General features: G+C 65.0%; 47 protein-coding genes (1 of these 47 cut by a window edge). 18 read left to right on the forward strand and 29 right to left on the reverse strand.

The genetic code is table 11. The features are described 5' to 3' along the window. Positions 1 to 120: 120 nt before the first annotated feature. On the reverse strand, positions 121 to 1,470 hold the full coding sequence (glmM, locus tag ACIQ1T_RS12320; protein ID WP_395944844.1) for a phosphoglucosamine mutase: 1,350 nt from the start codon (positions 1,468 to 1,470) through the stop codon (positions 121 to 123). 155 nt (positions 1,471 to 1,625) lie between these two features. On the opposite strand from glmM, the gene glmS reads away from it, so the two are divergent. Next, positions 1,626 to 3,440 carry a glutamine--fructose-6-phosphate transaminase (isomerizing) gene (glmS, locus tag ACIQ1T_RS12325; protein ID WP_395944845.1) on the forward strand — a complete coding sequence of 605 codons (1,815 nt, stop codon included), beginning with the start codon at positions 1,626 to 1,628 and terminating at the stop codon, positions 3,438 to 3,440. Here the strand turns inward: glmS and ACIQ1T_RS12330 are convergent. The 7 genes from ACIQ1T_RS12330 to ACIQ1T_RS12360 all read right to left on the reverse strand — a co-directional run bounded on the left by ACIQ1T_RS12330 (position 3,427) and on the right by ACIQ1T_RS12360 (position 10,696). Beyond that, positions 3,427 to 4,068 carry a Crp/Fnr family transcriptional regulator gene (locus tag ACIQ1T_RS12330; protein WP_395944846.1) on the reverse strand — a complete coding sequence of 214 codons (642 nt, stop codon included), beginning with the start codon at positions 4,066 to 4,068 and terminating at the stop codon, positions 3,427 to 3,429. The genes glmS and ACIQ1T_RS12330 overlap by 14 nt on opposite strands. A 51-nt stretch (positions 4,069 to 4,119) precedes the next feature. Further along, on the reverse strand, positions 4,120 to 4,863 hold the full coding sequence (locus ACIQ1T_RS12335) for a Crp/Fnr family transcriptional regulator (RefSeq protein ID WP_395944847.1): 744 nt from the start codon (positions 4,861 to 4,863) through the stop codon (positions 4,120 to 4,122). After that, the gene (locus ACIQ1T_RS12340; RefSeq protein ID WP_395944848.1) at positions 4,860 to 5,123 is read right to left on the reverse strand and encodes a DUF6894 family protein; all 264 of its coding nucleotides are present in this window, start codon (positions 5,121 to 5,123) and stop codon (positions 4,860 to 4,862) included. Before ACIQ1T_RS12340 ends, ACIQ1T_RS12335 begins: the two co-directional genes overlap by 4 nt. 57 nt (positions 5,124 to 5,180) lie before the next feature. After that, on the reverse strand, positions 5,181 to 6,680 hold the full coding sequence (locus tag ACIQ1T_RS12345; RefSeq protein WP_395944849.1) for a phosphomannomutase/phosphoglucomutase: 1,500 nt from the start codon (positions 6,678 to 6,680) through the stop codon (positions 5,181 to 5,183). A gap of 51 nt (positions 6,681 to 6,731) precedes the next feature. Further along, positions 6,732 to 7,817 (reverse strand): glycosyltransferase family 4 protein, encoded by a 1,086-nt coding sequence (locus ACIQ1T_RS12350; RefSeq protein WP_395944850.1) that lies wholly within the window; start codon positions 7,815 to 7,817, stop codon positions 6,732 to 6,734. An 85-nt stretch (positions 7,818 to 7,902) separates the two neighbouring features. Beyond that, positions 7,903 to 10,119: an AGE family epimerase/isomerase gene (locus ACIQ1T_RS12355; protein WP_395944851.1), complete on the reverse strand. Its 2,217-nt coding sequence runs from the start codon at positions 10,117 to 10,119 to the stop codon at positions 7,903 to 7,905. Positions 10,120 to 10,234: 115 nt separating this feature from the next. Next, entirely contained in the window at positions 10,235 to 10,696 is a 462-nt protein-coding gene (locus tag ACIQ1T_RS12360) for an Lrp/AsnC ligand binding domain-containing protein (RefSeq protein WP_395944852.1), read from the reverse strand. Positions 10,697 to 10,805: 109 nt separating this feature from the next. Between ACIQ1T_RS12360 and putA the strand changes: the two genes are divergently transcribed. The 4 genes from putA to ACIQ1T_RS12380 all read left to right on the forward strand — a co-directional run bounded on the left by putA (position 10,806) and on the right by ACIQ1T_RS12380 (position 20,039). Continuing rightward, positions 10,806 to 13,937, forward strand: coding sequence for a bifunctional proline dehydrogenase/L-glutamate gamma-semialdehyde dehydrogenase PutA (putA, locus tag ACIQ1T_RS12365; protein ID WP_395944853.1), 3,132 nt, complete (start codon positions 10,806 to 10,808; stop codon positions 13,935 to 13,937). A 588-nt stretch (positions 13,938 to 14,525) separates the two neighbouring features. Then, the gene (locus ACIQ1T_RS12370; RefSeq protein WP_395944854.1) at positions 14,526 to 16,502 is read left to right on the forward strand and encodes a glycosyltransferase; all 1,977 of its coding nucleotides are present in this window, start codon (positions 14,526 to 14,528) and stop codon (positions 16,500 to 16,502) included. An 18-nt stretch (positions 16,503 to 16,520) separates the two neighbouring features. Further along, positions 16,521 to 19,139 (forward strand): glycosyltransferase family 4 protein, encoded by a 2,619-nt coding sequence (locus ACIQ1T_RS12375; protein WP_395944855.1) that lies wholly within the window; start codon positions 16,521 to 16,523, stop codon positions 19,137 to 19,139. Between the two features lie 213 nt (positions 19,140 to 19,352). Further along, a complete protein-coding gene (locus tag ACIQ1T_RS12380) occupies positions 19,353 to 20,039 on the forward strand; it encodes an SAM-dependent methyltransferase (RefSeq protein ID WP_395944856.1) in 687 nt (228 codons plus the stop codon). Here the strand turns inward: ACIQ1T_RS12380 and ACIQ1T_RS12385 are convergent. Further along, positions 20,036 to 21,085 (reverse strand): NAD-dependent epimerase/dehydratase family protein, encoded by a 1,050-nt coding sequence (locus ACIQ1T_RS12385; RefSeq protein ID WP_395944857.1) that lies wholly within the window; start codon positions 21,083 to 21,085, stop codon positions 20,036 to 20,038. The two genes, ACIQ1T_RS12380 and ACIQ1T_RS12385, sit on opposite strands and share 4 nt — an antisense overlap. After that, the gene (gene gmd, locus ACIQ1T_RS12390; RefSeq protein WP_395944858.1) at positions 20,995 to 21,984 is read right to left on the reverse strand and encodes a GDP-mannose 4,6-dehydratase; all 990 of its coding nucleotides are present in this window, start codon (positions 21,982 to 21,984) and stop codon (positions 20,995 to 20,997) included. Before gmd ends, ACIQ1T_RS12385 begins: the two co-directional genes overlap by 91 nt. Positions 21,985 to 22,169: 185 nt before the next feature. Between gmd and ACIQ1T_RS12395 the strand changes: the two genes are divergently transcribed. The 3 genes from ACIQ1T_RS12395 to ACIQ1T_RS12405 all read left to right on the forward strand — a co-directional run bounded on the left by ACIQ1T_RS12395 (position 22,170) and on the right by ACIQ1T_RS12405 (position 28,815). Further along, positions 22,170 to 23,075 carry a tetratricopeptide repeat protein gene (locus ACIQ1T_RS12395; RefSeq protein WP_395944859.1) on the forward strand — a complete coding sequence of 302 codons (906 nt, stop codon included), beginning with the start codon at positions 22,170 to 22,172 and terminating at the stop codon, positions 23,073 to 23,075. 5 nt (positions 23,076 to 23,080) lie between these two features. Then, entirely contained in the window at positions 23,081 to 27,961 is a 4,881-nt protein-coding gene (locus tag ACIQ1T_RS12400) for a glycosyltransferase (protein WP_395944860.1), read from the forward strand. Between the two features lie 254 nt (positions 27,962 to 28,215). After that, positions 28,216 to 28,815: a class I SAM-dependent methyltransferase gene (locus ACIQ1T_RS12405; protein ID WP_395944861.1), complete on the forward strand. Its 600-nt coding sequence runs from the start codon at positions 28,216 to 28,218 to the stop codon at positions 28,813 to 28,815. Here the strand turns inward: ACIQ1T_RS12405 and ACIQ1T_RS12410 are convergent. The 8 genes from ACIQ1T_RS12410 to ACIQ1T_RS12445 form a co-directional block, all read right to left on the reverse strand. Continuing rightward, on the reverse strand, positions 28,805 to 29,956 hold the full coding sequence (locus tag ACIQ1T_RS12410; protein ID WP_395944862.1) for a class I SAM-dependent methyltransferase: 1,152 nt from the start codon (positions 29,954 to 29,956) through the stop codon (positions 28,805 to 28,807). The genes ACIQ1T_RS12405 and ACIQ1T_RS12410 overlap by 11 nt on opposite strands. Positions 29,957 to 30,250: 294 nt before the next feature. Then, a complete protein-coding gene (locus ACIQ1T_RS12415) occupies positions 30,251 to 31,672 on the reverse strand; it encodes a glycosyltransferase (protein ID WP_395944863.1) in 1,422 nt (473 codons plus the stop codon). After that, the gene (locus ACIQ1T_RS12420) at positions 31,669 to 32,880 is read right to left on the reverse strand and encodes a glycosyltransferase (protein WP_395944864.1); all 1,212 of its coding nucleotides are present in this window, start codon (positions 32,878 to 32,880) and stop codon (positions 31,669 to 31,671) included. Before ACIQ1T_RS12420 ends, ACIQ1T_RS12415 begins: the two co-directional genes overlap by 4 nt. A gap of 357 nt (positions 32,881 to 33,237) precedes the next feature. Further along, positions 33,238 to 33,762 carry a hypothetical protein gene (locus tag ACIQ1T_RS12425; protein ID WP_395944865.1) on the reverse strand — a complete coding sequence of 175 codons (525 nt, stop codon included), beginning with the start codon at positions 33,760 to 33,762 and terminating at the stop codon, positions 33,238 to 33,240. Then, positions 33,763 to 34,443, reverse strand: a complete 681-nt coding sequence (locus tag ACIQ1T_RS12430) for an ABC transporter ATP-binding protein (RefSeq protein ID WP_395944866.1) — start codon at positions 34,441 to 34,443, stop codon at positions 33,763 to 33,765. A gap of 4 nt (positions 34,444 to 34,447) precedes the next feature. Further along, on the reverse strand, positions 34,448 to 35,620 hold the full coding sequence (locus tag ACIQ1T_RS12435; protein ID WP_395944867.1) for a chain-length determining protein: 1,173 nt from the start codon (positions 35,618 to 35,620) through the stop codon (positions 34,448 to 34,450). A gap of 27 nt (positions 35,621 to 35,647) precedes the next feature. After that, the gene (locus tag ACIQ1T_RS12440) at positions 35,648 to 36,421 is read right to left on the reverse strand and encodes an ABC transporter permease (protein WP_395944868.1); all 774 of its coding nucleotides are present in this window, start codon (positions 36,419 to 36,421) and stop codon (positions 35,648 to 35,650) included. Positions 36,422 to 36,590: 169 nt separating this feature from the next. Beyond that, on the reverse strand, positions 36,591 to 37,955 hold the full coding sequence (locus ACIQ1T_RS12445) for a glycosyltransferase family 4 protein (protein ID WP_395944869.1): 1,365 nt from the start codon (positions 37,953 to 37,955) through the stop codon (positions 36,591 to 36,593). Positions 37,956 to 38,044: 89 nt separating this feature from the next. Between ACIQ1T_RS12445 and ACIQ1T_RS12450 the strand changes: the two genes are divergently transcribed. From ACIQ1T_RS12450 to dapD, 4 genes are all read left to right on the forward strand, one after another. Beyond that, complete coding sequence (locus ACIQ1T_RS12450) at positions 38,045 to 41,140, forward strand: glycosyltransferase family 4 protein (protein ID WP_395944870.1); 3,096 nt, start codon at positions 38,045 to 38,047, stop codon at positions 41,138 to 41,140. 62 nt (positions 41,141 to 41,202) lie between these two features. Beyond that, complete coding sequence (gene argB / locus ACIQ1T_RS12455) at positions 41,203 to 42,132, forward strand: acetylglutamate kinase (RefSeq protein WP_395944871.1); 930 nt, start codon at positions 41,203 to 41,205, stop codon at positions 42,130 to 42,132. Continuing rightward, positions 42,129 to 42,788 carry a pyrimidine 5'-nucleotidase gene (locus ACIQ1T_RS12460; protein WP_395944872.1) on the forward strand — a complete coding sequence of 220 codons (660 nt, stop codon included), beginning with the start codon at positions 42,129 to 42,131 and terminating at the stop codon, positions 42,786 to 42,788. The genes argB and ACIQ1T_RS12460 overlap by 4 nt, the downstream gene beginning before the upstream one ends. After that, positions 42,785 to 43,642, forward strand: coding sequence for a 2,3,4,5-tetrahydropyridine-2,6-dicarboxylate N-succinyltransferase (dapD, locus tag ACIQ1T_RS12465; protein ID WP_395944873.1), 858 nt, complete (start codon positions 42,785 to 42,787; stop codon positions 43,640 to 43,642). The genes ACIQ1T_RS12460 and dapD overlap by 4 nt, the downstream gene beginning before the upstream one ends. A gap of 187 nt (positions 43,643 to 43,829) precedes the next feature. On the opposite strand, the gene thrS is transcribed toward dapD, so the two are convergent. From thrS to ACIQ1T_RS12490, 5 genes are all read right to left on the reverse strand, one after another. Then, positions 43,830 to 45,761, reverse strand: coding sequence for a threonine--tRNA ligase (gene thrS / locus ACIQ1T_RS12470; RefSeq protein WP_395944874.1), 1,932 nt, complete (start codon positions 45,759 to 45,761; stop codon positions 43,830 to 43,832). Further along, entirely contained in the window at positions 45,758 to 45,994 is a 237-nt protein-coding gene (yidD, locus tag ACIQ1T_RS12475; protein ID WP_395944875.1) for a membrane protein insertion efficiency factor YidD, read from the reverse strand. The genes thrS and yidD overlap by 4 nt, the downstream gene beginning before the upstream one ends. Positions 45,995 to 46,074: 80 nt before the next feature. Continuing rightward, positions 46,075 to 46,530, reverse strand: coding sequence for an iron-sulfur cluster assembly scaffold protein (locus tag ACIQ1T_RS12480; protein ID WP_395944876.1), 456 nt, complete (start codon positions 46,528 to 46,530; stop codon positions 46,075 to 46,077). 210 nt (positions 46,531 to 46,740) lie between these two features. Next, entirely contained in the window at positions 46,741 to 47,394 is a 654-nt protein-coding gene (locus ACIQ1T_RS12485) for an HAD-IA family hydrolase (RefSeq protein WP_395944877.1), read from the reverse strand. A gap of 39 nt (positions 47,395 to 47,433) precedes the next feature. Further along, positions 47,434 to 48,288: a tetratricopeptide repeat protein gene (locus ACIQ1T_RS12490; protein ID WP_395944878.1), complete on the reverse strand. Its 855-nt coding sequence runs from the start codon at positions 48,286 to 48,288 to the stop codon at positions 47,434 to 47,436. A 75-nt stretch (positions 48,289 to 48,363) separates the two neighbouring features. On the opposite strand from ACIQ1T_RS12490, the gene ACIQ1T_RS12495 reads away from it, so the two are divergent. Together ACIQ1T_RS12495 and ACIQ1T_RS12500 are read left to right on the forward strand one after the other, a co-directional pair. Beyond that, entirely contained in the window at positions 48,364 to 49,746 is a 1,383-nt protein-coding gene (locus ACIQ1T_RS12495) for a leucyl aminopeptidase family protein (protein WP_395944879.1), read from the forward strand. An 83-nt stretch (positions 49,747 to 49,829) separates the two neighbouring features. Beyond that, on the forward strand, positions 49,830 to 50,618 hold the full coding sequence (locus ACIQ1T_RS12500) for a C40 family peptidase (protein WP_395944880.1): 789 nt from the start codon (positions 49,830 to 49,832) through the stop codon (positions 50,616 to 50,618). Here the strand turns inward: ACIQ1T_RS12500 and mmcB are convergent. The 4 genes from mmcB to thpR all read right to left on the reverse strand — a co-directional run bounded on the left by mmcB (position 50,615) and on the right by thpR (position 52,887). Further along, the gene (mmcB, locus tag ACIQ1T_RS12505; protein ID WP_395944881.1) at positions 50,615 to 51,061 is read right to left on the reverse strand and encodes a DNA repair putative endonuclease MmcB; all 447 of its coding nucleotides are present in this window, start codon (positions 51,059 to 51,061) and stop codon (positions 50,615 to 50,617) included. The two genes, ACIQ1T_RS12500 and mmcB, sit on opposite strands and share 4 nt — an antisense overlap. A 163-nt stretch (positions 51,062 to 51,224) precedes the next feature. Then, complete coding sequence (locus ACIQ1T_RS12510) at positions 51,225 to 51,743, reverse strand: lipocalin family protein (protein ID WP_395944882.1); 519 nt, start codon at positions 51,741 to 51,743, stop codon at positions 51,225 to 51,227. A gap of 59 nt (positions 51,744 to 51,802) precedes the next feature. After that, positions 51,803 to 52,351: a GNAT family N-acetyltransferase gene (locus ACIQ1T_RS12515; protein ID WP_395944883.1), complete on the reverse strand. Its 549-nt coding sequence runs from the start codon at positions 52,349 to 52,351 to the stop codon at positions 51,803 to 51,805. Then, positions 52,348 to 52,887, reverse strand: a complete 540-nt coding sequence (gene thpR, locus ACIQ1T_RS12520) for an RNA 2',3'-cyclic phosphodiesterase (RefSeq protein WP_395944940.1) — start codon at positions 52,885 to 52,887, stop codon at positions 52,348 to 52,350. The genes ACIQ1T_RS12515 and thpR overlap by 4 nt, the downstream gene beginning before the upstream one ends. A 130-nt stretch (positions 52,888 to 53,017) precedes the next feature. Between thpR and ACIQ1T_RS12525 the strand changes: the two genes are divergently transcribed. Further along, positions 53,018 to 53,767, forward strand: coding sequence for a Bax inhibitor-1/YccA family protein (locus ACIQ1T_RS12525; protein WP_395944884.1), 750 nt, complete (start codon positions 53,018 to 53,020; stop codon positions 53,765 to 53,767). A 115-nt stretch (positions 53,768 to 53,882) separates the two neighbouring features. Then, positions 53,883 to 54,929, forward strand: a complete 1,047-nt coding sequence (locus tag ACIQ1T_RS12530; RefSeq protein WP_395944885.1) for a class I SAM-dependent methyltransferase — start codon at positions 53,883 to 53,885, stop codon at positions 54,927 to 54,929. 42 nt (positions 54,930 to 54,971) lie between these two features. On the opposite strand, the gene ACIQ1T_RS12535 is transcribed toward ACIQ1T_RS12530, so the two are convergent. Further along, positions 54,972 to 55,862, reverse strand: a complete 891-nt coding sequence (locus tag ACIQ1T_RS12535; protein WP_395944886.1) for a LysR family transcriptional regulator — start codon at positions 55,860 to 55,862, stop codon at positions 54,972 to 54,974. 113 nt (positions 55,863 to 55,975) lie between these two features. Between ACIQ1T_RS12535 and ACIQ1T_RS12540 the strand changes: the two genes are divergently transcribed. Continuing rightward, a complete protein-coding gene (locus ACIQ1T_RS12540; protein WP_395944887.1) occupies positions 55,976 to 56,536 on the forward strand; it encodes an ester cyclase in 561 nt (186 codons plus the stop codon). 5 nt (positions 56,537 to 56,541) lie between these two features. Beyond that, positions 56,542 to 57,174, forward strand: coding sequence for a dienelactone hydrolase family protein (locus ACIQ1T_RS12545; RefSeq protein ID WP_395944888.1), 633 nt, complete (start codon positions 56,542 to 56,544; stop codon positions 57,172 to 57,174). On the opposite strand, the gene ACIQ1T_RS12550 is transcribed toward ACIQ1T_RS12545, so the two are convergent. Then, positions 57,171 to 57,343 carry the 3' portion of a DUF2794 domain-containing protein gene (locus ACIQ1T_RS12550; protein WP_395944889.1) on the reverse strand. It continues 163 nt past the right edge of the window, so the window shows 173 of its 336 coding nt (coding positions 164-336); the start codon falls outside the window, past its right edge — the gene reads right to left on this strand; its stop codon occupies positions 57,171 to 57,173. The genes ACIQ1T_RS12545 and ACIQ1T_RS12550 overlap by 4 nt on opposite strands.

The raw sequence follows: 57,343 nt of genomic DNA on the forward strand, positions 1-57,343 counted from the left end.
TCCACCACGCTTCGCGCGGTCCCCCTCCCCCAAGGGGGGAGGATTTGATCGTGCGCTACCCCGATCCTCACTGATCCTCCCCCTCTGGGGGAGGCAGCGGCGCAGCCGACGGAGGGGGCTTCAGCCCGCCGTCTTCACCGCGGCCGCGACCTCGGCCACCACCCGTTTGACCAGGGCGGCGTCGTCGCCTTCCGCCATGACGCGGATCAGTTTTTCGGTGCCCGACGGGCGGACCAGCAGGCGGCCGACGCCTTCAAGCGAAGCTTCGGCCTCGGCGATGGCGGCCTTGACCTTGTCGGTCTCCAGCGGCTTGTCGGCGGTGAAGCGGACGTTTTCCAGCTTCTGCGGCACGGGATCGAACTGGCGGGCCAGTTCGCTCATCGGCTTGCCGGATTCGACCAGGACGGCCAGCACCTGAAGCGCCGCCATCAGGCCGTCGCCGGTGGTGGCGTGGTCGTGCAGGATGATGTGACCCGACTGTTCGCCGCCGATGTTGAAGCCGCCCTCGCGCATCCGCTCCATGACATAGCGGTCGCCGACCTTGGTCCGCTCCAGGGTCAGGCCTTCGGACTTCAGTTTGCGCTCCAGGCCCAGGTTGGACATGACGGTGGCGACCACGCCGCCGCCGGCCAGACGCCCGCGTTTCGCCCAGTCCAGCCCGACCAGGGCCATGATCTGGTCGCCGTCCACCACCTGGCCCTTCTCGTCGCAGATGATCAGCCGGTCGGCGTCCCCGTCCAGGGCGATGCCGATGTCGGCGCGGTAGCGTCTGACCGCCTCGATCAGGGTCTCGGGGTGGGTCGAGCCGCATTCGGCGTTGATATTGGTGCCGTTCGGGGTGACGCCGACGGGGAAGACCTCGGCGCCCAGTTCGAACAGGGTGGTGGGCGCGACCTTGTAGCCGGCGCCATTGGCGCAATCGACGGCGATGCGCAGGCCCTGCAGGCTGAGCCGTTTGGGGAAGGCCTGTTTGGCGATCTCGATATAGCGGGCCTGGGCGTCGTCGATCCGCTTGACCCGACCCAGTTTGTTCGACGGGGCCAGGCCCTGGTCCAGGCCGTCGTCCATCAGGGCCTCGATCTTCAGCTCGATCTCGTCGGACAGCTTGTAGCCGTCGGGGCCGAACAGCTTGATCCCGTTGTCGGCATAGTCGTTGTGCGAGGCCGAGATCATGACGCCGAGGTCGGCGCGCATCGACCGGGTCAGCATGGCCACGCCCGGCGTCGGCACCGGGCCGAAGGTGCGCACGTCCATGCCCACCGAGGCGAAGCCGGCGACCAGGGCCGGTTCGATGGTGTAGCCCGACAGGCGGGTGTCCTTGCCGATCACCACCAGATGGCGGCGGTCGTCGCCGGTGCGGAACAGTTTCCCGGCGGCCAGACCGACGCGCAGGGCGACCTCGGCCGTCATCGGATAGGTGTTGGCGCGCCCGCGAATCCCGTCGGTGCCGAAATATTTTCTGTCGCCCAAGGCGTGGTCCTTCGTTTCGGGTAACGTTCCGAAACCCCATTTTTGATGCGGTCCGTCTTAAGATTGCATAGACGGCGGTGGGGCTTGTTACGTGGCTTAGTCCCAGTTCGCCGCCAGTGCAAAGCGGCCCACCCTTCTTCCCCCGGAGTTCGCGCATGTGCGGCATCATCGGCGTCACCGGCAATGGACCCGTCGTTCCCCGTCTGATCGACAGCCTGAAACGGCTGGAATATCGCGGCTATGACTCGGCCGGGGTCGCCGCCGTCGTGGACGGTTCGGTCGAACGCCGCCGCGCCCAGGGCAAGATCCGCAATCTGGAAGCCGTGCTGGCCGAACAGCCGCTGAGCGCCACGGTCGGCATCGGCCACACCCGCTGGGCCACCCACGGCGCCCCGACCACGGCCAACGCCCACCCGCACAAGGCCGGTCGCGTCACCCTGGTCCACAACGGGATCATCGAGAATTTCGCTGAGCTGAAGGCCGATCTGGCCGCCGAGGGCCATGTCTTCGAGAGCCAGACCGACACCGAGGTCATCGCCCATCTGCTGGACGCCGAACTGGGCCATGGTCGGGCGCCTCTGGAGGCCTTCAAGTCGGTGCTGGACCGGCTGACCGGCGCCTATGCCCTGGCCGTGCTGATCGACGGCGAGGAGGACCTGATCCTGGGCGCCCGCAGAGGCAGCCCCCTGGTCGTCGGCTGGGGCGAGGACGAGATGTATCTGGGGTCCGACGCGCTGGCGGTCGGTCCCTTCACCCAGAAGATCTCCTATCTGGAAGAGGGCGACTATGTCGCCGTCACCCGCGACGGCGCCCGGATGTTCGACGTCACGGGCAAGCCGGTCGAACGGGCCGTGGTCCAGGTCTCGGCCTCCTCGGCCATGGTCGAGAAGGGCGAGTACCGCCACTTCATGGAGAAGGAGATCCATGAACAGCCCGACAGCGTCCAGCACACCCTGTCGGAATATCTGGACCTGGTGACCGGCAAGGCCAAGACCCAGGCCATCGACCTGGCGGCCGTCGACCGGATCCAGATCGTCGCCTGCGGCACCGCCTTCTACGCCGGCCAGATCGGCCGCTATGCGTTCGAGAAGCTGGCGGGTCTGCCCTGCGACGTCGAGATCGCGTCCGAGTTCCGCTACCGCTCGCCGGCGGTCTCGCAAAAGACCCTGGCGGTCGCCGTCAGCCAGTCGGGCGAGACGGCCGACACCCTGGCCAGCCTGACCTGGTGCAAGGCCCAGGGGCTGAAGACGGCGGCCGTGGTCAATGTCCATTCCTCGTCCATGGCGCGCGAGGCCGAGGTGCTGTGGCCGACCCACGCCGGGCCGGAAATCGGCGTCGCCTCGACCAAGGCCTTCACCGCCCAGGTCGCGGCCCTGCTGGCGCTGGCCGTCGCGGCGGGGGTGGCGCGCGGCCGGATCGATCCGGCGACCGAGGCCGAACTGGTCAAGGCCCTGTTCGAGAGCCCGCGCCTGATCGCCGAGGCCCTGACCATGGGCGACAGCATCCGCGCCGTGACCCAGGACCTGGCCAAGGCCGACGACGTCCTGTTCCTGGGCCGGGGCGCCATGTTCCCCCTGGCCATGGAAGGGGCGCTGAAGCTGAAGGAGATCAGCTATATCCACGCCGAGGGCTATGCCGCCGGCGAGCTGAAGCACGGGCCGATCGCCCTGATCGACGAGGAGACCCCGACGATCGCCCTGGCCCCGCTGGACGATGTGTTCGAGAAGACGGCCTCGAACCTGCAGGAGGTGGCGGCGCGCGGCGGTCCGGTCATCATGATCGCGCCGGAGAATGCGCCGGACCCGCACGGCGCCGGCATCCGCCGCGTCCACGCCCCGGACTGCCACCCGCTGATCGCCCCCCTGGTCTATGCGGTGCCGGTGCAGCTGCTGGCCTATTACACCGCCGTCCAGAAGGGCACCGACGTCGACCAGCCCCGCAACCTGGCCAAGTCCGTCACGGTGGAGTGAGCAAGGTCCCTGCCGCCGCGCCCAGGGCCTCGGGATCCGACAGGACGATCACCCCGCGCCGCACCCGGATCGCGCGCGCGGCCTGAAGTTCGCCGCAGGCGGCGGAGACGCCCGCCCGGCGCACCGCCAGCAGGTCGGCGAGATCGCTCTGGCGCAGCGTCAGCTCGGTCTGGCCGCTCAGGGCCTGGATGTCGTGCAGCAGGGCGGCGAGGCGTTCGGTCACGCGGCCGCGCGCATGGCGGGCGACCTCGATCCGGGCCGTTTCGGCGCGGCGCCGCAGGTCCGCCAGCGCCACCTCCGCCAGGGCGGGCCGGGCGAGCGCCTCGACCAGACCGGCCGCCGGAAGGACGACCTGACGACCGCGCGTCAGCCACAGGCCTTCTTCCGCCGGTTCCTGTCCCAGGGCGGCGTCGAAATTGATCAGCTCGCCCGGACCCGCCAGACCCAGGGACAGGGGATCGCCCTCGCGGAGACGGGCGACGACGCCGTCCAGGACCAGGGTGACCTGCGGCTGTCGGGCGTGGTGGGATTGGACGCGGGCGCCCGGCGGAACCGGCGCATCGACGATATCCAGGCCCTGAACCGCCAGGTGGGACAAAAGAAGACGCGCGGGATTCGGCCGGGACATGGGCCGATCAACCCCGGCGCGGCGGCGCGCGCGATAACATGGGTTAAGCGGTCAGACCGGCTCGCTCTGCAGGCGCAGATACGCAGCGTCGAACTCGGCGATCTCGGCCAGCCGGCGCCAGTCCAGGATCTCGACCTGGCCATTGGCCCATTGCACCACCCCCTCGCCGCGCAGTTCGGTGATCAGCCGGCTGACGTGGACGGTCGACAGGCCGAGCGCGTCGCCCAGCACCGCCTGGGTCAGGGGCAGGTCGAACCTCATCTCGTCCGCCTGGCCCGCCGCCTTCAGCCGCAGATACAGTTCGCAGACCAGATGGGCGATATGGGCCAGGCCGCTGCGCCGCCCCATGGCCACCAGCCACTGGCGGTGGATGGCGGCGTCGATGATGGTGTCCAGCCAAAGCAGCCGGCTCAGGTGCGGATGCCGTTCGGTCAGATGGATCAGCTTCGCATGCGGTGCGAAGGCCACGACGCAGTCGGTCAGGGCCAGAACCCCGTGGTCCATCTGTTTCATCAGGAGGCTGTGCAGGTCGATGAAATCGCCGGAGACATTGATCTCGGTGATCTGCCGCGCCCCGTCGGACAGGGTGGAATAGCGGGCCGAGAAGCCGGAGATGAGCAGGGTGGAGTGCAGCGGATGGGCGTGCTGCCGCACGATGTCGGCGCCGGCCTTCACCTCACGCGGCGGGCCCAGCACGTCCTGAAGGGCGGCGATCTCCTCCGCCGAGACGGAATCGCGCAGCGACAGTTTCTCGACCAGGGTGGTGATCTTCGGCTTGGGCGGCGATGCGGTCATTCGCCGGCCTTCGCGAGGCTCCAGCCGTCCGGCGCCCTGTCCGAGGCCTGGGCCGTGACGCTGACCACGGTGCGCCCGTCCGCGTCGGTGACGATCACGCTGAACGCGCCCGTCGTCCAGAAGGCGGAGCCGCGATAGCGCAGGATTTCGCCCAGCACCGTGACCGCCTCCTCGCGCGCGGCGTCCACGTCAGGCAGATCCTCGCCCTGCTCGTCGCGAATCCGATCACCGTTCTGCGTATGAAAGAAATAGTGCGGCAAACCGGCCTCCAGCATCAGTTCTGCTGGAAGCGGTCGCCGGGCGCTTTGGTTCAGCGCCTAGATTTCCTGGTTGAAGGCGCCGATCTCGGGATAGGCGGCGAGGCGCGGCTTGATCTCCTTGCGGAACAGGTCGCGCATGTCGTCCTCGGACCTCATGCTCTCGACCACCACGACCAGTTCGGGCTTGTTCGACGAGGCGCGGACCAGGACCCAGGATCCGTCCTCCAGATGCACCCGAACGCCGTTGACGGTGATGGCCTCGACGATCCTGCGGCCCAGGATCTCGCCGCCGGCGGCCGCCAGATCGGAATATGCCTTCACGATCCGCTCCAGCACCCCGTATTTCAGCTCGTCGTCGCAGTGGGGCGACATGGTCAGGCTGGTCCAGGCGTCAGGCAGGGCCGACTTCAGTTCCGACAGTTTCTTGTCGGGGTTGCGGTCCAGCATGGCCAGGACGGCCCCGGCTGCGACCAGGCCGTCATCGTAGCCGTGGCCCAGGTCGCCGGCCATGAAGAAGTGGCCCGACTTCTCGAACCCGGCCAGGGCGCCCAGTTCGGCGGTCTTGCGCTTGATGTAGGAGTGGCCGGTCTTCCAGTAGACCACCTCGGCGCCATTGGCCTTGAGGATCTCGTCGGTCTTGTAGAGGCCGGTCGACTTCACATCGACGACGAAGGTGCTGTTCGGATAGACCTTCGACAGGTCGCGGGCCAGCATCAGGCCGATCTTGTCGGCGAAGATCTCCTCGCCCGTGTCGTCCACCACGCCGCAGCGGTCGCCGTCGCCGTCGAAGCCCAGGGCCAGGTCGGCGCCCGTCTCCTTCACCCGCTGGGCCATCTGCACCAGCATGGCGTGGTCTTCAGGGTTCGGATTGTATTTGGGGAAATTGTAGTCGAGGTCGGTGTCCATCTCGATCACCTCGACGCCCATGCGGCGCAGGGCGTCGGGGGCGAAGGCGCCGGCCGTGCCGTTGCCGCAGGCGCAGACCACCTTCAGCGGGCGCTTGACCTGAACCTTCGACGCCACGTCGGCGACATAGGTCTCGCGGAAGTCCTCGACCCGGACCAGTCTGCCGTTCGGCCGGGCCACGCCCTGGCCGTCCAGCACGATCGTCTTCAGCCGGCCCATCTCCTCGGGGCCGAAGGTCAGGGGCTTGTTGGCGCCCATCTTCACGCCGGTCCAGCCGTTCTCGTTGTGGCTGGCGGTGACCATGGCCACGCAGGGGGCGTCCAGTTCGAACTGGCCGAAATAGGCCATGGGCGACAGGGCCAGGCCCACGTCCAGAACCTCCATCCCGCCTTCCAGCAGGCCGATGATCAGGGCCTGTTTGACGCTGAGGCTGTAGCCGCGGAAATCGTGGCCGACGACGATCCTGGGCTGGACCCCGATCTCGTGGACATAGGTGGCCAGACCCAGGCCCAGGGCCTGTATGCCGAGGAGATTGATCTCCTTCTCCAGGATCCAGCGGGCGTCATACTCGCGAAAGCCGGTCGGCTTCACCAGGGCCTGGGTCTCATAGGCGGCCGTGTTCGGCTTCAGGTCCTGGCGGGGCTTGAGCATGGCTCTTCCTTTGGGTGATCTGACTTGTGCTGGTCGGCGTGGTGCGTCCGCTCAGGCGGCGGCGCGTTTCCTTATCCGCGCGATACGGCGCAGGCGACGCCAGAAGCGACCGCGCTCGGGCTCGGGATAGGGCTGCAGGTTCTCGACGAACTGCTCCGCCGAGGCCCGCCAGCTGAATTTTTCCGCATAGGCGCGCACGGCCTTGCGGTCGAGCTTGAGGGCTTCCAGGCAGGCGGTCTTCAGGTCCTTGTCGATCGCCCCGGCGTTCGAACCCGGGATGATGTCGATCGGGCCATGGGCCGGATAGGCGGCGACCGGGGTGCCGGCGGCCATGGCCTCCAGAATCACCAGGCCGAAGGTGTCGGTCCAGCTGGGGAAGACGAAGACGTCGGCGTCGCGGAAGCAGCGGGCCAGGTCGTCGCCGAATCGGGCGCCGAGGAATTTGGCCTCGGGATATTTCTCCTGAAGCTCGGCGCGGGCGGGACCGTCGCCGACGATGATCTTGGTGCCGGGCAGGTCCAGTTCGAGGAAGGCCTCGATGTTCTTCTCCACCGCCACCCGGCCGACGTTGAGGAAGAAGGGGCGGGGCCAGTCCTTGCCTCCCATCTCGTCGTAGATGCGTTCGAGGTCGGGATTGAAGACGTCGGTGTCGACGCCGCGCGACCAGGGAGAGACGTTCTTGAACCCATGTTCGACCAGTTCGTCGCGCAGGGTCGGGGTCGCCACCATCAGCCGGCCCGACGGCTTGTGGAACCATTTCATATAGGCGTAGCCGACCTGGACCGGGATCGGGAAACGCGCCGAGACATATTCGGGGAATTTGGTGTGGTAGCTGGTCGTGAACGGCAGCTTCCATTCCACGCAGATGCGGCGGGTGGCGATGCCGATCGGCCCCTCGGTGGCGATATGGACCGCCTCGGGCTCGAAGGCGCGCAACATCTCGCGAATCTCTTCCTCCGCGCCCAGGGCCAGCCGGATTTCCGGATAGGTGGGGCAGGGGATGGTCTTGAACAGACTGGGTTCGATGACCTCGACCTCATGGCCCATGCCACGGCATTCCGCCACGGTGCGGGTCAGGGTGCGGACGACGCCGTTGACCTGAGGTTCCCAGGCGTCGGTGGCCAGAACGATGCGCATTGAGGCGGGCGGACCCTGAGCCGTTAAGTAAGGGCGGAACTTCTAGACGCTTCGGATGACGAAGGCGAGACGGATACGCTGCGTCTCACGACAGCTCCAAAGCTGAAACCAGGTCGGGTCTCAGAGCGCCCAGGGACGCCCGCGTCTGAGCAAAGGCCGCCATGACGTGGTAGAAGGAGCTGGCTGGAGCGGGCTCGTCGATGAACCGGCCGTTCTCCAGCATCTTGTCATGCCAGAGCCCCGAGGGCGTGAGATAACGCCACATCGCGCGCTGGGCCCGCGCGGCCTGGGTCAGGCAGAGGTCCCGACGAGCGTCGTCAGTCAGCGAGGCGAGGATCAGCGCCGCCTTCAGCCATTCGGTCTGGGGCCAAAGCCGCGCCCGGGCGCTGCGGATCCCGCCGTCCAGGTTCATGGCGTCCACGGCCACGCCCCGCTTCGGATCGACGCCGCGCAGGCCGCCTTCGAAGAGTTTCCAGGCGACGTCCAGCAGATCGGGAGCGGATCTGGCGCGAGCATGGCGCGCGAGAAGCCAGGCCCATTCGAACTGGTGTCCAGGCTCCACGAGCATGCCGTCGGCGCCGGGGGCGGGCGACCAGTCGGGAGAGAAGAATTCGCGCAGCAGGCCCGTGGCCGGGTCGATGAAACGGGACTGCGCCAGATCGACGATCCGATCCGCCAGAGCGCTCCAGTTCGCGTCGCCGCCGGCCTCTTCCCAGGCCAGGGCGGCTTCAAGAAGATGCATGTGGGCGTTCGACTGGTACGGATGCGCGCCGGCCTCGACCAGTCCGCCTGACCTGGGGGCGTCCCTCAACAGGCGGTCCCGAACGGCGACCGCCTGATCTTCGGTCGCGTGCTCCGGTGTCATTTGTGACGCCGTCGCCAGCGCAAACATCAGGAAGGCCTGATCGTAGAGCGAAACCGTCTCGTCCATCGGGTCGCCTGCGGCTGACAACCTGGCCCTCATCAGGCCGTCGGAATTGAGAAAACGCCGGTTCAGCCAGTCAAGACCTGTCCTGGCCGTCGCCTGCCAGGGGCCCGACCATCCCAGCCGACCGGCTTCGGCATAGACCTGGATCTGGCGCGCCTGGACGCGCGCGCGCCGCGCCGCGCCCAGTCTGCGCCCGTCCTGCCCGAGCAACTCCTCGAAACCGCCCGCGGCGTCCTGGCCCAGGGTGCACCAGGTCGGCAGGGCCGCCTGTCGCATCCATGAGGCGAAGCGAACGGCGCCGTCCGCCAGCGCCTCCTCAGGAGGACGAGAAAAGTCGAGGTGACGCGGCGACAGCGTCTTCAGCCGTTCCACGACCTTCTTCACGTCCTGGCTGCGCCGGAGGTCGGTTACGAGAACGGCGTCCTTCTCGACGATGATGCCCAGGTTCGACACGCCGATCGCAGCGACCATGACCCCGTCGCAGGCGCGGACCAGGCAGTTGTCGGCGTCTTCAAAGACGTGCAGTCCGACGTCGCCCTCGCCGGATGCATGGACGGAATCCCAGGCGCCCAGATCGGACCATTCGAAGCCCACCGGCAGCACGGACGCGCGTTTCGTCTTCTCCATGACGGCGTAGTCGATCGAGATCTTCGGTGCGGCGGTGAAGCGTCGGCCGAGGAAGATCACGCCGCCGTCGAAGGTGGCCTCGTCCAGGGCGTCAGTCACGGCCTCGGTCAGCCCGGCCGTCGCCTGTTCGATTTCCGCATGCAGCACATCGGCGCGGACGATGAAGTTTCCGCTGTTCCACAGATAGCCGCTGGCGATGTACTGTTCGGCGGTCGCCGTGTCGGGCTTTTCCACGAAGGCCTGGATGTCCGACAATCCCGTCGACGCCGGGGCGATATATCCATAGGCCGACGACGGCGCCGTGGGGACGACGCCGAGCGTGACGATGCGCCCGTTCGCCGCCGCCTCGCTGGCGGTCCTGGAGGCGTTGCGGAAGGCCTCGCCGTCAGGAATATGATGGTCCGAAGCGACGAACAGATTGACCGCTTCGGGGTCTTGGCGCCGGGTCCATAGCGCCGCCGTCGCCATCGCTGCGGCCGAATCCCGGCCTTCCGGTTCGAGCAGGACGACGGCTTCGCGTCCGATTTCGGCCAGTTGCTCGAGAATGGCGTGATGATGTGCGGCGCCGCCGACCACGATCAATGCGCCTTCAGCTCCCGCCAGGGGCGCGACGCGCTCAACGGTTTCCTGAAAGAGCGAACGGTTTCCTGCCAGGGGGATGAACTGCTTGGGGCGCGAGGGTCGAGATGCAGGCCAAAGACGTGTGCCGGAGCCGCCACACATGATCACGGGGAAAATTACCGGCATGGAGTAAGTTGGTGCTTTCTTGCTCGTTCCAGGCGTGGGTCTTAGGAGGTGGGGCGGAAAACGTCACCCCGAAATCGAACCGCAGGTGGTGTCGGATCCAGTCGAGGGGGCGCGCCTAGAGCGGCAGCACCGTCGTCGACTTCACCTCTTCCAGCACCGCATAGGTCCGGGTTTCCCGCACGCCCGGCATTCGCACCAGGACGTCGCCCAGAAAGGCGCGATAGGCGTCCATGTCGCCGACGCGGGCCTTGATCAGATAGTCGAAGCCGCCTGCGACCATGTGACACTCCAAAACCTCAGGTTGGCTGCGGACGGCGGCGGCGAAGGCCTCGAAGACGTCGCCGGTGGTGCGGTCCAGCAGGACCTCGACGAAGATCAGAAGGTCGCGGCCGACCTGGGCCGGGTCCACCATGGCGGCGTAGCCCCTGATGATCCGCTTGTCGCGCAGGCGTTTGACCCGTTCGAAACAGGCGGCGGGCGACAGATTGCACTGGCGCGCCAGTTCGGCGTTGGAGATCCGGCCGTCGGTCTGGAGCACCCGCAGGATGCGGCGGTCGACGGTGTCTATGTCGATCATCGGAAATCAGGCCTCATTGCCGAACGATCTTCGGCTTGGCTTCGTATCATACGAAGCACCTTCAACGAGCTCCGGCATATACGGCGTAAATCCACAGGATTTGTCGCAAATGACCACCCCCGCCTTCACGCCTTCGAGCCTGGCCGCCTGGGACGGTCTGGACCGGGACAAGTTCCGCGACGAACGGGCCGTGGTCGCCGACAATCTGGCCCGGATCCCGCTGGACGCCGCCGAGCGCGCCGCCGTGGTCGCCGAGGCCGTCGCCCTGGTCGAACACGCCCGCCGCAGCCAGAAGAAACAGGGCGTCGTCGAAAGCTTCCTGCAGCAGTTTTCGCTGGGCACCCGCGAGGGTCTGGCCCTGATGTGTTTAGCCGAGGCCCTGCTGCGCGTGCCGGACGAGGAGACCCGCGACCGGCTGATCGCCGAGAAGATCGGTTCGGCCGACTGGGCCGCCCATCTGGGCCAGTCCGACAGTCTGTTCGTCAACGCCTCGACCTGGGGTCTGATGCTGACCGGGAAACTGGTCGACGTCGACGACGAGGCCCGCAGCGACCTGCCCGGCTTCCTGAAGCGGATCGCCGGTCGTCTGGGCGAGCCGGTCATCCGCCAGGCTGTGGCCACGGCGGTCAAGATCATGGGCGAGCAGTTCGTCGTCGGCCGGACCATCCAGGCGGCGCTGAAACGGTCGAACAAGGAAGGCTGGCTGTGCAGCTTCGACATGCTGGGCGAGGGCGCCCGGACCATGGCCGACGCCGACCGCTACGAGAAGATCTACGCCGACGCCATCGAGGCGGTGGGCAGGACGGCGAAGGGCCAGGGGCCGGAACACGGCCACGGCGTCTCGGTCAAACTGTCGGCCCTGTCGCCCCGCTATGAGGCGACGCACGAGGACGGGGTGTGGGGCGAGCTCTATCCCCGCGTCCTGCGCTTGGCGCAGATCGCCGCGAAATACGACATCAACTTCACCATGGACGCCGAGGAGGCGGACCGTCTGGCCCTGTCGCTGAAGCTGCTGGACCGGCTGGCCCATGAAGCGTCGCTGGGCGGCTGGACCGGCCTGGGTCTGGCGGTTCAGGCCTATCAGAAGCGCGGTCTGGAGACGATCCAGCGGGTCGCCGACCTGGCTCGCCGCTCGGGCCGCCGGCTGATGGTGCGCCTGGTCAAGGGCGCCTATTGGGACACCGAGATCAAGCGGGCCCAGGTGTTCGGCCGCACCGACTATCCGGTCTTCACCACCAAGGCGGCGACCGATCTGAACTATCTGGTCTGCGCGCATGCGATGATCGAGGCGGCGCCGGCGATCTATTCCCAGTTCGCCAGCCACAACGCCCATACGCTGGCCGCCGTGCGCCGCATGGCGCGGGACCGGGGCGTCGCCGTCGAGCATCAGCGGCTGCACGGCATGGGCGAGGCCCTGTATGACGCGGCCCATGAGGCCTGGGCCGATGAGACGGTCATCGTCCGCGCCTATGCCCCCGTCGGCGGGCATGAGGAGCTGCTGCCCTATCTGGTGCGGCGCCTGCTGGAAAACGGCGCCAACTCCTCCTTCGTCCACGCCCTGCTGGACGAGCGGGTGCCCGCCTCGGCCGTCGCGGCCGATCCCATTTCCCTGGTCGAGCAAGCGCCCGACCGTCACCCCAAGATTCCGGTTCCGAAAGACATGTACGGCGATCGTCAGAACTCCCTCGGCCGCGACTATTCCCAGGCCGCCGACCGTGAAATCCACGCCAAGGCCCTGGAGCTGGTCGACCGCGAGAAACTGACCTCGGGTCCGATCATCGGCGGCAAGCTGCGCGCCGGGATCGCCGCCCAGGACGTCACCAATCCCTTCGACCGGTCGCAGGTGCTGGGTCATGTGTCCGAGGCCGAGGCCGCCGACATCGACGCCGCCGTCGAGGCCGCCGCCAGCGCCCAGGTCCAGTGGGATCGTCAGGGCGGGGCGAAACGCGCCATCGTCCTGCGCGCCATGGGGGATGCGCTGGAGGCCGATCTGGACCGTCTGGTGGCCCTGCTCAGCCGCGAGGCGGGCAAGACCCTGAACGACGGCGTCGCCGAGGTGCGCGAGGCCGCCGACTTCTGCCGCTACTACGCCCTGCTGGCCGAGCGCGACTTCTCGGCGCCCGAGACCCTGAAGGGGCCGACCGGCGAGACCAATCAGCTGATCCTGCACGGACGCGGCGTCTTCGCCTGTATCAGCCCGTGGAACTTCCCCCTGGCCATCTTCACCGGCCAGATCGCCGCCGCCCTGGCCGCCGGCGACGCCGTCCTGGCCAAGCCGGCCGAACAGACGCCCCTGATCGCCGCCGAGGCCGTGCGCCTGTATCACAGGGCGGGTCTGAACCCGGACCTGCTGGCCCTGGTCCCCGGACGCGGCGAGACGGTGGGCGCGGCCCTGGTCACGCACCCGGGCATCGACGGCGTCGCCTTCACCGGCGGCACCGACACGGCCGCCGCCATCAACCGCTCGATCGCGGCCCGCCCCGGCGCCATCATCCCCTTCATCGCCGAGACCGGCGGTCTGAACGGCATGTTCATCGACACCACGGCCCTGAAGGAACAGGTGATCGACGACGTCATCCAGTCGGCCTTCGGCTCGGCCGGCCAGCGCTGCTCGGCCCTGCGCGTCCTCTATGTGCCCAAGGAGTCGGCCGACGCCCTGATCGAGGGACTGAAGGGCGCCTTGGCCGTCCAGACCGTCGCCGACCCGTCCGATCCCAGGACCGACATCGGCCCGGTGATCGACCCCGAATCGCGCCGCGCCCTGGAGGCCCATGTCGAGCGGCTGTCGAAGGAGGCCAAGGTGGTGGCCCGCGCCGCCCTGCCGCTGGGGTCGGAGAAGGGCGATCTGTTCGCCCCGACCATCGCCGAGATCCCGACCCCCGACTTCCTGGAGCGCGAGGTCTTCGGCCCCATCCTGCACGTCTATCGCTACGCCCCGTCGGAGCTGAAGTCGGTGGCGGGCAAGCTGGCCGCGCGCGGCTACGGCCTGACCCTGGGCGTCCACAGCCGAATCGAGGCCTTCGCCGCCGAGGTGGTCGAATTGGTCCCGGCCGGCAATGTCTATGTGAACCGTTCGATCACCGGGGCCGTGGTCGGGGTCCAGCCGTTCGGCGGCGAGGGCCTGTCAGGCACGGGCCCCAAGGCAGGAGGACCGAACAGCCTGATCCGCTATGCGGCCGAGAAGGCGATCAGCGTCAATATCGCCGCCCAGGGCGGGGATCCGGCGCTGCTGAATCTGTGAGGCGTCAGGCTTGACGTGATGCTGTGCAGGCAGGCGTTGATGCGTCGATATGGGCTGTGATCACGATCTTGATCCGAGCATCGTCTGCGTCGGCTGTATTTGGATGGGCGGGGTGTCGGACGGCTGATGACCCTGTTCGTGACGACGGCGCGATCCGCGGCTGCGCCGTCGCCCTACAGTCTTCGTTTTCCGCAAGCGCCTGAAGCCGGAAAGCGCAGCGTCGCCTTGATGAGATTGGGGGCGATTGGCCGCCTCTTCTGTGTGATTGATTTTCGTAGAATTTATGCTGGCCTAATCCATTTCACCTCGCTTAGATGAGAGCGATGTTCGAGGCGTCGCGTGTGGCGGAATTGCTCAACGCCGTTCGCGATAGATACAGTTCATTTCGCATAGTCCGACTTCGGAGAGATATTCTTGCCTTATCGTCTCGATATACATGAGCGGGAATTCGAATACCGATCGAGGGCCGCGGGGGTGGCCGCTTCGCTCGCTGCGACCGGCGGATTTGTTGTCGAATTTGAGGGGCTGGCGACGGCGGGGCCGTTTGCGGGGCTCAGGCCGCTGACACTGGTTTTCTGACCGACCGCCATGTTCGCACATATCGTAACCTCGGATCGCGGCTGGATTCTGGAGAAGATGGCGTCCGAGATATCGGCGCTTGGTTATGTCAGTCACGACATCGCGCCTGATCCTCGCGCCAAGGTTCAGTATTACATCACATACTCGTGCCGAAAAAAACGAGTGTCTGAAGTCGAATTGGCTTACTTCACTCATCTGGAAGAGGGTGAGGTCTCTAGGAGGAAATTCTTCGACGTTGCGTCGCAAGTAGATCACAGCATCTGCATGGCGAAGATTTACGAAGGTATTCTCCTGAACAGCGGTGTACGCAACGTTCATCTGTTGCCGCCGGGGGTCGATCTTTCCAAGTTCCAGGTAGGGGTCAAGGTCGGGGTTGTGGGCCGCACCTATGTCACGGGGCGCAAGGGAGAGGGGCTGGTCAAACGGGTCATGGACCTGCCGGGAATAGACTGGTTCTTCACGGGCGAAGGCTGGCCGGGCGCCGCCATGAATCTGAGCGATGAGGCGCTTCCCGGCTTCTATCGGGACATGGACTACATCCTGGTGCCCGCCCTGTATGAAGGGGGGCCGATGTCGATAATCGAGGCCCTGGCGTCGGGTACCCCGGTCATCGCGCCGGATGTCGGATGGGCCCCGGAGTTGCCGCGTATTTCATATGAGACGGGCAATGCGGAAGATCTCCGCCGCGTCTTGAACGGCCTGGTCGAGGAGCGGCAGAAGCTTAGAAGCGCCGTTCTTGACCGCACCTGGAGCGCATTTGTCGAGGGGCACGACAGGCTGTTCTTCGAAATCGCCCGGGAGCGAGGCTGGAATCGCCCGGAGACGGCTCGTCGACCTTTGCGGCCGAAGGCGTCGACCAGGTCTGCGCCCCCCGCCGCATCGACCTTGCTGCTTACGCATGGTCGAGAAAACGAGGCCAAGGGAGGGCCGTCCACACGTGTGCCTGCGCTGGCGAAAAAACTGCCCGAGTTCGGCTACAAGGCCACGCTGGGGCATTATCCCGACGCAGACCTGACTGCGGCCGACATCGTCCATGTCTTCAACGTCGCGTCTCCCCAGATTTCCCTGCCTGTCATGGAGGCGGCCAAGGCGTCGGGTCGGAAGGTCGCCTTCTCGCCGATCTTCCTCGACAATCGATGCCGTCTGCAGTGGCAGGTCGACCTGCCTGCGGCCTTCGCCGGAGATCCTGCCGGATTGGCCGAGCGGCTTCAGGCCGTCAATGATGCGGCCCGGGCCGCCCGGGAACTGCCTCTCAGTCATGGGTTCGAGCTGACGCCGGGGTATAACGCCATGATCGGGCGCATGCTGGATCAGGCTGATCGTTGCATCTATCTGAGCGAATACGAGCGCTGGGCCCTGGCGTCCGCGACGGGGCGCGAGACGCCTGGCGACGTAATCCTGAATCCGGTCGACGCCGACCTGTTCGCGCGCGCAGATCGTAGCCTGTTCGCCGAGGCCTATGGGGTGGAGGACTATGTTCTTTGCGTCGGCCGCATCGAGCCGCGGAAGAATCAACTCTTGCTCGCCCACGCCCTACGCGATGTCGACATACCCATAGTATTCGCCGGGGAGTCGTTGGACTTCCCCGATTACGAGCGGTTGTTGCGGGAGGTTGTGGGCGCGCGAGGCCATTTTGTCGGCCGTCTGCCTTCGCAATCGGCCATGCTTGCGTCGGCTTACGCCGGAGCCAAATGTTTCGCGCTCCCAAGCTGGGCTGAGGGGGGGCCTCTGTCGGCATTGGAGGCCGGGGCCGCGGGCGCGCCGCTGGTGCTGAGTTCGTTTGCTGGAGAGCGGGAGTATTTTGGCGAATTTGCCGAATATTGCGACCCTTCCAGCGAATCCAGCATCAGAGATGCAGTCGTCAGGTCAATTTCCGCGCCTCGCCGTTCTGATGAGCGGAAATCGTATGTTTCCGGGAAACTCAACATAGACGTTCATGTCGAGTCGACGGCGAGATTCTATGATAATCTTAGGGCCCGTAAATAAATGAGCAGGAGAAAATCCTTGCCTAAAGGGTCTGGTGCGTTGTTTTTCGATGTCACGACCTTGATGAACAACAATGGTCGTGTGACTGGCATTACACGCGTCGAGATGTGCTTGACGCATGACATGTTGAATCGATCCAATGTGAATTTTATTGCGTGGCACCAGACGGCCGGGCGGTTTTTCAAGCCAGATAGGGAGCTGGTCAATTTCATCGACGGTCCGTCATACAAGGATCTCGATTATGATCGTATTGAATTTATAGAATTTCTTCCGCGTGGTTCGAAACTTCTTATTCAGGGTAACGCCTGGCTTCAAAATGAATCATACGTTGATGATCTGGACGTTCTTGTAAGCCGATCCGACATCGATCTGACGTTATTGATCCACGATATTCTGCCTGTCAGTCATTCCCAGTATTTTGCTACAGACCAAGTCAAGAGTTTTGAAAAATGCCTTGATCGAATGGTGGGAATTGCTTCTCGTTTTCTGGTCGATAGCGAGGCGACTGCGACAGAGCTGCGCGCCTATCTTTTGAAGCATCGCGGCAAAGCGCCCTCAATCGAAGTCATTCGCCTCGGCGATGGTTTTCAGGGTGGAGCGCCTGCGGTTGCAGTAAGTCAAAGCAAGCTTCCGGATGTGGTCCGAACGGCGTTAAACGAAGGGCGGTTCGTGCTCTCGGTGGGGGCCCTGAGCCCTCACAAGAACCGTCGGCTGCTCTACGACGTCTGGGGGCGGCTTTACGAAGAGCTGGGCGACGATACGCCGACGCTTCTGATCGCAGGCGGCACGGCCGGCGCGGGCCCCGAAGGCGAACAACTCGCCGAGCGGCTGAAGCGCGATGAACGCACCAAGTCTCACGTGCACATCGTTCACGGTCTCGACGACGCGGCGCTTGAGCTGCTTTACCGCCGTTCCCTGTTCACGGTTTTTCCGTCGTTGTGCGAGGGCTGGGGACTGCCCGTCGCGGAAAGCCTGCTGAACGGAAAAATCTGCATCGCTTCGTCGACCTCCTCCATGAAGGAGATTGCGCCGGACTGTACGGACCTCCTGGATCCGCTGGATACTCTCGCCTGGGTCGAGAGCGCCATGCTCTACGCCGGGGACGCCAAGGCGCGGTCGGCCAGAGAGGCTTTCATACGAAAAAATTATCGCCCCACGCCCTGGAGCGAAACGGTCGATCAATTGATCGCCGGCAGTAAAGGTCCGGCGCGTGTCAGGCCTCCTTACCAGGCCTATGTCGGTCAGGTGCTGGATCTCGCGAGTCTCAAGCTCCTGGCCAAACTGGGCGAGCCCGGGCAGCCCCAGTTCGAGGCCGGTTCATGGGGGGGCTGGACTTCCAGCGAGGCGACTTTGACCCTGGAGGTCGCCAAGACCTCGTCGGGCATGTGCGAAATCGTGTTCCAGACGGCCTTCCAGGGGCGATCGGGCGTCGTGCGCGTATTCAACGCCGATAAGGAGATCGCCGTTTGGCGCTATGATCGAAGCGCCATGGAGCTGCGAGCGATCGAGATTGAAGAGACGTCCTTGTCGGTGAACGCAGCGCTGCGCTTCATCGTCGAAGGCGATGAGGTGGGCGCTCGCTTCGGCGTAGCCAAGCTTGCGATCCTGCAGTCGGACTGGCCGGTCGAGAAACGGGATAATCTTGTAGAGAAATTGGCCCCCCACAGGTTTGCATGGGGGGAGCCTGTAGCGCTGTCGGATTTGAAGTCGGCTCTCGTAAGCGGCTGGCATCGTCTGGAGAAGGCGCTTGTCTGGTCGAACGCCGGCCCGGCGACCTTGCTGATGCCGCTGAGCAGTCCGCCGATGGAGGGCGGGGTTCTGCGATTGGGCTTGAGCACGCTCGTGAACCAAATGGTCGGCGTGGCCGTGAACGGCGTCGACATGGGAAACTGGAATGTCGGGCCCAAAGGCGAGGTCTACGAAATTCCCTTACAATCCAGTCTTGTCGGGTCGTTGTTGTGGCTTGAGATCAGGCCATCGACCACATGGAAGCCCAGTGCGTTGGTCTGGTCCAACGACAATCGGTCCCTGGGGATTGCGCTTTCGCAGATCGAACTGATCGACGCCGATGTTGCATTCCAATCGTCGGCGATTCCTGCCCTCCGGGGACGCAGAAAGTCGATTCCGGATCGTGGGCCCAGGCCGACGGCGGCTTCATCCCCTAACGGCGTATTCGAGTTCACCAGCGAGGGGAACGGCCGCGAGGCGTTGCTCCAGGGGTGGCACGAAATGGAGGCAGGGCATGTGTGGAGCACAGGCAGCTGCAGTCTTCAGATCGCACCACCCAAGCCGTTCAGTCCTCGACTGCGCGTCACGCTTTCCGCCTATCTTCCCCAAACCGTCGAGATGTTCGTCAATGGGCGAAGTTCGGCGCTGTGGTGGGTGAGCGATGGCGAGCCTCAGGTCTTCGAGGCGGACGTATCCGAAAGCGTTTCGCCGCACGATTCCGCCGTGACGATCGATTTCATAGCAACGGCGGCTGTGCCTGCCGTCATGTCGGACACGCCCGACGGACGGGCGTTGGGCGTGGCGCTTGGTCGTCTCTGGTTTGAGGGCGTCAAGGCAAGGCCGCCTTCAGTCCTGGTAAAACGCGCGAAGGCTGCAAACCGCATGCTCCGTAGGGCGTTTTTACGCTGATACTTTCCTCTTTCCATTTGTTTTTTAGTGAAAAATTCAGTGTTGAAGTCCAAAGCAACAACGAACGCCTCGCTCCTCAGGCAGAGAGAGCGTCCTCTTGTGGTCAGGGGGCAGCCGAGTTTCGCGCGACCGGACAGTCAGTTGGTCACGGCGTCTCAGATCTATGAGGACAGCTTCGCCCCTTGGTCGGCCTATTTTCGGCATGAGCCCGAGATGGACCGCAAGGTATGGGAGTATGCCTACATACTTCAGGCCGTAAGCGCTTATGCCGACCTGGGTGAAAAATCCCGCGGTCTATGCTTTGGGTCGGGCAAGGAACTGCTTCCGGCGATCTTCGCCAAGCGAGGCTGCTCGATCGTCGCGACCGACTTTGTTCCCGAAGTTTCGGATAAGGGGTGGGAGACGAGGGCGGTCGATGATCTGTTCCATCCTGGCTATATCGACCGCGAGACCTTTGATCATCGGGTCTCGTTCCGCAACATGGACATGAACGCCATCGATCCGGATCTCAAGGATTTCGACTTTCTATGGTCGACGGGATCGCTGGAGCACATCGGCGGGTATGACAAAGGGCTTCAATTCGTAGAGAACGCCATGGCCTGCCTCCGGCCGGGCGGCATCGCCGTTCATACGACCGAATTCACGATAAGCTCGGAAACAAAAGGTAGGGATCATCCAGATCTGAGCTTTTATTGCCGCCAGGATATCGAAGCGCTCGCCATGCGTTTGCTGAATGCAGGCCATCTGATCGTGTTGAATTTCGATCGCGGCGACACCCCGGCGGATATGCACGTGGACGTCGCCCCCTATCACTCAGGGCAGACCCTGGCGGCGCATTTCCAGACTCATGTCATCACGTCCATCGGATTGATCATCCAAAAGGACGCCATGAGAAGCTAGCCGCCCAAGACGTCCGTCAGGATGTCGTCCAGGGTTCGGGACGGAGACCAGTCCGTTCTGGAGGAGATACGGCTCGCATCTATAGTGGTCGATGGAATGTCGCTGGGGCGAAGGCGGGCAGGATCGGTCGTGACGGTTCCATCCGCTCTGCTGATATCCATCAAGCGTTCCAAGATGCGACGGATCGCTATCGGGCGGCCGGACGCCACATTGAACACCTCGCGACGCTCCAGGAAGGGCGCGGCGTTCAGGAGGGCGATATAGGCGTCGATGACGTCCTCCACATGGAGGAAATCACGTTCGGCATCCAGGTTGCCGACCAGAATCTCGCGCTGGCGGACCTGTGCGGCGAAGGCGGGGATGACGAAACGTGGATCCTGCCCGGCGCCGCTATGGTTGCTGGGGCGGGCGATGATCAGTCTCGCCTCGCCGGGCAGAATGTCGGCGAGGATCTGCTCAGCCGCCAATTTGGAACGCCCATAGGTATTGAGGGGCAGGGGCGTCGTGGTCTCGTCGACGGGACCTGCACGAAAGGCTGAGCCATACACCTCGACGCTGCTTGAGAAGAGCATTGTGGCGGAGGGCGCCTCGTTTGCGATCGCCTCGGCGAGGTTCAGTGCGCCGAGGCCGTTGCTTCGCCAGGTCGCCGTCGCTCCGCCGGCCGCCGCGCCGGCGCCGACCGAGCTTTGACCGGCGAGGTGGATGACAAGGTCTGGTCGGAAGCCTTTGACGACAGCGCGCACGCTGTCGGCGCAGGCGAGGTCCATGGCCGGCCGCTCGTCATCTCCCCCTTGGTGCGGAGGAGAAAGAACCTGAGCGGAGGCATGGGTCGACGCGAGTCTGGCCAGAAGGCGTCGGCCGACGAAGCCGCCGCCCCCCGTGACGAGTATTCGCCTGAAGGGCTCGGGCGAGGCGTCTGATCGCCGCGTACCAGCCGCGCTCGCTCGGGCAGTCATCAGGATTTGGCGGCGCTTCGGTCCAGGCGGGCGAGGTCGGCGTCCACCATTTCGCGAATCATGTCTTCCAAGCTGGTCTTGGCGCGCCATCCCAGAACGGTCTGGGCCTTCTCCGGCTCGCCGAGAAGAACATCCACCTCGGCCGGGCGGTAAAGCGCCGGGTCGATGACGAGGTGGTCGTCCATGTTCAGACCGGCATGGGCGAAGGCGATGGCGCACATGTCCCGGACGCTGGTGGTTTCGCCGGTCGCCACCACATAATCATCCGGGGTGTCCTGTTGCAGCATCAGCCACATGGCCTCGACATAGTCGCGGGCGTGGCCCCAGTCGCGCTTCGCATCGATGTTGCCGAGGCGCAGTTCCTTGGCCAGGCCCAGCTTGATGCGGGCGACGCCGTCCGTGACTTTCCGCGTCACGAACTCGGTGCCGCGCAACGGGCTCTCATGATTGAACAGGATGCCAGACGAAGCGTGGAAGCCGAAGCTTTCGCGGTAGTTGACCGTGATCCAGTGGCCGTAGAGTTTGGCGACGGCGTATGGCGACCGCGGATAGAATGGGGTCTTTTCGGACTGCCTGTCCTGCTGGATCAGCCCGTACATTTCCGATGACGAGGCTTGGTAGAAGCGGATCTCGGGGTTCACAATGCGGATGGATTCGAGAACATTCGTCACGCCGACCGCAGTAACCTGAGCCGTCAGGAGCGGCTGGCTCCAGGAAGAGGTGACGAAGGACTGCGCCGCCAGGTTATAAATTTCGTGGGGTTGAACGCGCTGCACAATGGCGATCATGGACGCCAAGTCGGTGATGTCGCCGTCGTGAAGTGTGACCTTGTCCGCGATCTTCAGCCAGTGAAGCCTGTGATCAGAAACGCCGTGGTGAGACGATCTGCGTACGACGCCGTGAACGGCGTAGCCCTTTCCAAGAAGAAGTTGCGCGAGATATGCGCCGTCCTGGCCGGTGATGCCGGTTATTAGGGCGATCTTCGACATCTATCTCTCCGAAGGGTAGGAACGGGCCACTGGTTGGACGAATAATCAATAAACTACAAGCGCAGTTGACGAATTTCGACGACATTGCAGCGGAACGATCCGGGCGGTAAGCAGAACATCATGAGTGATCAATGTTGAGTGGTCTGCGCAGCCGCCGCCTGCGGCGCCAGGCTGAGAAACATGCTATGGGCCGCGAATGGGCCAAGGCCTCGGCGCTCTATCGCCGGGTGGTTCAAATGGGGCGCGCCCGAGCCTCGGATTGGGTGCGGCTGGCGCGGGCCCTGGACGAGGGCGGAGACAAGCCTGGGGCCGAAGCGGCGTACCGGCGGGCGAGCGCCGAGTTTCCATTGGCTTACAATGTACACCGCCAATTCGGCCTGTTTCTTTGGTCGCGAGGCAGTCTGGGTCCGGCCGCCAACGCCTTTCTGCGCGCTCTGGCCTTGGCGCCGGAAGAGCCCCTTCTGCAGCAGGACATGGTTCGTCTGGGCGGAACCCCGGAGGGGTTGCGCGTTCGGATGCTTGAGGCCTTTCTGGCTGCGGAGACGCCGACTGCAGGGCCGCGCGATGAGGCGAGGGGCGCGAAAGGAAGGCGCAGGGCGGCGAAGGCGGCCTTTCGTCGCGGGGACTGGAGTGCGGCTGTCGACCTGGGGCTCAGGCTGGCGGCAGGTCGTCACACTTCTCCTCATGATATGATGCGGCTGTCCCTCGCGCTCAAGGAGGCGGGACGTCATGAGGAAGCGCTCACGGCCAATTGGCGGGCGCTCGCTTTAAGGCCGCGCGAACCGGAGTTCCATCTTCACCTCGGACATTGTCTGAAGGTTCTGGGCGACCCCGAGGCCGCCGCCAGCGCCTATCTGGCCGCGTGGCGATTGCAGCCCGGCCGTCGCGATGTCGGGTTGGAGTTGTCCGGCCTTGGGTGGTCGGCCGCAGCGCTCGAAGAGGCCGTCCTTCTTGGCGCAAAGCCTGGCGGGATGTCGGTCTCCTCCTATCTGGCCGGGGGCGTTCCCGACGTCGCCGCTTCGCGTGATCGGAGCACGGCCCAGGTCGCCATCTTCGGCGACCTGATGTCCGCCATGCTTCGGAACGGCTGAAATACATGCGGATTCTGATCGATCTCCAGGCCTGCCAGAGCGGAAGCCGTCTACGCGGCATAGGGCGCTATGTGCGATCCATCACGGAGGCGATGGCGCGGGAGGCCGGGCCGCGGCATACGATCCATGTGCTGCTTTCCGACCTTTATACGGATCATCTTCTTCAGATCCGGCGGGATCTCGCCGGCCTGATTCCCAATGAGAACATCCTGGTCGTCTCCCTGCCCAGGCAGGTAGCCAGCGCCATGGAAGGCAATGACTGGCGTACACATGCTGCGGAATTGGCTCTGGCCAAGGTCGTGGAAGACCTGAAGCCGGATGTCTATTTCAATCCCAGCCTGTTTGAAGGATTCAGGGAGCCGACTGTTTCAAGCATAGAGCGGCTTGGCTGTCGAACGGTCACGACTCTCTATGACTTGATCCCCTATGCGGATCCTGAAACCTATCTAGGCGATGACGCCTTACGCCGCGCCTATGAGAGTAAAATCTCCAGCCTGCGCCGATCCGATATAATATTCACCATATCGGAATTTACAAAAACCGAAGCCGTCGACTTGCTCGGCATCCACCCGGATCGGTTGAAGTGCGTGCCTTTGGCCGCATCTTCTGTCTTCCGTCCGGTCCTGGTCGATGACGAGGACAAGAGGCGGCTGTTCGAGCGCTACGGCATCGAACGGCGCTTTGTGATCACCACCGCCCCGTTGGAGCCGCGAAAAAACCTGCAGGGGCTGCTGGCCGGTTTCGCCTGCCTGGAGCCGCGCCTTCTCGCCGAGGTCACTCTGGTCCTGGTCGGTGCGACCGATGAGGCCGAGCGTCGCAAGATCGTGGAGGCGGCCGAGGCTCTGGGGCTGCCGCCCGAGGCCTATCTCATCGCCGGATATGTGCCGGATGAAGACCTCGCAGCCCTGTATACCTGCTGTGAACTGATGGTCTTTCCTTCGCTCAGCGAAGGGTTCGGCCTGCCTCCGCTAGAGGCCATGGCGTGTGGAGCGGCCGTGGCCGTATCCAATCGCACCAGTCTGCCGGAGGTCGTGGGGCGGTCGGACATCCTGTTCGATCCTCTGGATCCCGGCGACATCGCGCGTGTGATCGCAGAAATCCTCAAGGACGGGGCGCGTCAGGAAGAGCTGCGCGCCTATGGACGCGCGCGCGCGCGCCGTTACTCGTGGCGCAGGTCGGCCAAGGCGATCCTGACTCACCTTGAAGCCCTGCCTCCGCGACGGATGGACACGACGTCCGGCGCGCCGGGATTCTCAGCCGGCGCACGCATAGGCGTCGTCGCGGCGCTCGGCGCCGGGGCGGCGGACAGCGGCGCCGCAAAGGTTCGCTCACTGCTGGGCGATCTGGGAAAGGTCTGCAGCATCGACTTGGCCATGGTCGCCGGCGAGATCGGACGGGACGCGTCCTTGGGGGATGTGCGGCGTCAGGATTTGCCCGACCTGATGTTGTCGGGCGGGCGGTTCGATCGCTTGCTGTATATCGCGGACGCCGATCAGCTTCATCTGATCGCTCCCTATGTCGCGGTTCGCCCCGGAGCGATTCTGGCGCTGGATGCGTCGTCTGATCGGTCGCAGGAAGCGAAGCGCCTTTCGCCGACGGAGCAGGCGGACGTGTTCGCCTGGGGGCGTTTTAAGGCCCTGGCGGCGGCGGCGGATGACCCGGCGATCGCGGCTCAAGCCGCCGGTTCGATTTTCGCTGCGGACATTCCGATTCTGACCGGGCCGGGTTCGCCTCTGGTTCTGAACGGTCGAGGACGTGCGGTGGGCGTCTCGCCCGCTCCGGGCCTGTCGCGGCGGAAGGGCCAGGAACGGCACGCGGCGCATGACGAGAGTCTGGTCGAGGCGGTGCTCGAGAGTCTCGCCCAGGCGCCTGCGCCCGTCAGCGGCGAAGGGTTGGAAAGCCTGTCCGGGTCGGCCAATGGGGTGGCGCCGAGCGCGCAGGACCTTGATGAACTTGCTTTGGCGGTCTGGCGCAATGCGGAGAAGCGTCGCTCGCCGGAGGTCTTCCTTGACGTGTCCGGTTTGAGCACGATCCAGGGACGCCACCTCTCATGCGGACGTCGGCTGATACGGGATCTTCTCATCGGCGACGACCGCCTGCGGCCTGTGCAGTTCAGGCGTGGCATGGCGATGACCGCCAACCGTCTGGCCGGGCGCCTGCTCGGGTTTCCGGATTTTCCGTTGGCCGACCAAGAACTGGTGTGGCGGGCGGGCGACAAGATCGTCCGGCTGGATATTCTTGATGGCGCCGCGCTGGAAGCCGCGCCTCTGTCCGATCTCGCCGCTCAGGGCGTGACGGTGGCTGTGGCGGCGGTCGGGGATTTGCTGCTTCATCGACCCGATCTCTCTTCCGCCGTCGCTCATGCGATGATGAACGCCGTCCACGGCGGCATGGGGCAGGTCGAGGGCGAGGTGCTGATCTGTGGGGTTTCAGAGAAGGCCGTCCCCAAACCCCGCAAGCGGCCATTGGGTAAGGCGGATCCAGCCGCGGTTCCGACGCCGACATGGATTGTATTCGACGACGCGGTCTTGCCCGAACTGCGGAACCGCCATGGCGCAGTCGTGCCGGATGTGGCGCGTTCGGTGCAGGGCAACGAACAGCAACGCCTTGCCGATTTAAGGGCGGCGGATGCTGCGGCGCCGCTGGTCCCGCCCGCGAACTATACGATCATGGGACATGTGCGCGGGGCCTACAGTCTAGCGATGGTCAATCGCGCGCTCGCTCGAGCGTTGGACGCCGAACTGGCGGGCCGGACAGCCTTCGCCGCCTACGAGACCTCGCCGATCGATGAGTTCTCGGAGGTTCCTGAGGATGAGCGCGGTCTGATCTCGCGCCTGGCCACGACGGTTCTGCCGGCTGAAGGACTGGATGTGGTGATCAGCCACCATTATCCTGTCCTGCCGCCTGCTGAGGCGCCGGATCTGGCGCTGGCGCTCTTCCACTGGGAGGAGACGGAGGTTCCCGCCTTGATCGTCGAGGCGTTGGAAGAGCATTTTTCCGCTGTCTTGGCTCCGTCCCGCAGCGTGAGAAAGGCTTTGGTGGATTCAGGGCTCCGCATTCCTGTCGCCCTGATCGGCCTGCCTTCCGAACTCGAAGCATTCGAAGCTGTTCAAGGGCGGAAGGACGGAGCGGAGAAGCTTTTCCTCCACGTGTCGTCCTGTTTCCCTCGCAAGGGCGTCGATCTGCTGCTGGAGGCCTGGAGCCGGGCCTTCACGCGCAACGACCCGGTCCGACTGCTGATCAAGACGTTTCCAAATCCTCATAATGATGTGGAGCTTCAGATCGAAAAACTCCGCAAAGCCCATGCAAACCTCGCGCCCGTCGAGGTTATCAGCCGGGACATGGAGCAAGACGATTTGGTGCGGCTCTACGAGCAGGCCGGCGTCGTTGTCCTGCCGTCCAGGGGGGAGGGGTATAATCTGCCCGCTCTCGAAGCCCTGGCGAGCGGCACGCCCTTGATCGTTACGGGCTATGGCGGACAGAGGGATTTCTGCGGGCCCGCCGAGGCCAGGATGCTCGACTATGTTTTCGCGCCCTCGGCGAGCCATGTGGCCGGGGGGCATTCATTGTGGGTGGAGCCTTCCGTCGAGGATCTGATCGCCGCGATGCGGGAGCAGCTTGACCCGGATCAGGCCCTTGTTGTGGAAGCCCGTCGAGAGGAGGGCAAGGCCCGAGCGGCGAACGTCGGCCGACGGGCCGCCTGGGTCGAGACCTTGCAGGGGGTGACGGAAAGCCTTGTCGCCACACCCGTCACGCCCCGGCCGAGGACAGCCTGGGTGACGAGTTGGGGCGTGCGTTGCGGCATCGCCGAATATTCAAGCTTCCTGCTGAGCCATGCGTCTCTTGAAGCGCGCTCGGCGACCGTGGTCTTGAGCGACATAAGGACGCCGCCGGAAAAGGTCGGCGGGTTCGCCCATGAAGCCGTCTGGAAAATCGGCGGCAACGAGCATCTCGAAACCTTGCTTGAGGCGCTGGATCGTCATCGGGCGGAGGCGGTCGTGGTTCAACATCAGGACGGACTGATCCGCTGGACCGTCCTGAGCGACTTCCTGCGTGACGAGCGTTTGCACGGCCGCGTAGTCGTCGTCTTCCTGCACGCCGCAGGCAATATCCAGTCCTTGCTGACCGAGGAGGAGCGAGAGGTCGTTCTCGACGGACTGCGCAGAGCGACGCGACTGGTGGTCCATAATCTCTCGGATATGAACCTTCTGAAATCGTATGGCCTGGTCGAGAACGTCGTGCTTCTGCCGCACGGCGCGATGCCCGGCCAAGCGCCGTCGACGATCCGTTCGCTGCCGTCTTCCGCCAGTCCCGTCATCGGCTGCCACGGCTTCTTCCTGAGCCACAAGCGCATCGACCGTCTCATCGCCGCGCTTCCAGCCCTGCGCCGGACCTGGCCCGGGATCCGGCTTCGACTCGTGAATGCGAACTATCCCGGAGAGTCCGATCAGTTGATCGCGGCGAGCAAGGCCCTGGCGGAGAGTTTGCGGGTCGACGACGCCATCGAATGGCACACCGACTTCCTGCCGATCGAAGAGATCGGGCGTCTTCTCTCGGGCTGCGATCTCGTGGTTCTGCCTTATGATCAGAGTCGGGATTCCGCGAGCGGCGCGGTCCGCGTCGCCATGTCGAGCCTGGCGCCCGTGATGACTACGGACGTCAATATCTTCGCCGAACTGAGAGGCGTGGTCGCGCAGGCGGAGAGCAATGATCCGGCCTGTCTCGCCACGGCGATCACCGCCCTGTTGAAGGACGAAGGCCGTCGAACAGAGGTTCAGCAGAACATGCAGGCCTGGTTGGATCGGCATAGCTGGAGGCGAATCTCAAACCAGCTGGACGGCATGATCTGCGGCCTCTTCGACGCGGCGGAAAGAGGCTGGGAGTGAAGGCGGCAGGGCGTGCGGTTGAAGGCTTGACTTTCTTCAGAACTCCACGGCGAAATCCGCCAAGACTCAACCGTCCATCTTGTATCGAATTGCGCTACATTTGATGGAGTTGTTCTAGTATCAGGATGATGCGAGCTGCTTGGAATATTATCTGAAGTCCTCTCGGAAGTGAGATATTTGAAGGCCAACGGCAAATGGGATTATATGTAAAATCTCTGGCATTGACCTAGATGGGGCCGTTGACTTACGTCCGGATGCCTTTTGATCTCGGGACACTGCCCCATGGATGGTTTCCTAAGAATCAGGTGAACATCCTTTGGCAACTGGTTCAACTGACGAATGGTCCCATCCTTGAGGTTGGGCCGTGGATCGGACGATCGACGTGTGTCATCTTAGAAGCAATGAAGCACAACAATGTGTGGCGGCAGTTTCACACAGTCGACTTTGGAATTTCATCGGAGGCGGAGTGGGAGCGCCTTCTGGGTGAGCGGTTGGCGGACAAAGCCAATGCCGAGGACTACAGGCCCCACGTTCTTCAGCCTGGCGGTTCCATCGTTTCGCTTCTCAAGAATTTAGGGGAGCGTGGATTTATGGAGCGTGTCTCAGTCCACCGAGCAGATGTTCGAGATCTGAGATTTGAGACAAAATTTGACCTGATCTTCTGTGATGCTTCTCACACCGAAGATGAGATCGATCGCAATGTTCCGAAGTTGCTTGAGATGCTGAATCCTGGCGGCATTTTGGCCTGCGACGATATTAACAGCGAGTTGCACAACTACCTACGGCGCCAGTTTTCTTGGGAGTGGGAGCACGTGGACTCCCTTCTCTTTTACGGTGCGCCAGTCAATCGATAGGCTTGATAGCTTCTACTACGGTTTCGGAGGCGACATACATCAAACTCTCCTGCGTGACATATTCGTCAAGCGCTTCAAGGGCTTCTTGCAGTCGCTTCATCTTATCGGCCGGCACCCCTCGCGCCCCGGCTTTGGCCAGGGTCAACAATGTCCCGGAGACGCGACCTCCCCAAGATATCGATCTATCCGGGAACATGTCGAACCATTGGTCCAGCCCGTAAATGCTAGCGTTATAGAAATGCTGCGGCTCAGAATGCACGGGCTGCATAAATGCGGTTACGACATAAGCTCGACCGCCCGGCTTCAGGACGCGAAAAATTTCCTCGGCCGCCCGTCGCGGATGCGGAAGGTGCTCGAAGACCGCCGTTGAATGAATAAAGTCCACGCTTCCTGTTTTGAATGGCAGTGACTGTGCGTCGGCATACAAATCGGCCTCGTCGAACAGATCGTACTCCATGTTGATGTATCGGGGGTCGTCCATCATCCGCCGACCGCCGCCAATGTCGATCATGACGCCGTCGGACGGCACATCAGCAAGCAGTTCAAGGGGCCTCGCTCGGAACGGTCGAGCTCGATTTCGGGCTGTTCGGCGGAAAATTGCAGGCCGCATTTCCTCCGTTTCCACTTCAATGGATTCGAGCAAAACCTGACTGTTCCGTGACTTAGGGTTCCGTCGACCGCATGGAGTGATCGTGGTGGGGCCTTCGGCATCCACAGTGAGCGGGACCAGTGAGTTTGCGTGGAAGAGGTCGATTTCCCGATCGCCAACCTTGACGATGCCAGACGATGGGTGAGCGCCGAATTTAATCTTGAGCCGCCCTTTCAGGGAGACCTCTACCGGTTCGACCAGCATCCGCCAGTGTGAATCTACAGCCTTTGCCTGGGGGGCCACCTCTGTAGCTTCGTGCAATTTCCAGATCCGTTCAGCCTTCAAGGACGTCGGTTGTTCTGGAATGTCGACGGGCGCGCCTCCAGTAAACCTCGGCTTGAAGTCCCGGATAGTTCCAACGACCCCAGCAGCGCTCACGAGCCGTCCTTCCTTGATGTCGTCGCCAGCATTCACAGAGGGCTCAGCCCAGACATCACCCTTGGTGACGGGACAAGCAAGCCGAGACATCAGGCGACGAAGCGACGAATCCATTAGGCCCACCTTATTCGATGAAATCACAATATCGCGGCGAAGTTGAACGCCAAGTCCCCTTCCGTCTCATTTTCTGAAAGGGCGTGAGATGGCGGGCTTGATCTCGCCGCCCCGAGGTCGCCATCAAGTGAAAACGCTCGGACGTCACCAGGGCCGCAAGAAATGGCGAGAAAAATCAATGAATGCTCAGCTGTCCCCGTCATCAAACTGGGCGGAGATGGAGAGGCTCCCCGGCTGCAAGGGAGGGCAGATCGAACGGAAGGCGGATAAAATTGAGTGAGTCCACAGCATCCCCTAAATCAAACCCAGTGATTTGATGTAGAATCCTAACAATCGCTGGTCCTTGGACGAGCTGACCTCAGCGGGAATTCTAGGGTAACTGCCCTCGATTTCGATAGTGATCAACGGGTTTGTGCCCGACTCGACCGGCACCAAGAAGTCCTGTTCCGTATTGCAGTGCGAAACGGACACAATGTTTTTGCCGATCTTTACGGAGAGGCCCCCGACGGCTGTGTAATACAGTCCCAGCCTCAGGCGAACCGCCTCGATGGGGCGCTGTCCGTAACCTCTGGAAATCTGCAGGGTTGCGCGCGTGCCGTTTGACCAGATCCGGTCGCTGTCAGGGGCGTGCCATCCTTCGCGGGCGAAGGCCGATCCCTCTGCGCCGCGCCCGAACGGATAAGTCCGCACGATCGGATCGAGGTTCATGGACGCCGCGATAAGAGCGCCTTTCGCTTCCCAACTGAACCGTGATGCGACCTCGTTGAGCGTGGTCCGAGATCTGGTCAGGGCGTCGCGGATCGCCGCAGTCACGTCGTCGACGTCGGGATCCTTGCGCAGGATGATTCCGACGTCCTCGCCTGTCACGACATCACGTGCAAAACCCGTATCCGCCACCACCGGATAGACGTTCGCGGCCAAGGCTTCCAGCAGCGGCATTGGGCCGCCCTCCCTTTGGGAGACGGACACATACACCGACATGCGCTCATATACCTGAGGGTAGTCTGCGTACCGGGCCTGGACGAGGTCCAGATTCGCCAGGCCGGCGATCTCCTCGGCATACGGTGATCCGCGCCATTGTATGCCGGTGTTCAGAACCTCATCGGGATGTCCTTCAAGGAGGATGAAGGAAAGATCCGGGTTCGCCTTCACGACATCCAGTATGAGGCGCGGATTCTTCCGCTCATAGTATCCGCCGACAAAGCCGACGGATCTTCCTTTTGAAATATCCAGACCGTCGAACATGGCGAGGTCGACCCCGCCGACCGTCGTCACGATTTTTTCCGGATCCAGGCCCAGTTCGATGAGGAACTGGCGGTCGGAGGCGTTCATGGCGAAGACGCCGTCCATATAGTCGAAGGCGACCAGCATCTCCGAGGCGCTCACACCCCTGGAGAAATCAGGGTGGGTGAAATAGACGAAATTCTTGGCGCCGACGACCTGAGGAGCCCGCGCCATCGTGTTTGCGGCCAGGTTGTAGTGGGCGTAAAAATAGGCGCGCGCCTTAGGCAGGGGTACGCCGAGGCGGCTGTTTGTCTCGGCGTAAACCCATCCGCAATGCAGACCCGATGCGCGTTCGACGACTTTGCAGATCTTGTCGAGGATCCAGCCCTTGCTGTTGACGTTGAGGATGAAGACGATGTCGTAGACGAGATCGATCGGCTGTGTTTTCGGCCCGTCGAATGTCTTCAGGAGGTGGGGGATCAGGCGGCTCACGCGTCGACTCCGGCGCAGAGGCGCTCCAGGATGCGTTGTTCACGCGCCTTCCAACTCTTCTTCATTCCGTATCTGACATTCTGCTCGTACCCCTCCAGGCGCCATGGCCGCAGTCTTAGCGACTTGTTTATGGCCTTGCTCAGGGACGCCCCGTCCTCACCGGAATAGAAGGTCAACGCCGCGTCCTTGCCGATCGCGTTCTCTATGACCTTGAGCTTGTAGCTGACCAGGGGCGAGCCGCTGGCAAGATACTCAAACACTTTCAGTGGAGATGTGATTTGGCTTCTGTCATTTTTGGCTCGGGTGAAGACCAGGACGTCGCTGGATTGTGCGAACAACATGACGGTGCTCTGGTCAAGAAAACCTAGAACAGATAGATTTTTCAAATCAGATTTGTTTCGCTGATCTCGACGCTCGTTCTGCGCGCGACTGACGCCTCCAGCGAGCAGGAAATGGATGTGAGGGTTGAGCCTTGCCGCCTCAAATATCTTGTCGATTCCTCGTTCCGTCTGGAGGCCGCCACCGTAGAAGGCCGCAGCAGAGAAGCGATGCCCGAGAATAAAGCGCCTGCAACGCGCCACACGATCAAGGTCTCGTTCGACAGAATAAACGTTGACGCCGCTATCGGCGACGAACGTCTTGTCCCCGAGGCCCCAGCCTTCGAGACGTTTCGCAACAGTCGGAGTGATGGCGAGGACGCCCCTGCAGAGCGGATCTCTCAGTATGGAGATGTCTTTCGAGCTGATATTCTCGTGATAATCTTCATTGTGATCTTCGTAGATGAAGGGAATACTCTGGAAGAAGCATTTCCTGGCCATCATGCCATCGCGAATGTGAGCGACGTCGACATTCTTCAGTAATTCGTCCAGATAATCAGATCGCATCTCCCAGTTCGCCGCGTCATCTGCGGTGAAATCGGAACGAGCGTTAGGAATTGCGAGCTCTATTCCTTCCGGTACATTGTAGATCGAGGAAAACACTCGACTTATCGAGTTGCATCCCTGTGCGCTTGCTATGTCATAGGGCTGATCATTGGTCCGCCCCAGCAATACGGGAATATGCCCGTTCTGCCTCACGGCGTCCGCCGTATTCGCCGCCCATATTGAACGTGCGCGGCCGGGAGCGATAAGTGTGTCGCCGACCTTCGCAGACACCAGAACGCGAAGAGGACGCTGAGGCGCCGGCTGTTTGAAAAGTCGGTGAAGCACTGAGGTATCCGTTTGGAAGGTCTTTGCACGCTAAGGGCGCTGATACGGCCAAGTCAATCACAGCTCGTGGAGGTCACTCCATTCGGATTGCTGCAAGGCTCGCTTCTGCTCGTCAGATAGTCAGGGTGCTGATGTGTAAGCCGATCTTTTAGTCTGCGGCCCACGCTCGGTCCTGCAACGCCAAGGCTCCAACCTAAACTGTTCGCGCTGGTGGAGTGAGCCCGCCGTCCACGATCTCCATCATCGTTGAAAGCGATGAAGCTGGCCGGCGAAACCCGAATCCATGGAAGGGCGGTTCAAGGCGAGACCGTCTCCTAACTTCTTGTCGCCCTGGCCAGCCGCAAGCCCATCCGGTCGCTAAGCCTGGGCGCAGACCGTGGAGGGGGGCGAGGAATCTGAAAGGCGTTCCACGCTGAATCCGTGGAACCGAATATAGCCCTGGAACGAGGGGCGGCAGGTGAAGGCGCGGAACTCCGCCGCCTGGGGCGAATCCCAGGCGTGGACCATGCGCGCTTCATACTGGCCCGGGTCTCGAATGAGGTATGTCTCGGTCGTGAAGAGCCCAAGCGCGCCCCAGTCGAAGCGCGCCTGGACTTCTCCACCCTGGGGGTCGATCGAAAACCGCATGCGTGCCAGCCACAGCCCGGCCGGCAACTGGACATAGGGGCCGAAAAGCAGGGTTTTCTGTTGGCCGGTCAGGTCGATAGCCTCGCCCCTGTCGACGCCAGGCAGGCATTCGAAGAGGTGGAGCGGCCATTCGATACGTTCGCCCAAGGGCGGAACATACTGTCCGTTCAAACGCGGATCAGGCGATGGCGGGCGCGTCGCCGCGTCTGCGACGGCCTTGTCTTCCGCTTCTTCTTTTATCTTGTCTGCAGACACTTAGGACGTACCGCGAAGCCATTGGTAAACATGAACCGCTTCTTCGATGTCCGTGAATATTTTGGCCTTGCCGCTTTCAATGATCAGGGCGCGGTCGCAGAGGCTCGCAATCATGTGCATGTCGTGCGAAGCCATAAGGAAGGCGCGGTCTCCGCGCCTTTCGAAGAGTTCTTCATTGCAGCGCCTCTGAAATCGCGCGTCGCCGACAGCGACGAGCTCGTCGATCAGATAACATTCGAACTCAATGGCGAGAGAGAGGCCGAAGGCCAGTCGAGCTCGCATGCCAGACGAATAGTGTTTTACGGGGCGGCGTAAAGCCGATCCGAGTTCGGCGAAGTTGTCCACGCGCTCCAGCATGTTGCGATAGTCGCGATTGTAGAGGCGGCAAAGGAACCGAATATTGTCCAGCCCGCTGAGGCTGCCCTGGAAGCCGCCGCCGAAGCCGATCGGCCAAGACGAGGACATCCGCCAGTGCACCTGCCCTGACGACGGATGAAGGACGCCTCCAAGAATTTTGATGAGCGTCGACTTGCCTTGCCCGTTCCGTCCCAGAACAGCCAGGCGGTCTTGCGGGCCCATGGTGAAATTCAGATCCTGAAACACGCTCCGGCCGCCGGGCGTGTCGTAGGTCTTGCAAAGGCCTTCGACGCTTAGGGCCGCCGTTCCGGGGGAAAGGGACATGGCGTCAATCTTGGCGGTGTTCGCGAACGCCTGCGACCACCAGCCATCCTAGGCCGTAGATCACCAGGGTCGCCACCAGCACCGTCAGGAGCAGGAAGAGGCGACGGGGTTCGGTGGGCCGCTCCGGCAGGTTCGGACGCGCCACCTGCTCGATATACAGATGCTGGCGACGGGCGTCCTGGCGCGCCGCGTCCAGACTTTGGTTGGCGGTGGCGACGGCGCGGGCGGCGATCTCCCGCTCGAGAGTCATGGCTTCGAAGATGCCGACCTTGGGCGCGAGAGAGGTCGCGGTGCCCGCGACCCGGGCGCGTTCGGCGTCTAACTGGGCTTCGTACGAGCGGATGCGGCCATCAAGTATGGGCAGTTGAGGGCTGTCAGGCGTCTGGGCGGCGATCTGTCCCCGCTCGGCGCGCAGCGTCGCCAGCGTGCCGCCGAGCGTCGCGGACAATTCGGCGAATTCCCGAGCGGCGCTTTCCGGGTCGATGAATTGTTCCCTGTTGCGGAACGCGCTCAGACGCGCCTGGATATTGGCGAGGCGCGTCTCGGCCTCTGCAACGCTGCGCTCGCTCTGCTCCACCGAGTCACCCATGGCGCGCTCGTTGAGGCGGTTCACGAAAAACTCGCTGTTGGCGAGGAGGGCTTGATTGAGTTTCAGCGCGTCCTGTGCGGTGAAGGCGGAAACGCGGATGGTGCTGATGCCCGTCGTCGAATCGTATCCGACGGTGAGATAGTCCTGGAAGCCCTTGAAGAGCGTGTCGAAGGAGGTGTCTTCCCAAAATCGCGGGCGAGCCGACAGGAAATCGATTCCGGGGCGGCGCATGGCCCGGCTGACGAGATCCTGGGCGTTCACGGTGCGCAGGGCGTCGCGCGAGGTCATGTATTCGTGGACAGCGAAGGCGTCGGTTTGTGCGACTGGAAGCCCCACGCCCTGCAAGGCCATTCCCAGGCCGCTAGGTTGCTGCGAAGACGCCTGCCGAACGATGAACTGGGCTTCTGACACGTAGCGAGGGGAGGCGATCAGCAGAAGATAGAAGGCCGCCAGCAGCGTCGGCGCCACGACCACGGCGAGGAAGCCCCAGGGCAACCGCCGGACGCGCGACTTCCAGCGGAGTCCGGGATTGTTCGCGCTTTTGGTCTGCGGCAACGGGCCCAGATACTTCAGTTCGTTTTCGGTCATGATTGCTTCCGAGGCCGACGGGGGACCTTAGTCGATATCGACATGTTTTTTTGCGCGGGCCAACAGCAACAGTCCCGCGACGTTTAGCACCATTCCCCACGCAAGGGGGTACAGTGGGGTGAAATGAGTTTCCACGAATTCGCCAAAGACGCCGGCGCGAACCATCTCGACGCTGTGCGGTATCGGAATGAGCAGAAGCGTCGAGCGATAGGGTTCGGGCAACCATCCAACCATCATGAAGACGCCGGAGATCGGAATCATCAGATACATCATCACCGGGATGATTCGTTCCATCACTTCGAATTCAATGGCCAGGGCGGAAAACAGCAGGCCCAAGCCTGAAGTGAGGAAGAACAGGGTGCTCCAACCATAGAAGATGAGCAAGAAGTCCGCCGGAAGGGCGATCTGGTCGAAGGCGAACAGGGCGGCATAAACGACGATGAAGGCGAGACTGCCGCCGGCCAACTCCAGCAGATCCCTGGCGATGATGATGTGCAGGACGGTGACATGGCGATGATAGAGTAGGCCGATGTTCGCCTGGATCGCTCCCATATTATAGGAAATTATGTGCCGGATAAGCAGCAGGCACATGTATCCGGTCATCACGAAGGGGGCGACGCGGATGCCGTGATCGTACGGCGACTTCAACAATGACCACATTGCTATCACGCCGCCGCAGAACAGCAGGGGTTCGCCGACAAGCCAGACGAAGCCCAGGCCCTCGCGGCCGAAGCGGGTCATGATTTCCCGCATCATCAAACTGCCGATGATGCGCGCATTCTTGCGAACTGCGGTGATCATATCAAACGTGCATCGGATTCATGATCCACAATTCGGGCCGCTTTAAACCGGCCGGTTCGACTGGGGCGCGCGCAGCGAAGAATGCGCTCGGTCGAAGACCGCTGCGGGCTCATGCTTATTCACCTTCAGCATGAAAAACCAGTCGCTCTTTGCGGGAAGTCGTTCGGGATCACCCAGAGATTCCAAGGCGTTCATAGAGGGCTTCCAAGCGCTGTTGGTAGGCGGCTGGCGAGAAGGCTTCGGCGTGTTTCTGTCCGCCTTCGGTCAGGGCCTTTCGCAGGCCGGGATCGCCGTCGAGATCGCTGATTCCGGCGGCTATGGATGCCGGGACGAGAGGGTCGACTAGGCGAGCAAAGCCTCCGGCGATTTCCGGTAGGGATCCTGCGTCGCTGGTCAGGACCGGGGTCCCCATCATCATAGATTCGAGGACGGGCAGGCCGAAGCCCTCATACAGGGAGGGGAAGAGCGTGGCGCGTGCGCCCCTGACCAGACTGGCGAGAACGCCGGCCGGGAGATAGTCGAAACGCATGATCCTCTGACCTGCGGCGCCATGCTCCTGAACGTGCCGCAAAAGCGCCGTCTCGTCGCCGTCCAGCCAGCCCTTGGCTCCGACAATCACCAGAGGGGATCGTACGCCCGAGATGATATAGGCCTCGACCAACCGTCCGAGATTCTTTTTCGGCTCAACGACCCCGTAATGGAGGAAGTAGGACCGCCACTCGAGACCGAAGGCCGCCTCCAGTTCGGCTGCGACTTCGGTGTCTGATCGATCGGCATGGCCTGGCGGCAGACGTGCGGCCTGATAGGTGTTCGTCACCTTGTCTTCCGAAACGTTCAGCAGTTCGATGACGTCGCGGCGCGTGGTTTCCGAGACCACGATCAGATGGTCGGCGCTGGCGACAATGCGTCGACATAACGCCAGGTATCGCGACTTGTCTTCCGTGGTGGCGAAAGGCAGCCGCAAGGGAATAAGGTCGTGCAGCGTATGGAGGTTCAGGACTCCGCGGGCGCGCAGGGGCAGGGGAGCCGTCCAATGCATGGCGATAGGCGACATCGCGGCGTCGGATCGTGCGAAGCGCACCTCCGTCAGTCTTCCAGAGCGGCGGAACACCCTTTGCGCGGTTCGATAGAGATCGCGGCTGGCCCAGTAACTCTTTGCGCCAGGCGGAAGCGCGCCGTCGGCCGGCCATATGACCTTCTCGCTGTGCGGGATATGGTGGGCCTCCAGGCCGAACCTGGCCATTCGGGTTCGGACGAAACGTTCCGCCTTGGTCGGCGGCTTGCCGGGACGGTGTTGATCGACAAGCGCGATCTCGTCGAGCAGGGGGTCGGCCTTCAAGGGGGCGAGGGGAGCGTACAGGACCTGGGTGTCGCAGCCCATGTCGTTCAGGGACGCGATGAGGTTTCTTCCGTATGTCGCGATGCCCGAACCCTTGGCGAGGGCGAGGTTGAAGCCATCGATGCAAATCGTGGTCGCGCCTCTTTCCCTTGAGGGAGACGTGCGAACAGACGATGGAGGGGTGAAGGATTGCATGAGGCTGCGAGGGCCTAAGGCCTTGCGAGGGGCTTTGTCCAGAGTTGGTCGGGAAGAATACGGCGTCGATGCTGAAGGGACGACGGTAGATGCACGAACGAACAACGCAGGAACGGATCGTCCTGGCCCTGCATGGCGATGAGCGCGTGACGTTGGGCGGCCCTTCGGTGCGGGTGCCCCGGATGGCCGAGATGATGCGGACCGAGGGATATGATGCGCATGTCCTCGCCCTGCCTCACGCCGACCTGACGTCGGCAGGCCTGGTCCATGGGTTCAACGTCTGGAATCCCCACAGCGCATTGGCCATGGCGCGTCGTGTGCGGCAAATGGGTCTGCCTTTCGTCTTCTCCCCGATATTCCTGGATCTGAGCGAGACGGATCTGTGGAATCGTCGCCTGCCTCTTCTGTTCGAGCAGAGACCGGGCGCGCGCGATCTCGACGATCTGATCGCCGAAGAGGTGCGAGGTTTCGCGGCTGTCGCAGGCTCTGTCTCGCAGCAGCCGATCGCAGGATTCCATGCGATCGTGCGCGAACTGATCCGCCTTTCCGATCATGTCGTTCATCTCAGCCATATCGAGCAGCGCGCCCTCGAAAAAATCGGCGCGACGGCGCTCTCCAGCAGCATCGTGCGGAATCCTATCGCCGTGGAGGAGTTTGCGAACGCTGATCCGGCGTTGTTCGTCGACCGCTTCGGTTTGCGGGACTTCGTGCTTTGCGTGGCCCGTGTCGAACCGCGCAAGAATCAACTGATGCTTCTTTATGCGCTGAGAGAGACGGATCTCCCGATCGTCCTGGTCGGCGATGAGCCCAACCCAGGCTATTCGCGTCTGCTGGAGTCCTATGCGGGCGACCGCGTGCATAGGTTGGGGCGGCTCGAAAGGGGCGACGGCATGCTGCAGTCCGCCTTGGCGGCGGCCAGGGTCGTGGTCTTGCCTAGTTGGTCGGAAGGCGCTCCGCTGGCGGCCCTGGAGGCGGCCGCCGCAGGCGCGGCCCTGGTGCTCTCCGACCGGTCGGGGGAAAGGGAATATCTGGGCGATCACGCCCTCTACTGCGACCCGGCAAGGCCAGCCTCGATCCGGGACGCCGTTTTCACCGCTTGGGACATGACTGAAGGGCAGGGGAAGGCGGCGCAAGGTTTCGTTGCGGATCGATACGGTTGGCGACGGCACGTCCAGGAAACGCTCGACGCCTATGGGGTGGCGCAGGCCCGTCATCGTGCGTCGCAAGCATCGCCGTCGCCGCGAACATCAAACGAGGCCGCGCCCGTGCTTGCATCAGCCAAAGCAGTCTGCGTGGAGCTGAACGGCCTCGGCGAAAAGGCGAGACGTCAAGCGTCTCTCTCTCTCGAACGGCTCGGAGGGCGAGTCCTCTCCTTCCCACAGGGCGACGCGCAGGACGGGGAGGCGGGCGCAGCCGAGGTTCGCTGCATCGAAGAGATGCGGGTTCTGGCGTGCGTCTGCGGCGACGAAGCGCCTCACCTGGAGTTTGTCGAGGCTGTCAGGCATTTCGCAGAGACGCACGAACTGAACCTGGTCGTGATGCTGGCCGGCGCGGTCATCCGGGATGACGACCTGTCGTGGGAGCCGGAGCTTCTGCGCGCCCTGGCGGTCGATGCGGCTCTGATCATTTGTCCGACAGTCGAGATGGGGAACGCCATGCGGCGTTTCTGCATGGCGCAGGATTTGCTCAGGCCGCGCATCAAGATCGTGCCGGCGTTCGAAGACGAGAAGGCGATCCGTGGACTGATGTCAGCGGACATGGGCCTGTTCGGGATCGACGACGCCTATGTCGCCGGGGATCGTCTGGTGTTCGGACGCGACGCCTCGAGACGGGGCGTCGCGCTGAGGGAGGGCTGGCGCGTCAGGGAGGAGGCCGGGGTTTGGTCCGAAGCCCTGGTCGCCCGCCTGCGCCTGAACACTCGGGCGACCGGTCTTGCCGTTTTGGCGATCACGGCGCGCATGCCTGTCCAGGGCCAGGATATCGGCGTCTGCCACGTGGATGTCGACGGCGTCGAGGTCGGGAGGTTGCTGTTTGCGGACGGCGGCGCGCGGACCTTCTCGCTGGTCTTGCCGGCGCCGGTCACGGAAGGTTCGGCGACGATCGGCTTTCGGGTCGACAGGTTGCGGACATCGACGGATGGTCCGGCGCCTGTGGGCATGGCGCTGCACGCCCTGGCGTTCGAGTTGCGCGACGAACCCTTCCTCTCCCTGGAGCAGCAGGTCGCGCCACTGGGGACGGGTCTCGATCTCACGCACTGGAGCTGCGCCTCTTTCCTTGCCGGAGGAGCGAGTCAGGACGGCGTATGGGGCATGCATGGAGATCAGGGACTGACCCGGTTGGTTCTGGGGCGCGCGTCGGAAGATGAGAGAACAGGCGCAAGGCTTCGGTTGAGAGGCCGTCCCGTCGCCTCGCCGACGGCGCCCCTGCGCGCCAGCGTTCTGGTGAACGGCCTGCCGATAGGAACGATCGAAGCCGTCACAGACGAGATGCTGGACTATGAGTTCGACCTGCCGGAGGCGGTGCACGGCAGTCTGTACCGGATCATAGATATTGTCGGATCCGATCTGCGCTCTCCGGCGAGTATCGGAATCGGCGAGGACGGGCGTTCCTTTGCAGTCGGGTTATTCGTTGCGACGCTTGCGGAGGACGCAGACGCCTCGCCGGTGATCGTTCGCAACGGAGTCTTCCGCTTTGGCGACGATGCGCCTGACCCGGTCGAGAACAGCGAACTTGCGCCGGGAGAATGGCATGCCCGTGAGGCGAATGGACGTTGGAGCAATGGGGCCTGTGCGCGGCTCAGACTCAGTGCGCCTGAGACCGCAGCCGACGGCTATCTGGTGAGAGTTCGCACGACGTGCGGGCCGATCGGGGGGCGAGACCGCCACATGAGGCTCTGGGCAGGCGGTCAGATGATCGCGCGACGACGTTTCGGGGCGGAGGCCGGGCTTCTGGAAGGCTGGACGCCCAAGACGGTCTTGTCGGGCAGGGCCTTGAGTCTTTGCTTGTGCGCCGACATCGGCTTCACGCCATGGGCCGAGGACGGCACGCCCGATGACAGGCGTCTGGGATTCCATCTTCAACAGGTGGAACTGCGGCCGGCGCGCAGACCGACTTTATGGCGAGGACTGTTGCGCGCAATCCGCCGCCGGATTCGCGCGTCGCGGAGCGAAGTTACGCTGCAGTAGGCCGCAGTCGTGGCCGCTTCCCGCGTGACACCGCCCCCGTCCCCCGCTATCTCGCGCGCGTGATGAACGAAACCGAGCGCCAATCCGAGGAACGCAGCTGGGAGACGGCGAAGACGCTCGCCGAGGCCCTGCCGTATATTCAGGTCTATGACCGCGAGACCGTGGTCATCAAATACGGCGGCCACGCCATGGGCGAGAGCGCCGTGGCGCGTCAGTTCGCCGCCGATGTGGTGCTGCTGAAGCTGATGGGGGTGAACCCGGTCGTGGTCCACGGCGGCGGGCCGCAGATCAGCGCCATGCTGGACAAGGCGGGGGTCAAGTCCAGCTTCGTCGACGGCCTGCGGGTGACGGATCCGGCGACCATGGAGGTCGCGGAAATGGTCCTGTCCGGCGCCGTCAATAAAGAGATCGCCCACTGGATCACCATGGCCGGCAAGGAGGCGGACGTGCGCGGCGTCGGTCTGTCGGGCAAGGACGCCGGCCTGCTGACCGTCGAACGGACCCGTCGCACCAAGCGCGATCCCGACTCCATGATCGAGCACGAGGTCGATCTGGGCTTCGTCGGCGAGCCGACCAAGGTGGATCCCAAGCTGATCAAGGGCCTGATCGCGTCGGAGACCGAGGACTGGGTGCCGGTCATCGCCCCCATCGGGGTGGCGGAAGACGGCCAGACCTACAACGTCAACGCCGACACCGTCGCCGGCGCCGTGGCCGGGTCGCTGGGCGCCAAGCGGATGCTGCTGCTGACCGACGTGCCGGGCGTCAAGGGCGCGGACGGCGAGATCATTCGTCAGATGAGCCTGGAAGAGGCGCAAGGCCTGATCGATACGGGCGTCGCCAATGGCGGCATGATCCCCAAGCTGGAGACCGCCATGGCCGCCGTGCGCGCCGGGGTCGAGGCCGTGGTCATCCTGGACGGCCGACGCCCCCACGCCATGCTGGTCGAGCTGTTCACCGAATTCGGCGCGGGCACCCTGGTGAAGGCGTCTTGATCGACTTCTCCGACGTCCGGTCCTGGGTGTTCGACATGGACGACACCCTGTATCCGCGCGAGCAGGGGCTGATGGGCCTGGTGCAGAAGCGGATCAACGCCTTCGTGGTCGAGGCCGTCGGCCTGGAGCCGGAGGCGGCGGCGGCGATGCAACGCCAGTTCCTCGACGAGCACGGCACGACCCTGGCCGGGCTGATGGCCAATTACGCCGTCGACACCGAACGCTTCCTGCGTGAGGTGCACGACGTGCCGCTGGACGGGGTGGAGCCCAATCCGCGCCTGGCCGAACGGTTGAAGGCCCTGCCGGGGCGCTGTTTCGTCTTCACCAACGGCGCGCGGGACTATGCCCATCGGGTGCTGGAGCGGATCGGCGTGGCCGACTGTTTCGAAGGCGTCTTCGCCATCGAGGACGGGGATCTGACGCCCAAGCCCAATCCCGCCACCTTCCGCCGGATGCTGGAGCGGTTCGACATCGATCCGCGTCAGGCCGCCTTCTTCGAGGACACGCCGAAGAATCTGGAGCCGGCCAAGGCCCTGGGCATGAAAACGGTCCTGATCGGCGACGGCCACGGCAAGCCGCTGGGACCGCACATCGACCATATCGCCCCCGACCTTCTCGATTTTCTCTCCGAACTGACCTTCAAGGACGCCGCATGACCGACCTGTCGCATCTCGAATCCGTCATCGAGGCCGCGTGGGAAGACCGCGCCAATGTCTCGGCCGCCACCCACGGCGACGTGCGCCACGCCGTCGAGACCGCCCTGGCCCTGCTGGACGCCGGCCAGGCCCGCGTCGCCTCGCGCGGCGAGGACGGCGTCTGGACCACGCATCAGTGGCTGAAGAAGGCGGTGCTGCTGTCCTTCCGCCTGAACGACAACCAGATCATGCGCGCCGGCGATCGCGGCCCGCTGAGCGCCGCGCCGGGCGTCGGTCCCTTCTGGGACAAGGTGCCGAACAAGTTCGGCGACTGGGCCGCCGCCGACTACCAGAACGCCGGCTTCCGCTCGGTGCCGGGCGCCATCGTCCGCCAGGGCGCCTTCATCGCCAAGAACGTCGTGCTGATGCCGTCCTTCGTGAACATCGGCGCCTATGTGGACGAGGGTTCGATGGTCGACGCCTGGGCCACGGTCGGCTCCTGCGCCCAGATCGGCAAGAACGTCCACCTGTCCGGCGGCGCCGGCATCGGCGGCGTGCTGGAGCCGCTGCAGGCCAATCCGACCATCATCGAGGACGGCTGTTTCATCGGCGCCCGCGCCGAGGTGGCCGAGGGCGTGATCGTGCGCGAGGGCGCGGTCCTGGCCATGGGCGTCTATCTGTCGGCCTCGACCAAGATCGTCGACCGCGCCACGGGCGAGGTCTTCCGCGGCGAGGTGCCGGCCTATTCGGTCGTGGTGCCGGGTTCGCTGCCGGATCCCAAGGGCGGGCCGTCGCTGTATTGCGCCGTCATCGTCAAGCGGGTCGACGCCCAGACGCGGGCCAAGACCGGCGTGAACGAACTGCTGCGCGACTGAGACAGAAGGATTCTCCCTCCCCGGAACGGGGAGGGTGGCCGAGCGAAGCGAGGTCGGGTGGGGGCGGCGAGGCAAGCCTCCACCCTCTGTCTTTAGGCAGGCAAGTGCGGCCCAGCCGGGCCGCCCCCACCCCGTCGCTGCGCGACGACCCTCCCCCGCAGGGGGAGGGAGAATTGCTCGTGTATGCTTACGCCTTGAGCCGCTTCAGATCCGGCGGGGTCGCTTCATCGACCAGGAGGCGAATGGCTTCCTCGACCGTGACCAGGGTTTGGGCCTGGCTGCCCAGGCGGCGGATGGCGACCATGCCCTCCTCGGCCTCCTTGCGGCCGACGACGGCGATGACCGGCACCTTGCCGACCGAGTGTTCGCGGACCTTGTAGCCGACCTTCTCGTTGCGCAGGTCGATCTCGGTGCGCAGGCCGGCGGCCTTGAACTTGGCCATCACGTCGCGGGCGTAGTCGTCGGCGTCCGAGGTGATGGTGGCCACCACGGCCTGGGTCGGGGCCAGCCACAGGGGGAAGGCGCCGGCGTAGTTCTCGATCATGATGCCGATGAACCGCTCGAAACTGCCCAGGATCGCGCGGTGCAGCATGACCGGGCGGTGTTTCTGGCCGTCCTCGGCGATGTAGTTCGCATCCAGGCGTTCCGGCAGGACATAGTCCAGCTGGATCGTGCCGCAGGTCCATTCGCGGCCGATGGCGTCCTTGACGATGAAGTCGAGCTTGGGCGCGTAGAAGGCGCCGTCGCCCGCGGTGACGACCGGCTCGGTTCCGGCGGCGCGGGCGGCCTCGGCCATCAGGGTCTCGGCCTTGTCCCAGAACTCGTCCGTGCCGGCGCGGTTCTCGGGGCGGGTGCCCAGGCTGATATAGGCGGTCTCCATGCCGAGGTCGGCGTGGACGCTGCGGGCCAGTTTGATGAACTCGGCCGTCTCCTCGACGATCTGGTCCTCGCGGCAGAAGATGTGGGCGTCGTCCTGGGTGAAGCCGCGCACCCGCATCAGGCCGTGCAGCGAACCCGAAGGCTCATAGCGGTGGCAGGCGCCGAACTCGGCCATGCGCAGCGGCAGTTCACGGTACGAGCGCTGGCCCTGGTCGAAGATCTGGACGTGGCCGGGGCAGTTCATCGGCTTGAGGCTGAGTTCCTCGCCCTCGACCGTCTCGCAGACGAACATATTGGGGCGGTACTTGTCCCAGTGGCCGCTCTGTTCCCAGAACTTCCGGTCCAGCACCTGGGGCGTCTTGACCTCGACATAGCCGGCGGCGTCCAGGCGGCGGCGCATATAGGCCTCCAGCACGCGCCACAGGACCCAGCCCTTGGGGTGCCAGAAGACCATGCCCCGGCCCTCTTCCTGCATGTGGAAGAGCTCCATGGCCTTGCCGACCTTGCGGTGGTCGCGCTTCTCGGCCTCTTCCAGACGCAGCAGATGGGCGTCCAGATCCTCCTTGGTCGCCCAGGCGGTGCCGTAGATGCGCTGCAGCTGCTCGCGCTTGGAATCGCCGCGCCAGTAGGCGCCGGCCAGCTTGGTCAGTTTGAAGGCCTTGCCGACGTGGCGCGTCGAGGGGAAGTGCGGGCCCCGGCACAGGTCGATCCAGTCGCCCTGCTTGTACAGGGTGATGGTCTCGGTGCCCGGCAGGTCGCGGATCAGCTCGGCCTTGAACTTCTCGCCGCGCGCCTCGAAGAATTTGATGGCCTCGTCGCGTTCCCAGACCTCGCGTTCGAACTGGGCGTCGCGATCGACAATCTTCGCCATTTGCTTCTCGATGGCGGCGAAGTCGTCGGTCGAGAAGGGCTCTTCCCGGTAGAAGTCATAATAGAAGCCGTCCTCGATGGCCGGGCCGATGGTGACCTGGGTGCCGGGAAACAGGGTCTGGACCGCCTCGGCCAGGACGTGGGCCGTGTCGTGGCGGATCGTATAGAGGGCGGCGGGATCGTCGCGCATGATCAGGCGGAAGTCGCCGCCCGTCTCCAGCACCCGGCCCATGTCGCGCTGCTCGCCGTTCAGCTCGGCCAGCACGGCCTTCTTCGCCAGGGACGGCGAGATCGAGGTCGCGACGTCGCGCGCCGTGGAGCCTTCGGGATATTGGCGCACCGCGCCGTCGGGGAATTTCAGGTCGATCATGATTTCGTCTTCTGGGGCGGCACCGGGTCGTAGCCCGACCCGCCGAAGGGATGGCATTTACAGAGCCTGCGCACGGTGAGCCATCCCCCCCGCACCGGTCCGTGCTGGATCAGGGCGTCGCGCCCGTAATCCGAACAGGTCGGCAGGAATCGGCATTGTTGGCCGATCAGGGGGGACAGCGTCAGCTTGTAGCCCCGATGGGCCGCGCGCACGCCGCGTTCATAGAGAGACATCTCGTCCCTTCGCCGGGGGCTTGAAGAGGTTCGCCGCGCTTATCCCCTGTCGGTGCAGGGGGATCAACCGGGCAAGGGCTTCAGGCCGCGCCGGCGAGACGAGTTCGGGCCGTCAGGGCCGCGTTCACCGCCTCCAGCGTCGCCTCGATGGAAACGAGCGTCGAGGCGTGACGGGCGGGGTAGTCGGCGACCTGTTTCAGCAGGCGCAGATCCTCGAACCGGCCGGTCGGGCCGTCGCCGCCGGATTTCAGCATGGCGGTCATGGCGTCGCGGGCCTCGGCGATCTCGGCGGCGGAGGCGCCGAGGACATGCTGGCCCAGCACCCCGGCGGCGGCCTGGCCCAGGGCGCAGGCCTTCACGTCCTGGGCGAAGGCGGCGATGCGGCCTTCATTGTCCAGGGTCACGTCGACGGTCGCGCGCGAGCCGCACAGTTTGGCGACCCGCTCGCCGGTCCCCTCCGGCGCGGGCAGGCGGCCCGCGTGCGGCAGGTTGGCCGCCAGCGTCAGGATGCGCGCGCTGTAGAGGTCGTCGATCATGGCGGTGAAGATAGGGGGCGTGAGGGCAGGGGGGAAGGTGTGACGAGACCTTCCCCCGCTTGCGGGGGAAGTGTCAGGCCGTGGCGCGCAGCGACACGCCTGACGATGGGGGGAGTTTATTTTCCTTCAGTCAAAGAAGACTTCCCCCTCCGACCCTGGTTCGCTGCGCGAACGCCGGGCCACCTCCCCCGCAAGCGGGAGAGGGTCTTGTCAGTCGAGCCTCAGCGTTCCGTCCGCCGCCACGTCCAGCCGCACGTCGCCATAGTCCGCCAGGGTCGGATGCTGCGTCTCCAGCGGGTGGGTCCAGGCGGCCGTCACCACAATCACGTCCGCCCCGGCGGCCTCGCCGGCGGCGATGCCGGCGGGGGCGTCCTCGAACACCAGGCAGTCGGCGATGGGGACGCCCAGGGCGGCGGCGCCCTTCAGATAGCCGGCGGGGTCGGGCTTGCCGCGGTCAACGTCCTCGGCGGTGATCATGACGGCGGGCGGTTCGACGCCGGCGGCCCTGAGCCGGGCCTGCGCCAGCGGAACCGAGGCCGAGGTGACCACGGCCCAGCGGTCGGGCGGCAGGCGTTTGACGAAGTCGATCGCGCCGGGGATGGGGACGACCCCGTCCACGTCCTCGATCTCGCCGCGCTCGACCCAGGCGACCTCGGCGTCGAGGTCGATATCGGGCAGGTTCTGGCGACGGATGGTGTCGGCGGCGCGGACGCCGTGGATGGTCGGGATGAAGGCGGCGACGTCCAGGCCGTGACGCTCGGCCCAGCGGGTCCAGACGCGTTCGGCGGCGGCGGTCGAGGTGATCAGGGTCCCGTCCATGTCGAACAGGAAGGCCTGGTAGGCGCGGGAGGGGGAGGAAGCCATGCCCCTATCCAGCACGCGGCCGGGCAGGGGGCAACCGGATCAGCCGCCCTGCAGCGAGCTCCAGCTGCGGGCCACTCCCTCGGCGCCCGTGGAAGCGGTCGGACCGCCCAGGGTGTTGCGGGCCTGAAGCCACTGCAGATTCTGTTCGGCCAGTTCCGGCGGCAGCTCGCGGCGCAGGATCTGTTCAGCCTCGCCCATCTTGCCCTGAAGACCCAGGACCATGGCCAGGTTCTGGCGCACCTTGGCCGAGGCGGTCGGCTGGGCGGCGGCGCGGCGCAACAGGGTCTCGGCGCCGGGCGCGTCGCCGTGGGTCATGGCGGCCATGGCGGCGTTGGTCAGGACGTCGGGATTGTCGGGCGACAGGACCAGGGCCTGATTCCAGGCGGCGTGGGCGTCGTCGAAGCGGCGCACCTGCTCATAGGCCACGCCCAGAAGAGACCAGGCGCGCCAGTCGCGGGGCGCCTGATCGCGGGCCTTTTCCAGCGGGGCGACGCCGTAGAAGGCCTGGCCCCGGGCGATATGGGCGCGGCCCAGCTCCAGCATGGCGTCGATATTGTCGGGCTGGACGGTCAGCATGCCCTGGGCCGTCTCGGCCGCCTGGTCATAGCGACCCAGTTCGCGCAGGGCCTGGGACAGCTTGACCCCGGCGACCGGGTCGGCGGGATTGATCTCCTGTTCGCCGGCCCAGAAGACCGAGCGCGACAGGGCGTCGGTCCGGTCGTAGGCGGCGCGCGTCTCCGCCGGGGCGGGGGCGCGCTGGCGCGGCGCCTGGGCCTGTCCCTGGGCCTGTCCCTGGGCCTGTCCTTGGGCCGGTGTCGGATCGGCCGCGAACGCCTGTCCGGCCGAGAGGCTCAGCAGGGCGGCGGTTGCGAGAAGGGCGGGCATGGGCGACATGGGGTGGGTCCAGACGGTCCTCGGTCGCATCAAGAATCGCCGGTTCACGTCAACTGTTGGTTAAGAAGGCCCGTCATGTCCGCACTTCACCCCCTGCTGGTCGCCGCTCAGGACGGCGTGGACGCCATTCCGGTCCGCTTCGTCGGTCCGGACGGCGCTCTGGACGGGGCCGCGCGGCGCTGGGCCGATATCCACGGCTTCGACGGCAAGCCCGGACAGCTGCTGGCGGTCCCCGACGCGGACGGCGGCGTGGGCCAGGTGATCGTCGGCGCCGGCAAGAGGTTCGACCCGATGTCGGCGCGCAGTCTTTCGGCGCGCCTGCCTGGCGGCCTCTACCGGCTGGAGGTCGACGCCGACGACGCCGGCCAGGCCGCTCTGGCCTTCCTGCTCGGGACCTATCTGTTCGACCGTTACAAGCCGCGTCCGGACAAGCCGGCTGTGCGACTGGTCGCGCCCGAAGGATTGGACGCGGTCGAGACCGCGCAGATCGTCGCCGCCTGCGCCCTGGCGCGAGAGATGGTCGACACCCCCGCCGCCGACATGGGGCCGCTGCAGATCGAGACCATCGCCCGCGAGATCGCCGAGAGCGCAGGGGCGGCGATCACGGTCACCACCGGCGACGCCCTGTTGGAAGAGAATTATCCCGCCGTCCACGCCGTGGGCCGGGCCGCCGCGCCGCACCGGGCGCCGCGGCTGATCGAGATCGGCTGGAAGCTGGACCGGACCGACCTGCCGCTGGTGGCCCTGGTCGGCAAGGGGGTGGTGTTCGACACCGGGGGGCTGGACCTGAAGCCCGCCGCCGGGATGCGCAACATGAAGAAGGACATGGGCGGCTCGGCCCACGCCCTGGCCCTGGGGCGGCTGGTGATGCAGGCCGATCTGCCCGTGCGCCTGGTGGTCATCGTGGCGGCGGTGGAGAATGCGGTCTCGGCCGACGCCTTCAGGCCCGGCGACATCCTGAACAGCCGCAAGGGCCTGACCATCGAGATCGGCAACACCGACGCGGAAGGAAGGCTGATCCTGGCCGACGCCCTGACGCGGGCGGGCGAGCATCAGCCCGACCTGACGCTGGACTTCGCCACCCTGACCGGGGCGGCGCGGGTCGCCCTGGGGCCGGAGCTGCCGCCCCTCTACACCGACGACGAGGCGCTGGCGGCCGGCCTGCTGGCGGCGGCGGGCGAGGTGCGCGATCCGCTGTGGCGGATGCCGCTGTGGGCCGGGTACCGCGCGGCCCTGGACACAGAGATCGCCGATGTGAAGAACGATTCCTCGGCCTGGGCCCAGGCCGGCTCGGTGACGGCGGCCCTGTTCCTGCAGAAGTTCGCCCCGACCACCGGCGCCTGGGCGCACATGGACATCTTCGCCTGGAACCCCCGCGCCCGGCCCGGCTTCCCCGAGGGCGGCGAGGCCCAGGCCCTAAGGGCTTGTTTCCAGTATCTGAAAACACGGTTCTGTTGATTTCTTTCAGAAAAGCGACGGGCATTAACGGCCCCTAAGCCATCGGGGGATAAGACTGTGGGCTCAATCACGCGAGACCACGTTTGTCCGACGTCCTCGATCTTCTTCCGCCCGGCGACCGCCTCGCTCGCCCCGACCTCGCCGAACAGGCGCTGGAAGGGCTGGTGTTCGCCTCGGCCTACCGCAAGACCGAGCCCATGCATTGTCGCGCGCCCGTCGCCGACATCGTCTCCGAACGTGACGACCGCATCGACCAGCTTCTGCACGGCGAAATCTTCGACGTCCTGGACCGCGCCAACGGCCGCGCCTGGGGCCGGGCCCGTCGCGACGGCGTGGTCGGCTGGGTCGTGCTGGACAGCCTGTCGTCGGGCGCGCCCCTGGCCACCCGCCGGGTCGCCGCCGTCGACGCCGCCCTGCCGCTGAACGCCCTGGTGGTCGAGACGGCCGAGGGTCTGGCCGAGGCCGATCTGCAGCCGGTCGGCGATTTCGAACGCGACCTGGTCGCCGTGGCCGAACGCCTGCTGGGCCGTCCGCACGAGCTGGGCGCCCGCTCCTCCATCTCCACCGACTGTTCCGGCCTGGTGCAGCAGGCCTTGCTGGCCTGCGGCCTGCCGGGGCCGCGCCGCGCCGACGCTCAGGCCGAACTGGGGCGGGCCGTACAGGCGGACGGACTTCAGCGCGGCGATATCGTCGTCTGGCCGGCGCCGATGGGCGATCACGACTGGACCGGCCATTCGGGCCTGATGATCGACGGCGAGCGGGTCATTCATTCCACCGGATCAAAAGGCGGCGTCGTGATCGAGACCCTGGCCGAGGTCGACGCCCGCTGTGTCGCCGAAGGCTTTGCTTCCGCCGTCTTCCGCCGCCTCTAGTCGCGCATCGTCCGCATCGCGCCCAGCCGGGCGAAGGCCAGGGTCAGGGCCTTTCGCCGCGCCGCGACCAGGGGCGTGACCGGCGCGTCCCGCACCACCGCCCCGCCGAAACCGTCGGCGACGATCAGGCCCGGCTCCTCCGGCAGGATCTCCTGCGGAAATTCCGGGGCGACTGCGAAATAGAAGGCGTCGCAGAACGGCCCGTACTCGTGCCATTTTCGGTCGACCCGATAGTCGTCGACCCCCGACTTCACCTCGCAAATCATGATGTCGCCCTTGGGGCCCAGGGCCATGACGTCGGCGCGCCGCCCATTGGGCAGGCAGACCTCCAGCAGCGGGGCGTAGCCCATGTCCAGCATCAGGCGTGCGGCCCCGCGCGTGACCGAAGCGGTGGTCTCGGGGCGGGTGAAGACGAGTTCCAGGTGAACGGCGGCGGCGGGCATTCCATCTTTATGTTCCGCATCCGTTCCCGCTGCAAGCGGGGCCGGATGCGGACGCGAAAAGGCCCGGCTGCCACATTGGGACTCAGCCGGGCCTTGGCGACGCTCGCTAGACCGTCAGGATGGAAATGCGCGGAAAGCGGGACGGTTCCATCGCCCCGACGATTCACCGTCCGGTCGAGACCACCCGGCTCATGTCCATGCCCAGGGCGCGGGCGCGGGCCAGCAGGCGGGTGCGTTCGGCCGCCGTGGCGTTCTGGTTGCGATGCCAGACCCACCAGTCGGACTTGTTCGGCAGGGCCAGGATCGCCCAGTTGTAGTTCGGGTCATGGTCCCAGACCCAGTAGTTCTGGCCTGCCAGACCGCCGAAGCTGAGCAGGCCCGGCAGGGTGAAGCGGAACTTGGCGTTGGTCGTGGTGTCGGCGATGCGGGCGTTGGCGCGCAGCACCTCGTTCTGTCCGTCCGAACGGCGGGTGCAGGTGACGGTCAACCGATAGCGGTCCGCCCGGTCCTGGGGCGTGAAGTCGATCTGCGCCCGGCTGCAGTCCTTCTGCACGTCGTTATGGCTGCGCTCGATCTCGAACCAGCGGCCGTCGAACTGGTCCAGGTTCACGTCCGTCGACTGGGCGAAGGCTGTGGCGGGCAGGAGGGCAAGGGCGGCGGCGATCAGGTAGGACCGGAGCATTGGGGCGTATCCTCGTTCGGTTTCGAGAGGATACGACGCGGATGAGGCTTCGGTTGCTTCTAACCGGCCTGGCCTGCGCGATGGGCCGCCCATTCGGCGCGACTCTGGCCCCACAGATGGACGGGCAGGTCGGCGAAGGGCGCGGGCAGGCGGGTCGGGCCGCGATGGCGCGAGCCCAGCCGTTCGGCCAGACGGATCGAGGCCGTGTTCTCCAGATCGATGGTGTGGACCACCTCGTCCCAGCCCAGGACGTCGAAGGCGTAGTCGATGCTCGCCACGGCGGCCTCCAGGGCATAGCCCCGGCCTGTGGCGTCGGGATGCAGGGACCAGCCGACCTCCGGCCCCGGCCAGCCGTGCGGGCGCCAGGGGCCGATGCGGCCGATCCACCGGCCGCTGGATTTCTCGATCACCGAGAAGAAGCTCTCGCCGGTCAGGCTCCAGGCCCCGGCGACCGTGGCCATGATGCGCCAGGTCTCGGCCGGCGTCTTGGGGCCGCCGATGAAGCGGGTGGTCTCGGGGTCGGCCTGGAACTCGGCCCAGCGTGGGAAGTCTTCGAGGGTCGGAGGGCGCAGGATCAGACGGTCGGTGTCGAGGCGGGCCGCAATCACAGCAGATACTCCCGTTCCAGTTCGTAATGACTGCCGCCGTCGGTCAGGACGCTGGAATAGAGGCCGAACCGGTCGATGCGGATGGGGGGGGAGTGCAGCAGATTGTGCCCGGCCAGCCAGGCGCCGATCCGGTCCGGGTTCGTCTGGGTCTTCAGATAGGCCAGGGTGACGTGAGGGCGGTAGTCGCGGGCCTCCATCGGGATGTTCGCCCGTTCGCCGGCCTTTCTGCAGCGGCCGGCCAGGACCGACAGTCGTTCGTTCGGCGTCTCGACGCCGGCCCATATCGTATGGCTGCGGTGGTTGTCGCCGAAGGCGCCGACGCCCTTGAGGCCGATCTCGAACGGGCCGCCGGCGACGCGGGCCAATTCGCTGGCCAGGTCGTCGGCGTGGCGTTCGTCCGTCTCGCCATAGAAGGCCAGGGTGACGTGAAGCGCGTCCAGCGGCCGCCAGCGCGCGCCGGGCAGGCCCGACTGGCGGCGTTTCAGCGTCTCGCCGACGTCCGGCGGCAGGGTCAGGGCGGTGAACAGGCGGACCATGCGACCGAAAGTAGCGGCCGGAACCAGCCCCTCCAAGTCCGGTTTTCCTTGCAGCGGGGGCAAAGGCTCCCGATATTCGAAGCCTGTGACCGGAGACACCTCTCCGGCCAATCGGAGAAAGTTCGTCGCCATGAGCGATTTCAACAACGGCTACGCCCGCCCGCTGCCGCAGACCGCCGACATGTCGGTCGACGCCGGCCTGCGCAGCTTCATGCTGGGCGTCTACAACAAGCTGGCCCTCGGCCTCGTGGTCGCGGCCGCCCTGGCCTACACCACCGGCAATGTCCCGGCCGTGCAGCAACTGCTGTTCGGGGTGACGCCGGACGGTCGCGTCGGCCTGACCATGCTGGGCATGATCGTCCAGTTCTCGCCCCTGGTGATGCTGTTCGGCTCGATGTTCTTCATGAAGAACCCGTCGGCGCGCGGCGTGAACATCCTCTACTGGGCCGTGGTCGCCACCATCGGCGCCGGTCTGGGCGTGCTGTTCCTGCGTTACACCGGCGGTTCGCTGGCCTCGACCTTCCTGGTCACGGCGGCGGCCTTCGGCGGTCTGAGCCTGGTGGGTTACACCACCAAGAAGGACCTGACCGGCATGGGCACCTTCCTGATCTTCGGCGTGATCGGTCTGATCATCGCCTCGATCGTGAACATGTTCCTGCAGTCGGAGCTGATGTACTACATCATCAGCGGCGTGGGCGTGCTGATCTTCGCGGGCCTGATCGCCTACGACACCCAGCGTCTGAAGATGACCTATTACCAACTGGGCGGCGACCAGAACGCGATGGGCGTGGCCACGGGCTTCGGCGCCCTGAGCCTGTTCATCAACTTCGTGAACCTGTTCCAATTCCTGCTGGCCTTCATGGGCGGCAACCGGAACTAAGGGTCGGTCGAAAGACGGATCGGGAAAGGGCCCCTCACGGGGCCCTTTTTTTGTGCTCGACCTCGAAAGGCGCGACATTCTGACGCGCCCTCCACGCTCGCCCTGATTGCTAAGAATGCCACCGGCCATGCCGGGGGATGGAGTGCTGACGCAGTCTGCAAACGCAATTCGCAAGACGGTCAGGCTCGCCGCCCAACTGCGCCGGTTGCCCGGCAGGGTCGCCGCCCTGGAGCGATCCTTGCGCGACCTGACGGAGGTTCAGCGCGGGCACAGGCTGGTGATCGATCAGACGACCTTGCCAGACCCCTTGCTCTGGGAGGGGCGACCGCCGCTTCTCGCCAGCAGGGAGCCGGGCGTGAATGTCTTTGATCGAGGCGGCCTGTGTCGTCAGGACAGCTTCGAGCAACCCTATTTTTCCTTCTGGTCCGCGCGGCTGAACGACAGGCTCCGCTATCATCGGAAGCTCTGGGAGTTCGTCTTCATCGCCCAGGCGCTGTGGGAGAGGGGCGTGTGCAGGCCCGGCCGACGCGGGCTCGGCTTCGGTGTCGGGCGCGAACCCCTGACCGCCCTGTTCGCGTCCGAGGGAGTCGCCGTGACCGCCACGGACCTGGCGGCCGACGGGCGCGTCAAATCGGGTTGGGAGGCGACAAACCAGCACGCGGCCGGAAAGGAGGCCTTGCGTAACGCGGCTATATGCCCGGACGCGCTTTTCGACCGGAATGTCGAGTTCACGCCGTGCGACATGAACGCCGTGCCCGAGGATCTGACCGGCTACGACTTCTGCTGGTCCGCCTGCGCCCTGGAACACCTGGGCTCCATCACGCATGGGCTGGCTTTCATAGAACGGTCGGTCGAGTGCCTCGTCCCCGGCGGGTGGGCCGTTCATACGACCGAGTTCAACATCGCGTCGAACGACAAGACGGTCGACAATGAAGGGACGGTTCTGTTCCGAAAGCGCGACATCGAGGCGTTGATGCAAAGCCTCTCGGATCAGGGCCACGAAGTGGCCGAAGTCGACTGGTCCTGGGGGGATGGTCCCGTTGAACAGTATCTCGACCTGCCGCCGTTTCGCGAGGAGCCGCATCTGAAGATGGCGCTCGGCGGTTTCGAGACCACGTCGATCGGCCTGATCATTCGAAAGAAGCGGGCCGCCTTCGCCTAGTCTGAAGCGTCCTGGCCGCCGGCAGCCCCCCCCCTGGTCCGCTCAGCCCGGGTCGAGGATCGCCGCCGAGGCGCGCACCTGCTCGCTGGCCAGGTCCAGAACGGCGCGGATGCGCGGGGTGTCGCGCAGGTCGCGGTGGACGCCGATCCAGACGCCCCGGCGCGGGGCGACGGTCGGGGTCTCGATCCGCGTCAGTCCGGTCTCGGCGTCGCCGAGATAGCGGGGCAGACAGGTCAGGCCCAGGCCGAGGCGGCAGGCCTCCAGCTGCACCTGCCGGCTGTTGGCGGCCAGGACGGTCGCGGCGGCCGGCGCCAGGCCCGTCAGCCACTGGGCCTCGGGCAGGCCGGCCAGGGCGTCCTGGACGGTGACGATCCGGTGGGCCGCGCCCTGGTCCGTCCAGTCGGGCGCGCCCCGCTCGGTCAGATAGGCGGGGGCGGCGTAGAGGCCGAAGGCCATGTCGGCGATGCGGCGCACCACCGCCTCGTGCTGTTCGAAGGGGGCCAGGCGCACGGCGATGTCGGCCTCGCGCCGCGCCAGGCTGAGGGAGCGGACGTCGGTGATCAGCTCCACGGCGATGCCGGGGTGGAGCTGCGCCAGACGCGCCAGGGCGGGCGTCAGGATGCGGGCGGCGAAGGTGTCGACGCTGGTGATCCGCACCAGACCCTCCAGCCGGTCGTCCTCGCCGCTGATGGCGCGTTCGGCCGACAGGGCCTCGCCCTCCATCCGTTCGACGCGCGGCAGGATCCGCTCGCCCGCCGCCGTCAGGACGAAGCCGGTCGGGGTCCGGCTGAGCAGCCGCACCCCCAGCCGGGCGTGCAGCCCCTCCAGCCGCCGGGCCATGGTGGTCTGGCTGACCCCCAGGCTGCGCGCGCCGGCCGACAGATTGCCGTGGCGGGCCACGGCCAGAAAAGTCTTCAGGTCTTCCCAGTCCATCGCGGCGCCCCTGCGTTTTTGCAGATTTGGTCTGCGTCATTGACCAATACCGTTGAGGGGCGGCTGGGCGCAAATCTGGCGGGTCACGCCGATCCGGCGTTCAGGAGCAGATCATGATCCCCGCCTTCAAAGCCCCCGCCCTAAAAGTCCTCGCCGCCGCCGTCGCCCTGACGGCCGCCGCCTCGCCCGCCCTGGCTCGTCAGAGCGACGCCGAGGCCCTGGCCCGCTATCGCCAGGCCGAGGCTATCGCCGACGCCCATCTGGCCACGTTCGACACGCTGGATTTCGACGTCTTCTCGAACCAGAAATGGGACCGGCTGTCGGAAAGCCACGCCGCCGACATCGCCGTCCACTGGCCCGACGGCCACGTCACCCACGGCATCCAGCGTCACATCGACGATCTGAAGGCCATGTTCACCTACGCCCCCGACACCCGGATCAAACAGCATCCTGTCCGTCTCGGCACGGGGGAATGGACCGCCGTGACCGGGGTGATGGAGGGGACCTTCACCCAGCCGATGCACACGCCGGACGGTCAGGTGATCCCGCCGACCGGCAAGAGTTTCGTCCTGCCCATGGCCACGGTCGGCCACTGGACCAATGGGGTGATGGACGAGGAATATCTGTTCTGGGACAACCAGACCTACATGACCCAGCTGGGTCTGGGGCAGTAGGCGTCATGACCGATCTCGTGTTCCAGGCGGACGCCGCGCCGCCCCGTCGTCTGATCGTCCTGCTGCACGGGGTCGGATCGTCTGCGCGCGACATGGCGGGTATCGGCGAAGGTCTGGCCCAGGCCGTGCCCGGGGCGCGGGTGCTGGTTCCCGACGGCTTCGATCCGTTCGACGGCGGCGGCGCAGGGCGTCAGTGGTTCAGCGTCCGGGGCGTCACGCCGCAGAACCGGACCGCCCGGATCGATTCGGTCCTGCCCCGTCTGCTCGACTGGATCGAGGCGCGTCGGGGCGAGGCCGGTCTGTCGCCCGAGGCGGTCGGTCTGTTCGGCTTCAGCCAGGGGGCGATCCTGTCGCTGGCCGCCGCCGCTCAGGGCTATGCGGCCGGGGCGGTGGTCGCCGCCGCCGGGCGGCTGGCGGTCCCGGTCGTTCCGCCGACCCCCGCCAGCCCCGGCCTGCTGCTGCTGCATGGCCAGGCCGACGGCGTAATTCCGGCGGCCGAGGGCGAAGATGCGGCGCGCCATCTGGCCGAGGCCGGCTACGGGGTCCAAATCCGCACGGAGCCCGGCCTGGGACACGGCGTCAGTCCGACCCAGATCCGCGACGCCGCCGCCTGGTTCGACGCGACCCTGTCGACCTAGTCGATCACCTGGAACCGGCGGGCGTCGAACACCCGCAGGACCAGGGCCAGTTCGCGGCCCCGGCGCAGGATCTGGCCGCCCTCGCCGATAACGGCCCACTGGCCCTGGCGCGACTGCAGGGCGGGGCGTTTCTCGATCCGGTAGAGGGGGGCGTCGCCCGAGCGGCGGA

Source organism: Brevundimonas sp. (genome assembly GCF_044336875.1).
Classification (GTDB): domain Bacteria; phylum Pseudomonadota; class Alphaproteobacteria; order Caulobacterales; family Caulobacteraceae; genus Brevundimonas.

What these genes read in the sequence shown, in the direction of transcription:
- ACIQ1T_RS12430 (WP_395944866.1), bottom strand. Translation starts at nt 34,443, where the DNA reads ATGTCCCTTTCCCCCGGAACGGCGGCCCTAAGCGTCGAAGGCCTTTGC.
- ACIQ1T_RS12540 (WP_395944887.1), top strand. Translation starts at nt 55,976, where the DNA reads ATGATCCCCGCCTTCAAAGCCCCCGCCCTAAAAGTCCTCGCCGCCGCC.
- ACIQ1T_RS12395 (WP_395944859.1), top strand. Translation starts at nt 22,170, where the DNA reads ATGGGCCGCGAATGGGCCAAGGCCTCGGCGCTCTATCGCCGGGTGGTT.
- ACIQ1T_RS12380 (WP_395944856.1), top strand. Translation starts at nt 19,353, where the DNA reads ATGGACCGCAAGGTATGGGAGTATGCCTACATACTTCAGGCCGTAAGC.
- ACIQ1T_RS12525 (WP_395944884.1), top strand. Translation starts at nt 53,018, where the DNA reads ATGAGCGATTTCAACAACGGCTACGCCCGCCCGCTGCCGCAGACCGCC.
- ACIQ1T_RS12440 (WP_395944868.1), bottom strand. Translation starts at nt 36,421, where the DNA reads ATGATCACCGCAGTTCGCAAGAATGCGCGCATCATCGGCAGTTTGATG.
- yidD (WP_395944875.1), bottom strand. Translation starts at nt 45,994, where the DNA reads ATGTCTCTCTATGAACGCGGCGTGCGCGCGGCCCATCGGGGCTACAAG.
- ACIQ1T_RS12385 (WP_395944857.1), bottom strand. Translation starts at nt 21,085, where the DNA reads ATGGCGCGCCAAGACCAGCTTGGAAGACATGATTCGCGAAATGGTGGA.
- glmS (WP_395944845.1), top strand. Translation starts at nt 1,626, where the DNA reads ATGTGCGGCATCATCGGCGTCACCGGCAATGGACCCGTCGTTCCCCGT.
- ACIQ1T_RS12435 (WP_395944867.1), bottom strand. Translation starts at nt 35,620, where the DNA reads ATGACCGAAAACGAACTGAAGTATCTGGGCCCGTTGCCGCAGACCAAA.
- ACIQ1T_RS12370 (WP_395944854.1), top strand. Translation starts at nt 14,526, where the DNA reads ATGTTCGCACATATCGTAACCTCGGATCGCGGCTGGATTCTGGAGAAG.
- ACIQ1T_RS12410 (WP_395944862.1), bottom strand. Translation starts at nt 29,956, where the DNA reads ATGGATTCGTCGCTTCGTCGCCTGATGTCTCGGCTTGCTTGTCCCGTC.
- thpR (WP_395944940.1), bottom strand. Translation starts at nt 52,887, where the DNA reads ATGGTCCGCCTGTTCACCGCCCTGACCCTGCCGCCGGACGTCGGCGAG.
- gmd (WP_395944858.1), bottom strand. Translation starts at nt 21,984, where the DNA reads ATGTCGAAGATCGCCCTAATAACCGGCATCACCGGCCAGGACGGCGCA.
- ACIQ1T_RS12345 (WP_395944849.1), bottom strand. Translation starts at nt 6,680, where the DNA reads ATGCTCAAGCCCCGCCAGGACCTGAAGCCGAACACGGCCGCCTATGAG.
- ACIQ1T_RS12450 (WP_395944870.1), top strand. Translation starts at nt 38,045, where the DNA reads ATGCACGAACGAACAACGCAGGAACGGATCGTCCTGGCCCTGCATGGC.
- ACIQ1T_RS12530 (WP_395944885.1), top strand. Translation starts at nt 53,883, where the DNA reads ATGCCACCGGCCATGCCGGGGGATGGAGTGCTGACGCAGTCTGCAAAC.
- ACIQ1T_RS12480 (WP_395944876.1), bottom strand. Translation starts at nt 46,530, where the DNA reads ATGATCGACGACCTCTACAGCGCGCGCATCCTGACGCTGGCGGCCAAC.
- ACIQ1T_RS12400 (WP_395944860.1), top strand. Translation starts at nt 23,081, where the DNA reads ATGCGGATTCTGATCGATCTCCAGGCCTGCCAGAGCGGAAGCCGTCTA.
- argB (WP_395944871.1), top strand. Translation starts at nt 41,203, where the DNA reads ATGAACGAAACCGAGCGCCAATCCGAGGAACGCAGCTGGGAGACGGCG.
- ACIQ1T_RS12405 (WP_395944861.1), top strand. Translation starts at nt 28,216, where the DNA reads ATGCCTTTTGATCTCGGGACACTGCCCCATGGATGGTTTCCTAAGAAT.
- ACIQ1T_RS12510 (WP_395944882.1), bottom strand. Translation starts at nt 51,743, where the DNA reads ATGCTCCGGTCCTACCTGATCGCCGCCGCCCTTGCCCTCCTGCCCGCC.
- mmcB (WP_395944881.1), bottom strand. Translation starts at nt 51,061, where the DNA reads ATGCCCGCCGCCGCCGTTCACCTGGAACTCGTCTTCACCCGCCCCGAG.
- ACIQ1T_RS12350 (WP_395944850.1), bottom strand. Translation starts at nt 7,817, where the DNA reads ATGCGCATCGTTCTGGCCACCGACGCCTGGGAACCTCAGGTCAACGGC.
- ACIQ1T_RS12355 (WP_395944851.1), bottom strand. Translation starts at nt 10,119, where the DNA reads ATGCCGGTAATTTTCCCCGTGATCATGTGTGGCGGCTCCGGCACACGT.
- thrS (WP_395944874.1), bottom strand. Translation starts at nt 45,761, where the DNA reads ATGATCGACCTGAAATTCCCCGACGGCGCGGTGCGCCAATATCCCGAA.
- ACIQ1T_RS12330 (WP_395944846.1), bottom strand. Translation starts at nt 4,068, where the DNA reads ATGTCCCGGCCGAATCCCGCGCGTCTTCTTTTGTCCCACCTGGCGGTT.
- ACIQ1T_RS12495 (WP_395944879.1), top strand. Translation starts at nt 48,364, where the DNA reads ATGTCCGCACTTCACCCCCTGCTGGTCGCCGCTCAGGACGGCGTGGAC.
- ACIQ1T_RS12445 (WP_395944869.1), bottom strand. Translation starts at nt 37,955, where the DNA reads ATGCAATCCTTCACCCCTCCATCGTCTGTTCGCACGTCTCCCTCAAGG.
- ACIQ1T_RS12335 (WP_395944847.1), bottom strand. Translation starts at nt 4,863, where the DNA reads ATGACCGCATCGCCGCCCAAGCCGAAGATCACCACCCTGGTCGAGAAA.
- dapD (WP_395944873.1), top strand. Translation starts at nt 42,785, where the DNA reads ATGACCGACCTGTCGCATCTCGAATCCGTCATCGAGGCCGCGTGGGAA.
- ACIQ1T_RS12535 (WP_395944886.1), bottom strand. Translation starts at nt 55,862, where the DNA reads ATGGACTGGGAAGACCTGAAGACTTTTCTGGCCGTGGCCCGCCACGGC.
- ACIQ1T_RS12360 (WP_395944852.1), bottom strand. Translation starts at nt 10,696, where the DNA reads ATGATCGACATAGACACCGTCGACCGCCGCATCCTGCGGGTGCTCCAG.
- ACIQ1T_RS12545 (WP_395944888.1), top strand. Translation starts at nt 56,542, where the DNA reads ATGACCGATCTCGTGTTCCAGGCGGACGCCGCGCCGCCCCGTCGTCTG.
- ACIQ1T_RS12490 (WP_395944878.1), bottom strand. Translation starts at nt 48,288, where the DNA reads ATGTCGCCCATGCCCGCCCTTCTCGCAACCGCCGCCCTGCTGAGCCTC.
- putA (WP_395944853.1), top strand. Translation starts at nt 10,806, where the DNA reads ATGACCACCCCCGCCTTCACGCCTTCGAGCCTGGCCGCCTGGGACGGT.
- ACIQ1T_RS12485 (WP_395944877.1), bottom strand. Translation starts at nt 47,394, where the DNA reads ATGGCTTCCTCCCCCTCCCGCGCCTACCAGGCCTTCCTGTTCGACATG.